Source organism: Variovorax soli NBRC 106424, from assembly GCF_001591385.1.
In the GTDB taxonomy this organism is placed as follows: Bacteria; Pseudomonadota; Gammaproteobacteria; order Burkholderiales; family Burkholderiaceae_C; genus Variovorax; species Variovorax soli.
This window is the reverse complement of record NZ_BCUU01000026.1, coordinates 1-56,210: the sequence shown is the minus strand read 5'-3', so window position 1 is coordinate 56,210 and position 56,210 is coordinate 1. Positions and strand designations below refer to the sequence as shown.

Annotated in this window: 50 protein-coding genes and 1 pseudogene; 27 read left to right on the top strand and 24 right to left on the bottom strand. The window is 68.3% G+C overall.

Going from position 1 to position 56,210, the window contains the following annotated elements:
- From VSO01S_RS27525 to VSO01S_RS10375, 5 genes and pseudogenes are all read left to right on the top strand, one after another.
- Positions 1 to 188, top strand: a pseudogene (locus VSO01S_RS27525) (hypothetical protein); the annotation flags it as partial.
- Between the two features lie 78 nt (positions 189 to 266).
- A complete protein-coding gene (locus tag VSO01S_RS10390) occupies positions 267 to 713 on the top strand; it encodes an outer membrane lipoprotein (protein WP_084241798.1) in 447 nt (148 codons plus the stop codon).
- Positions 714 to 817: 104 nt separating this feature from the next.
- Complete coding sequence (locus VSO01S_RS10385; protein ID WP_068642027.1) at positions 818 to 3,040, top strand: DUF3604 domain-containing protein; 2,223 nt, start codon at positions 818 to 820, stop codon at positions 3,038 to 3,040.
- 3 nt (positions 3,041 to 3,043) lie between these two features.
- On the top strand, positions 3,044 to 3,961 hold the full coding sequence (locus tag VSO01S_RS10380; protein WP_068642026.1) for a peptidylprolyl isomerase: 918 nt from the start codon (positions 3,044 to 3,046) through the stop codon (positions 3,959 to 3,961).
- A 32-nt stretch (positions 3,962 to 3,993) separates the two neighbouring features.
- Complete coding sequence (locus VSO01S_RS10375; protein ID WP_153305210.1) at positions 3,994 to 4,980, top strand: HupE/UreJ family protein; 987 nt, start codon at positions 3,994 to 3,996, stop codon at positions 4,978 to 4,980.
- Between the two features lie 112 nt (positions 4,981 to 5,092).
- On the opposite strand, the gene VSO01S_RS10370 is transcribed toward VSO01S_RS10375, so the two are convergent.
- The gene (locus VSO01S_RS10370; RefSeq protein ID WP_068642022.1) at positions 5,093 to 5,707 is read right to left on the bottom strand and encodes a DUF1326 domain-containing protein; all 615 of its coding nucleotides are present in this window, start codon (positions 5,705 to 5,707) and stop codon (positions 5,093 to 5,095) included.
- A gap of 178 nt (positions 5,708 to 5,885) precedes the next feature.
- Here VSO01S_RS10370 and VSO01S_RS10365 point away from each other — a divergent pair, with 178 nt between their 5' ends.
- Positions 5,886 to 6,620 (top strand): DUF2182 domain-containing protein, encoded by a 735-nt coding sequence (locus VSO01S_RS10365; protein ID WP_068642021.1) that lies wholly within the window; start codon positions 5,886 to 5,888, stop codon positions 6,618 to 6,620.
- 33 nt (positions 6,621 to 6,653) lie between these two features.
- Here VSO01S_RS10365 and VSO01S_RS10360 read toward each other — a convergent pair whose 3' ends face one another.
- The 5 genes from VSO01S_RS10360 to VSO01S_RS10340 form a co-directional block, all read right to left on the bottom strand.
- Complete coding sequence (locus VSO01S_RS10360; RefSeq protein WP_068642019.1) at positions 6,654 to 7,361, bottom strand: alpha/beta hydrolase; 708 nt, start codon at positions 7,359 to 7,361, stop codon at positions 6,654 to 6,656.
- Complete coding sequence (locus VSO01S_RS10355) at positions 7,358 to 9,043, bottom strand: ATP-binding protein (protein ID WP_068642017.1); 1,686 nt, start codon at positions 9,041 to 9,043, stop codon at positions 7,358 to 7,360. The genes VSO01S_RS10360 and VSO01S_RS10355 overlap by 4 nt, the downstream gene beginning before the upstream one ends.
- 135 nt (positions 9,044 to 9,178) lie before the next feature.
- On the bottom strand, positions 9,179 to 9,526 hold the full coding sequence (locus VSO01S_RS10350) for a hypothetical protein (RefSeq protein ID WP_068642015.1): 348 nt from the start codon (positions 9,524 to 9,526) through the stop codon (positions 9,179 to 9,181).
- Complete coding sequence (locus VSO01S_RS10345) at positions 9,523 to 10,311, bottom strand: slipin family protein (RefSeq protein WP_068642013.1); 789 nt, start codon at positions 10,309 to 10,311, stop codon at positions 9,523 to 9,525. The genes VSO01S_RS10350 and VSO01S_RS10345 overlap by 4 nt, the downstream gene beginning before the upstream one ends.
- The gene (locus tag VSO01S_RS10340; RefSeq protein WP_218002331.1) at positions 10,308 to 11,801 is read right to left on the bottom strand and encodes an NfeD family protein; all 1,494 of its coding nucleotides are present in this window, start codon (positions 11,799 to 11,801) and stop codon (positions 10,308 to 10,310) included. The genes VSO01S_RS10345 and VSO01S_RS10340 overlap by 4 nt, the downstream gene beginning before the upstream one ends.
- Before the next feature lie 127 nt (positions 11,802 to 11,928).
- On the opposite strand from VSO01S_RS10340, the gene VSO01S_RS10335 reads away from it, so the two are divergent.
- Entirely contained in the window at positions 11,929 to 12,522 is a 594-nt protein-coding gene (locus VSO01S_RS10335) for a hypothetical protein (RefSeq protein ID WP_153305209.1), read from the top strand.
- A 37-nt stretch (positions 12,523 to 12,559) separates the two neighbouring features.
- On the opposite strand, the gene VSO01S_RS10330 is transcribed toward VSO01S_RS10335, so the two are convergent.
- Positions 12,560 to 13,219 (bottom strand): NUDIX hydrolase, encoded by a 660-nt coding sequence (locus tag VSO01S_RS10330; RefSeq protein WP_068642033.1) that lies wholly within the window; start codon positions 13,217 to 13,219, stop codon positions 12,560 to 12,562.
- Between the two features lie 212 nt (positions 13,220 to 13,431).
- On the opposite strand from VSO01S_RS10330, the gene VSO01S_RS10325 reads away from it, so the two are divergent.
- Positions 13,432 to 13,689, top strand: coding sequence for a hypothetical protein (locus VSO01S_RS10325; protein ID WP_068642009.1), 258 nt, complete (start codon positions 13,432 to 13,434; stop codon positions 13,687 to 13,689).
- Between the two features lie 69 nt (positions 13,690 to 13,758).
- A complete protein-coding gene (locus tag VSO01S_RS10320) occupies positions 13,759 to 15,111 on the top strand; it encodes an NAD(P)H-dependent oxidoreductase (RefSeq protein ID WP_068642007.1) in 1,353 nt (450 codons plus the stop codon).
- Positions 15,112 to 15,130: 19 nt separating this feature from the next.
- On the opposite strand, the gene VSO01S_RS10315 is transcribed toward VSO01S_RS10320, so the two are convergent.
- From VSO01S_RS10315 to VSO01S_RS27520, 3 genes are all read right to left on the bottom strand, one after another.
- Positions 15,131 to 15,892: a polysaccharide deacetylase family protein gene (locus VSO01S_RS10315; RefSeq protein ID WP_068642005.1), complete on the bottom strand. Its 762-nt coding sequence runs from the start codon at positions 15,890 to 15,892 to the stop codon at positions 15,131 to 15,133.
- Positions 15,893 to 15,937: 45 nt separating this feature from the next.
- Positions 15,938 to 16,978: a phosphate/phosphite/phosphonate ABC transporter substrate-binding protein gene (phnD, locus tag VSO01S_RS10310; protein WP_161944433.1), complete on the bottom strand. Its 1,041-nt coding sequence runs from the start codon at positions 16,976 to 16,978 to the stop codon at positions 15,938 to 15,940.
- 85 nt (positions 16,979 to 17,063) lie between these two features.
- The gene (locus VSO01S_RS27520) at positions 17,064 to 17,687 is read right to left on the bottom strand and encodes a Rieske (2Fe-2S) protein (protein WP_161944432.1); all 624 of its coding nucleotides are present in this window, start codon (positions 17,685 to 17,687) and stop codon (positions 17,064 to 17,066) included.
- A gap of 41 nt (positions 17,688 to 17,728) precedes the next feature.
- Here VSO01S_RS27520 and VSO01S_RS10300 point away from each other — a divergent pair, with 41 nt between their 5' ends.
- Positions 17,729 to 21,265 carry a CHASE domain-containing protein gene (locus VSO01S_RS10300; RefSeq protein WP_068642000.1) on the top strand — a complete coding sequence of 1,179 codons (3,537 nt, stop codon included), beginning with the start codon at positions 17,729 to 17,731 and terminating at the stop codon, positions 21,263 to 21,265.
- Positions 21,266 to 21,359: 94 nt separating this feature from the next.
- Entirely contained in the window at positions 21,360 to 21,884 is a 525-nt protein-coding gene (locus VSO01S_RS10295; RefSeq protein WP_068641998.1) for a carboxymuconolactone decarboxylase family protein, read from the top strand.
- A gap of 21 nt (positions 21,885 to 21,905) precedes the next feature.
- On the opposite strand, the gene VSO01S_RS10290 is transcribed toward VSO01S_RS10295, so the two are convergent.
- Together VSO01S_RS10290 and VSO01S_RS10285 are read right to left on the bottom strand one after the other, a co-directional pair.
- A complete protein-coding gene (locus tag VSO01S_RS10290) occupies positions 21,906 to 22,868 on the bottom strand; it encodes a tripartite tricarboxylate transporter substrate-binding protein (RefSeq protein ID WP_068641996.1) in 963 nt (320 codons plus the stop codon).
- A 42-nt stretch (positions 22,869 to 22,910) separates the two neighbouring features.
- Positions 22,911 to 24,212 carry a sulfatase family protein gene (locus tag VSO01S_RS10285; RefSeq protein WP_068641994.1) on the bottom strand — a complete coding sequence of 434 codons (1,302 nt, stop codon included), beginning with the start codon at positions 24,210 to 24,212 and terminating at the stop codon, positions 22,911 to 22,913.
- Between the two features lie 92 nt (positions 24,213 to 24,304).
- On the opposite strand from VSO01S_RS10285, the gene VSO01S_RS10280 reads away from it, so the two are divergent.
- On the top strand, positions 24,305 to 25,207 hold the full coding sequence (locus VSO01S_RS10280; RefSeq protein WP_084241797.1) for a LysR family transcriptional regulator: 903 nt from the start codon (positions 24,305 to 24,307) through the stop codon (positions 25,205 to 25,207).
- Between the two features lie 17 nt (positions 25,208 to 25,224).
- On the opposite strand, the gene VSO01S_RS10275 is transcribed toward VSO01S_RS10280, so the two are convergent.
- The 3 genes from VSO01S_RS10275 to VSO01S_RS10265 all read right to left on the bottom strand — a co-directional run bounded on the left by VSO01S_RS10275 (position 25,225) and on the right by VSO01S_RS10265 (position 28,156).
- The gene (locus VSO01S_RS10275; protein WP_068641989.1) at positions 25,225 to 25,968 is read right to left on the bottom strand and encodes an IclR family transcriptional regulator; all 744 of its coding nucleotides are present in this window, start codon (positions 25,966 to 25,968) and stop codon (positions 25,225 to 25,227) included.
- A gap of 149 nt (positions 25,969 to 26,117) precedes the next feature.
- Complete coding sequence (locus VSO01S_RS10270; RefSeq protein ID WP_068641987.1) at positions 26,118 to 27,158, bottom strand: NAD(P)H-quinone oxidoreductase; 1,041 nt, start codon at positions 27,156 to 27,158, stop codon at positions 26,118 to 26,120.
- Positions 27,159 to 27,169: 11 nt separating this feature from the next.
- Positions 27,170 to 28,156, bottom strand: a complete 987-nt coding sequence (locus VSO01S_RS10265; RefSeq protein WP_068641985.1) for a Bug family tripartite tricarboxylate transporter substrate binding protein — start codon at positions 28,154 to 28,156, stop codon at positions 27,170 to 27,172.
- A 146-nt stretch (positions 28,157 to 28,302) separates the two neighbouring features.
- On the opposite strand from VSO01S_RS10265, the gene VSO01S_RS10260 reads away from it, so the two are divergent.
- From VSO01S_RS10260 to VSO01S_RS10245, 4 genes are all read left to right on the top strand, one after another.
- A complete protein-coding gene (locus VSO01S_RS10260; RefSeq protein ID WP_068641983.1) occupies positions 28,303 to 28,860 on the top strand; it encodes a VOC family protein in 558 nt (185 codons plus the stop codon).
- Complete coding sequence (gene mhpA / locus VSO01S_RS10255; RefSeq protein WP_068641981.1) at positions 28,853 to 30,352, top strand: bifunctional 3-(3-hydroxy-phenyl)propionate/3-hydroxycinnamic acid hydroxylase MhpA; 1,500 nt, start codon at positions 28,853 to 28,855, stop codon at positions 30,350 to 30,352. The genes VSO01S_RS10260 and mhpA overlap by 8 nt, the downstream gene beginning before the upstream one ends.
- A gap of 67 nt (positions 30,353 to 30,419) precedes the next feature.
- Positions 30,420 to 31,268 carry a fumarylacetoacetate hydrolase family protein gene (locus tag VSO01S_RS10250; RefSeq protein ID WP_068641980.1) on the top strand — a complete coding sequence of 283 codons (849 nt, stop codon included), beginning with the start codon at positions 30,420 to 30,422 and terminating at the stop codon, positions 31,266 to 31,268.
- A gap of 2 nt (positions 31,269 to 31,270) precedes the next feature.
- Positions 31,271 to 31,642 (top strand): nuclear transport factor 2 family protein, encoded by a 372-nt coding sequence (locus VSO01S_RS10245; protein WP_084241796.1) that lies wholly within the window; start codon positions 31,271 to 31,273, stop codon positions 31,640 to 31,642.
- 282 nt (positions 31,643 to 31,924) lie between these two features.
- Here the strand turns inward: VSO01S_RS10245 and VSO01S_RS10240 are convergent, their stop codons facing one another.
- Genes VSO01S_RS10240 through VSO01S_RS10225 form a run of 4 tightly spaced genes read right to left on the bottom strand, consistent with a single transcriptional unit; the run spans position 31,925 to position 35,511 of the window.
- Positions 31,925 to 33,328 (bottom strand): glycosyltransferase family 2 protein, encoded by a 1,404-nt coding sequence (locus VSO01S_RS10240; RefSeq protein ID WP_068641978.1) that lies wholly within the window; start codon positions 33,326 to 33,328, stop codon positions 31,925 to 31,927.
- Positions 33,328 to 34,377, bottom strand: a complete 1,050-nt coding sequence (locus tag VSO01S_RS10235) for a HEAT repeat domain-containing protein (protein WP_153305207.1) — start codon at positions 34,375 to 34,377, stop codon at positions 33,328 to 33,330. Before VSO01S_RS10235 ends, VSO01S_RS10240 begins: the two co-directional genes overlap by 1 nt.
- The gene (locus VSO01S_RS10230) at positions 34,358 to 35,119 is read right to left on the bottom strand and encodes a YaiO family outer membrane beta-barrel protein (protein WP_068641974.1); all 762 of its coding nucleotides are present in this window, start codon (positions 35,117 to 35,119) and stop codon (positions 34,358 to 34,360) included. Before VSO01S_RS10230 ends, VSO01S_RS10235 begins: the two co-directional genes overlap by 20 nt.
- Complete coding sequence (locus VSO01S_RS10225) at positions 35,116 to 35,511, bottom strand: response regulator transcription factor (RefSeq protein ID WP_068641972.1); 396 nt, start codon at positions 35,509 to 35,511, stop codon at positions 35,116 to 35,118. The genes VSO01S_RS10230 and VSO01S_RS10225 overlap by 4 nt, the downstream gene beginning before the upstream one ends.
- 114 nt (positions 35,512 to 35,625) lie before the next feature.
- Between VSO01S_RS10225 and VSO01S_RS10220 the strand changes: the two genes are divergently transcribed.
- A complete protein-coding gene (locus tag VSO01S_RS10220; RefSeq protein ID WP_068641971.1) occupies positions 35,626 to 36,252 on the top strand; it encodes a TetR/AcrR family transcriptional regulator in 627 nt (208 codons plus the stop codon).
- 15 nt (positions 36,253 to 36,267) lie between these two features.
- Here VSO01S_RS10220 and VSO01S_RS10215 read toward each other — a convergent pair whose 3' ends face one another.
- Positions 36,268 to 38,154, bottom strand: coding sequence for an alpha/beta hydrolase domain-containing protein (locus VSO01S_RS10215; RefSeq protein ID WP_153305206.1), 1,887 nt, complete (start codon positions 38,152 to 38,154; stop codon positions 36,268 to 36,270).
- 398 nt (positions 38,155 to 38,552) lie between these two features.
- On the opposite strand from VSO01S_RS10215, the gene VSO01S_RS10205 reads away from it, so the two are divergent.
- Positions 38,553 to 40,751 (top strand): S-layer homology domain-containing protein, encoded by a 2,199-nt coding sequence (locus tag VSO01S_RS10205; RefSeq protein ID WP_161944431.1) that lies wholly within the window; start codon positions 38,553 to 38,555, stop codon positions 40,749 to 40,751.
- A gap of 30 nt (positions 40,752 to 40,781) precedes the next feature.
- Here VSO01S_RS10205 and VSO01S_RS10200 read toward each other — a convergent pair whose 3' ends face one another.
- A complete protein-coding gene (locus tag VSO01S_RS10200; protein ID WP_245684176.1) occupies positions 40,782 to 42,620 on the bottom strand; it encodes a sensor histidine kinase in 1,839 nt (612 codons plus the stop codon).
- Between the two features lie 240 nt (positions 42,621 to 42,860).
- Between VSO01S_RS10200 and oxlT the strand changes: the two genes are divergently transcribed.
- The 3 genes from oxlT (at position 42,861) to VSO01S_RS10185 (ending at position 45,495) form a co-directional block, all read left to right on the top strand.
- Positions 42,861 to 44,198: an oxalate/formate MFS antiporter gene (gene oxlT / locus VSO01S_RS10195; protein WP_068641967.1), complete on the top strand. Its 1,338-nt coding sequence runs from the start codon at positions 42,861 to 42,863 to the stop codon at positions 44,196 to 44,198.
- A 160-nt stretch (positions 44,199 to 44,358) separates the two neighbouring features.
- Entirely contained in the window at positions 44,359 to 44,706 is a 348-nt protein-coding gene (locus tag VSO01S_RS10190; RefSeq protein WP_068641965.1) for a TA system antitoxin ParD family protein, read from the top strand.
- Positions 44,707 to 44,721: 15 nt separating this feature from the next.
- Positions 44,722 to 45,495, top strand: coding sequence for a hypothetical protein (locus VSO01S_RS10185; RefSeq protein WP_068641963.1), 774 nt, complete (start codon positions 44,722 to 44,724; stop codon positions 45,493 to 45,495).
- Positions 45,496 to 45,498: 3 nt separating this feature from the next.
- Here VSO01S_RS10185 and VSO01S_RS10180 read toward each other — a convergent pair whose 3' ends face one another.
- The 3 genes from VSO01S_RS10180 to VSO01S_RS10170 all read right to left on the bottom strand — a co-directional run bounded on the left by VSO01S_RS10180 (position 45,499) and on the right by VSO01S_RS10170 (position 48,648).
- Positions 45,499 to 46,314, bottom strand: coding sequence for a response regulator transcription factor (locus tag VSO01S_RS10180; protein ID WP_068641961.1), 816 nt, complete (start codon positions 46,312 to 46,314; stop codon positions 45,499 to 45,501).
- Positions 46,315 to 46,393: 79 nt separating this feature from the next.
- Entirely contained in the window at positions 46,394 to 47,593 is a 1,200-nt protein-coding gene (locus VSO01S_RS10175) for an ABC transporter substrate-binding protein (RefSeq protein WP_068641959.1), read from the bottom strand.
- A 143-nt stretch (positions 47,594 to 47,736) separates the two neighbouring features.
- Entirely contained in the window at positions 47,737 to 48,648 is a 912-nt protein-coding gene (locus VSO01S_RS10170) for a LysR family transcriptional regulator (RefSeq protein ID WP_161944430.1), read from the bottom strand.
- 23 nt (positions 48,649 to 48,671) lie between these two features.
- On the opposite strand from VSO01S_RS10170, the gene fdrA reads away from it, so the two are divergent.
- The 6 genes from fdrA to VSO01S_RS10140 form a co-directional block, all read left to right on the top strand.
- On the top strand, positions 48,672 to 50,300 hold the full coding sequence (fdrA, locus tag VSO01S_RS10165) for an acyl-CoA synthetase FdrA (RefSeq protein ID WP_306301708.1): 1,629 nt from the start codon (positions 48,672 to 48,674) through the stop codon (positions 50,298 to 50,300).
- On the top strand, positions 50,301 to 51,290 hold the full coding sequence (gene arcC / locus VSO01S_RS10160) for a carbamate kinase (protein ID WP_068641953.1): 990 nt from the start codon (positions 50,301 to 50,303) through the stop codon (positions 51,288 to 51,290).
- Between the two features lie 38 nt (positions 51,291 to 51,328).
- Complete coding sequence (locus tag VSO01S_RS10155) at positions 51,329 to 52,771, top strand: YlbE family protein (protein ID WP_068641951.1); 1,443 nt, start codon at positions 51,329 to 51,331, stop codon at positions 52,769 to 52,771.
- The gene (locus VSO01S_RS10150) at positions 52,765 to 54,354 is read left to right on the top strand and encodes a gamma-glutamyltransferase family protein (protein ID WP_068641949.1); all 1,590 of its coding nucleotides are present in this window, start codon (positions 52,765 to 52,767) and stop codon (positions 54,352 to 54,354) included. The genes VSO01S_RS10155 and VSO01S_RS10150 overlap by 7 nt, the downstream gene beginning before the upstream one ends.
- Positions 54,355 to 54,422: 68 nt before the next feature.
- Positions 54,423 to 55,292: a branched-chain amino acid ABC transporter permease gene (locus VSO01S_RS10145; RefSeq protein WP_068641947.1), complete on the top strand. Its 870-nt coding sequence runs from the start codon at positions 54,423 to 54,425 to the stop codon at positions 55,290 to 55,292.
- The coding region (locus VSO01S_RS10140) for a branched-chain amino acid ABC transporter permease (protein ID WP_245684174.1) at positions 55,289 to 56,210 on the top strand (922 nt) is incomplete at its 3' end. The genes VSO01S_RS10145 and VSO01S_RS10140, both read left to right, overlap by 4 nt.

Below are 56,210 nucleotides of genomic sequence, written 5' to 3'. Positions count from 1 at the left end.
TGGCGGCGCCCGCAGCGACTTCGCCGGCCCCCGCCGGTGCGGTCGCGGTGGGCACGGTGGTGACGGCGCTGCCCGCGGGCTGCGCGTTGACCACGCTCAACGGCGTCCAGTACCACCGCTGCGGAAGCACCTACTACCGGGCGGCGATCAACGGCGCGAATCTCGTCTACGTCGTCCAGCAGCCGTAGGGCCATGTCTTCGGTGCATCGCCCGCCGCCGCCGCAATTGCAGTCCAACCCACCTGAAACCTCACGAGGAGATCTTCCATGCCGTTCTTCCGAAACCTGCGCATTGTTCTGAGTGGCTTGCTGGCCGTGCTGGTCGCGGCCTGCGCTGCACCGGGCGCCCAACCCGGCTCGATGGAGGTGCGGCAGGGAACCATCGAGCAGATCACGCCGGTGCAGCTGGCGAGCTCGCACCACACCGGCGTTGGTGCGGTCATCGGAGGCGTCGCGGGCCTGGGCGTGGGCAGCCTCATCGGCGGCGGTACGGGCCGCGACGTGGCCATGGTGCTGGGCACCGTCGGTGGCGCTCTGGCCGGCAACGAGGTCCAGAAGAAGTACGACAAGCCGGTGCCCGGGCAGCAGGTCATCGTGCGCACCGGCGGCGGTGTGCTGGTGGCGGTCACGCAGCCTGTGGCCGAAGGCCTGCGCGTGGGCCAGCGCGTCTACATCGAGGGCAACGGCGAGGGCGCACGCGTCAGGCCGCAGTAGCGGGGCATGGGTGCCTGATAGGCACCCATAAGAAAAATCACGGCTTCATCGCCTGGACGGCATGAAGCGGGGCGTATCGATCGTCTTGGGTCAAGGAGGGGTTCATGAAAAATCAGGCTTATCAATTCAAGCTGTCGAAGTCGGCAGTCGCGGCGGCCAGTCTCGGCATCTTCGTGTCGGGCTTTGCGGTGGCCCAGGTGAAGAATCCGGACAAGGAAGCCTATTTCGGGCAGACCCACCAGCACACGAGCTGGTCGCTGGATGCCTACATCCTGGGCAACACCGTGGCGGGTCCGGCCGAGTCCTATCAGTTCGCGATGGGGCAGGCTATCAAGCATCCGGCGGGCTTCATGGTCAAGCTCAAGCGCCCCCTCGATTTCCATGGCGTCACGGACCATGCGGAGTACGTGGGCATGCTCAGCCTCGCCAACGACCCGAAATCGCCGGTGAGCAAGCTGCCCATCGCCAGCCAGCTGAAGGTACGCGAGCCCAGCGACGTGATCCGGATCTTCCAATGGATGGCCGGCAGCCTTGCCAAGGGAGAGAAGATCGAATCGCTTCTGCAGCCGGAGCTGGTCAACGAGGTTTGGCGCAACAACACGGCCATTGCCAACCAGTACTACAAGCCAGGCAAGTTCACGACCTTCTGCTCGTACGAGTGGACGTCGATGCCGGGCAACCAGAACATGCACCGCAACGTGTTCTTCAAGGATTGCGGCAAGCTGCCGGCCGCGCCGTTCTCCGCCATCGACTCCGACAAGCCCGAGGACCTCTGGACCTGGCTGGAGGGGCAGCGCAAGCTGGGCAACGAGGCGCTGGCGATCTCCCACAACGCCAATCTCTCGAATGGCTTGATGTTCCCCGTGGATGTGGACAGCAAGGGCCGCCCGATCGATGCGGCATGGGCGCAGCAGCGCATGGCCAACGAACCGCTCACCGAGATCAAGCAGGTCAAGGGCCAGTCGGAGACGGCTCCAGGACTCTCGCCCAACGACGAGTTCGCCAACTTCGAGGTCATGAACTACCTCATCGGCCTGGACAACAGCTTCTCGAAGCTGCAGGGCAGCTACATCCGCGAGGCCTACCAGAACGGCCTGGCGCTTCAGGACACCCGGGGCTTCAATCCCTACAAGATGGGCGTCGTCGGTGCCGGCGACTCGCACAACTCGGCGACGAACTACTCCCAGTCGAACTATTTCGGCGATCACGGCGAGACGGATGCGACGCCCGAAAAGCGGCTTGCGGGCACGGTGGCCTCGGGAATGAACATCCTGCAGACCGGCACCTCGGGGCTGGCCGGCGTGTGGGCCGAGGAGAACACGCGCGAGGCGCTGTTTTCCGCCATGCAGCGCAAGGAAGTGTTCGGCACCAGCGGCGTGCGCATCAAGGTGCGCATGTTCGGCGGGTGGGACTATCCGTCCGATGTGCTGCGCTCGCGCGAGTGGGTCAAGGTCGGCTATGCACGCGGCGTTCCCATGGGTGGGGACTTGCCGAGCATGGATGGGAAGGCGCCGCGATTCATCGTGCAGGCGGTCAAGGACCCGGACGACGGCAACCTCGACCGCATCCAGATCGTCAAGGGCTGGACCAGGAACGGGCAGATCTTCGAGAAGATCTACGACGTGGCGTGGTCCGGCAATCGAAAGATCGACGCCGCCACGGGCAAGCTGCCGCCGGTGGGAAGCACCGTCAACATCGAGAAGGCCACCTACACCAACACCATCGGCGCGGTCGAGCTCAAGACGGTGTGGACCGATCCGGAGTTCGATCCCTCGCTCAATGCCTTCTACTACGCACGGGTGCTGCAGATCCCGACTCCCCGGTGGAGCACCTACGACGCCAAGAAGCTGGGCATTGTCCCGCCGAGCGATGTGGCGCCGGCGGTCCAGGAGCGCGCCTGGACCACGCCCATCTGGTACAGCCCGACCGAGGCGGCCCGCAAGCGTGCGGCGGCCGGCCTGAAGGTCGCCGACCTGCGCCAGCAGGGGGCGGTCGCGCTCACCGATGCACAGCTGAAGGATCTGTTCGTCGGCAAGACGGCCAAGGTGGTCAACACGGTGGACGGAAGAAAGTTCGACATCCTCTACGGCAACGACAAGCGCCGGATCGTGAGCTCCATGCCGGGCAGGCAGGCCGAATTGCCCAGCCCGTCGGAGGGTGCGAACTACGTGGTCCAGGACGGAAAGCTGGTCTCGACGATCGACGGCAGTCCGTTCGAGGTGTCGGTGTTCAAGCTGGGCGACAAGTACATCGGGGCCCGCAGCAACGAGTTCGGCTTTGCCAACTACGAGGTGACCCCGGCGCAAGCGCAGCAGGCCGGACGCTGAAGGATGCAGACGGGTCCCAACGATTCGCCTCGCCTTGCCGGACGGCTGCTGCGCGAGCCGCTGCTTCACTTCCTGCTGGCAGGCGCAGTGCTGTTCGTCGTCTACGCGATCTTGAGTCCTGCGCCGAAGGAGGACGTGCGTTCGGGCGAGATCGTGATCACCGAGGAAGACCTGGCGCAGCTGGCCATCGGATGGCGTGCCCAGGGCCGCGCGGCGCCCTCGCCCGCGCAGCTGCACGGCCTCGTGGAGGCCCGGGTGCGCGAGGAGGTGCTGTACCGCGAGGCGCTGGACATGGGCATGGACAAGGACGACACGATCATCCGGCGCCGCCTGGCGCAAAAGATGGAGTTCCTCACGGAAGATGCGTCGCGCATCGCCGATCCGGCGCCGCAGGTGCTGCGGGACTGGTACACGACGCGGGTGGATGAGTTTGCGCAGGCGCCCAGGATGACCTTGCGCCACGTCTATTTTTCTCCCGACCTGCGCGGCGACCGGGCCCGGGCCGCGGCCGCCGCCGCCTTGCGGCAGCTGGAGCCCGCCGGCATCGATGCCAGGACGGAGTCGATCGGCGACCCGTTCATGTACCAGACGCGCTATCCGGACCGTTCGCCGGAGCAACTGGCTGCCGTCTTCGGCCCGGCATTCGCCGAAGCCGTCGTCGCCATGCCCACGCAACGCTGGGTCGGCCCGGTGCAGTCGGGCTATGGCTGGCACCTGGTGTATCTCGAGGAAGTGCTCCCCGGACGCACGCCGGCATTCGAGGAGGTCGAGGAAGCCGCCAGGCAGGCCTGGATCGCCGAACAGCGCGCCATCGGCAAGCAGAAGGCCTTCGAGGCCATGCGGGCGCGCTACAAGGTCGTGCTGCCGTCCGCGGAAGCGGTCGCCAATGCGGTCGCGGTCCAGCCCGGGGTGCGCAAGTGATGCCCGGCGCCTGGCGGTGGGCTCGCGGCGCCATGCTGCTCGGCATGCTGCTGCTGACCATGCTGTGCACGGCCGTGCGGGCGCACGAAGTGCGGCCCGCCTATCTGGAAATCCGGGAGATGGCGTCCGAGCGCTACGACCTGCTGTGGCGCACGCCTGTCCTGGCCGGCCAGCGCCTGCCGATCCTCCTGAGGCTTCCGCCCGAGGCTCGCAACCTGGTCGAGCCGTTCGAGCGCGACCTGAACGATTCCATCGTCGAGAGACGGACCGTGCAGGTGGCCGGAGGCCTGGCCGGCAAGCGGATCGAGTTCGTCGGGCTGCAGGCGACCATCACGGATGTTCTGGTGCGCGTCCAGGGACCCGACGGCAGGACGACGGCCACCATGCTGATCCGGCCTTCTCAGGCCGGGGTGGAAGTGCCTTCGCAGCCCGATCCGCTCGCGGTGGCCGGCGCCTACCTCAAGCACGGCGTGGAGCACATCCTCGGCGGCTACGACCACCTCCTGTTCGTCCTTGCCCTGATTCTTCTTGTGCGCAACGTTCGCACGCTGCTGCTCACGGTAACGGCATTCACCGTGGCGCACTCCATCACGCTGGCCCTGGCGACGCTGGGCCTGCTGCATGTTCCGTCGGCTCCGACCGAAGCCACCATTGCCTTGAGCATCCTGCTGCTGGCTTGCGAAGTCGTGCGAATGGAGCGCGGCGAGTCCAGCCTGACGGCAAGGTATCCCTGGTCGGTGGCCTTCTTGTTCGGACTGTTGCACGGACTGGGTTTCGCAGGGGCATTGGCCGGCATCGGTCTGCCGGCCAATGACGTTCCGCTGGCGCTGTTCGCCTTCAACATGGGTGTCGAACTCGGTCAACTCGCATTCATCGCAGCGGTCCTGGTCGTCGGCTGGCTGTTGACCCATGCGCTGCAGCGCTACCTGGCATCAGGAAGGCGTTACGTTTCGGTAGTTGCCTGCGGAATCGGCTGCATGTCGGCATTCTGGTTTTTCGAGCGGCTGGCAGCATTCTGATCATCATCTACGTCGGCTCCGCAGCGCAAGCCGCCGACAGGGGGCGGTGTGGTCTTGCTGCCTCGTGCCCCACAGCGGTACTTCAGGACGTGCGATTCGCGCCCGCCGCCATTCAGCCGGCCCAGGCGAAGGGCGCGAAGTGGCCGTTGCGCGTGCCGGTCGAGTCGTTCCACTGAATGCCGAAGACGTTGAACAGGCTGCGCGTCGCCTTGGCCAGCGAGAGCCGGCTGTTCACCGGATGTGCGGTGTTGTCCACGCCGATCGCCTGGCCGGGCGCGCTGGCGCTGGGGAGGCCTTCGCAGGCCTGGTCCACCAGGTCGCCTGCACGCACTGTCCGGTTCAGGCCGTCCACATCGAACTGGATCGGCCGGCGCTCGATGCCTGCGACCTTGCCGACCAGCGGCGCCAGTGCCGCCATGGGACCGCCGACCGCGCCGGTGGCGATGGCGCTGATCGCCTCGACCTGCGCGTCGCTGGCGCGCTCGTCGATGATCAACCCGACGGTGATGTTGCCCGCGCCCATCGCGCCGGGCGCATGCATCATCACGATGAAGCTCAGGCCGTCGAGCGGCACGCCGTCCTTGTGCCCCTTGTCGATGCGCAGTGTCACCGCCGCCTTGCAGTCGCCCTCGGTCGGGGTGGCCGCCAGGTTGGAAGTGATGCACGGACAGAGCAGCGTGCAGTTGCAGGTTTCCATGTATTCGCCGCTGATCTGCCAGGTCGCCATGACTGCTCCTTCGTGCGGGTGAACATGCGGCCGGCCTGTCCGGGCAAAACCGGCTGCTCGAACCGATGGAAAGGCGTCACGTTACGCCCAATCAAGGGTGCGCGCAATTGCAGTGCCTGCGACGAATCCGGGGGCTAGTGCGATTGACAAGCAGCGCCGCGCCGCTCATCGTGGCCCGATGCCGTCGAAGGCAGCCGCACTGTGGTTGGGGTTCGCCGTGCTGGGGTGGGCCGGCCTGGCCTGGCTCGCTTTCGACATGGGCCATCCGCTGGCGCAGCTGATCATGCCGATGTCGCCGCAGTGGAGTGCGGCCAACCTGCTGGCCATCGTCGCGATGTGGGCGGTGATGATGGCCGCGATGATGCTGCCGTCGGCGCTGCCGATGGTGCAGGCATTCGTCGCGCTGTGCCGGCGCAACGGGCAGCGCGCTCGCTCGCGCCAGTTCGTCGGCGCCTACTTGCTGGTGTGGTGGCTCTTCAGCGTCGCGGCGACCGCGGCGCAGTGGCTGCTTCAGGCCGCCGGCTGGGTGGATCCGATGATCGTCAGCACCTCGGCGATGCTGTCGGGCGCACTGCTGCTGGTGGCTGGCGCGTATCAGTTCTCGCCGCTCAAGCGCATCTGCCTGGCGCGCTGCCGCACGCCGATGGGCTTTCTCGTCGGCGAATGGCGCGGCGGGCGCTTCGGCGGCTTCGCCATGGGTTGGCGCCACGGACTGTTCTGCCTGGGCTGCTGCTGGGCGCTGATGGCGCTGCTGTTCGTCGGCGGGGTGATGAACCTGGCGTGGATCGCGGCGCTGTCGATCGCCGTCGCCGTCGAGAAGCTCGCGCCGCGCGGCGAACGCATCGCGACGCTTCTCGGCCTGGCCTTGCTGGGTGCCGGCGCCTGGCGGCTTCTGCCGCTGCTGCTGGGCTGATCAGACTTCGAGCGCAGCTCGCATCGCGTGGACTCAGCCCGGATCAGGCCCGAGAAAGAACTCCACCGCCCGCCCCACCACCCACGGCACGATCACATGGTCCCCATCGAAGGGCTGCAGCGTCAGGTCGTACCCGCTTTCCAGCATGCGCCGCGCATTCGTGTGCGCGCTGGTCTCGATGGGCAGCTGGCTGTCGCTGCGCCCGTGCGCGAGAAACACCTTGGGCGTTCCGGCCTGCGTGAAGGTGTTCATGAAGCCCGCCGACAGGCCGATCACGTGGCTCGCCACGTCGCCGTTGGTCAGCCCCAGCGACAGCGCGTAGCTGCCGCCGTCGGAAAAGCCGGCGAATGCCAGGCGCGCCGGGTCGAGCGGGAAGTGCTCGGCCACCCGCGACAACGCCGCATCCAGCCGCTCCAGGTCGGGGCCATGGCCGCCGATGACGATGTCCCAGGTGGGGTACATCGACTGCGGCGCCAGCAGCAGGAAGCGCCGGGCGCGCGCATGCGCCACGAAATGCGGCAGCACGCGGTTGGCCTCGCCGCCCGCGCCGTGGAACATGACCAGCAGCGGCACCGGCGCATCGACGTTCAGGCCCTCGGGCACCACCAGCACGGCCTCGCGCCCCTCGGCGAAGGACAGGCCGTGGCGCCCGGGCGGCAGCGGCGCGCCCGCAGGCGCGGCGCCGGGCCGGAAGTTCATGCGGCCGGTGAGGGCGCCGCCGAGCAGGCTGGGGTCGATCACGATGCGGCTCCTCTTTCTTCTTCATCAACAGGCGACGGCGACGGCGTGCAAGCCAGGCCCCGGAACACCGCGCACTGCGCGAACGCGCGGGCCGTCAGCGGCAGCCCCATGCGGCGGCAGTACTTGCTCGTGAGCTTGAGCAGCTCCTTGATGTCGCGGCCGCTGGCCTCGGCATAGTCCGCCACCAGGGTGTCGATCAGCGCCTCGGGCAGGTCCACGCCCAGCTGGGCCGACAGCAGGACCCACAGGCGGCGCGCGTCGGCGGGGCCCGGCGGCTGGTAGTCGATCACCGCGATGCAGCGCGACAGGATGGCCTCGTCGATATCGCCGGAGCGGTTGGTGGTCATGAACAGGAGGCCGCTGAAGTACTCCAGCGTGCGCAGGAACTCCGCGACGATGGCGTTGTGCTGCAGGTCGTTGCCGCGCCGGCGGATGTAGACGTCGGCCTCGTCCAGCAGCAGCACGCAGTCCCAGCGCGCGGCGCGCTGCAGGATCTGCGTCAGGCTGGCCTCCACCGAGCCGGCCGTGACGCCCAGCTGGCCCGAATGCACGCGGTACAGGGGCTTGCCCACCACCTCGGCATAGACCTCGGCCGTGAGCGTCTTGCCCAGCCCCGGCGCCCCCTTGCACAGGATGGTGGTGCCGCCGGACTTGCCGGGCACCACGTCTTCCATGAGGAAGCAGCGGTCGGCTGTCAGGATGTCGATCAGGTCGCGGTGCGCCTGCGGCAGCACCAGCCGCTCGCGCAGGGCGGGCTGGTACTTGTATTCGTCCACATGCTGCACATGGGCCCAGATGCTGCGGTGCCAGTCCAGGTGGAAGAGATGGAGGTAGCAGTGCTGCGGAATGCGGTCGAAGCCGCGGCCAATGCCGCACTCGCGCCAGTACTGCGGATCGGCCGCCATGTCGAAGCGGCGGTGCAGCAGCTCTTCGTCGTTCACGCAGCGGGCCGTGGCGCCGGCCGGCAGCCGGTGGAATGTCATGTCGTCGCGCGGGCCTTCGCCGGGCGTCCAGGCGCTGCCGCTCACGGTGAACTGGGCGCCGTACTGCGGCTGCAGGCGGGTGAAGCAGGCCAGCTGGTGCTCGTACTCGCGCTTGAATTCGGCGCATTCCTTGTGAAAGCCCTGGGCGGCGAACATGCCGGCCAGGGTGCGGCCGGCCAGGTCTTCGGCATAGAAGCTCAGGCCCCAGGTCATGCCGGCAAATCGCAGGCGCGGGTCCGTGGGCGCCTCGCGGCCCGCCGCGCGCAGCGTGTTGGCCAGCAGCCCCACCAGCACATAGGCCTCGCCATCGGCCGGCTTCACCAGCCGCACCGAATGAACCAGCCAGGCCAGCAGCACGCCGTCGCGCCCGCGCTGGTACAGCCAGCCGTCGATCAGGTCGCGCCCGAGCCACTCGACCAACGCCGGCACCATCAGCTCCAGGCTGGCGATGGGGCGCACCGGCGCCGGTTCGCCGTTGAGGTTGTCCAGCGCCAGCAGCTGGAACACCAGGTCGCGCGCGCCGGCGGAGCGGCTCAGCTGGTAGAGCAGGTTGAGCGAGTGGCCGTCGAAATGGTGGCTGGACACCACCCGGGTCCCGGTGCCGGCGCCTTGCCCGCCCAGCTGCAGGCCCAGCGGCGACTGCGCGCCCACCTGCCCCTGCAGCGTGACGGCGAGCAGTTCCGGTATCTCGAGTTCCATTGCGTCTCCTCCAAGCAACCCTCGACCATAGACAGGCGCATGGCTTTGCGCGCTTGACCTGGGTCAAGCTTCGGGAAGGATGTGGGAAAGCGCGGCGCCGGAACCTGGGCACCCTGCGCTTTGTGCGGGATGGAGCTAGCGGCGGCCGCCGTAGCGTCCCCATCCGCCTGCGCCACGGCCTGCGTAGCCGCGGCCATGCCCGCCGTGGTAGGGGCGGCCATAGTAGGGATAGCGGCCCCAGCCGCCACGGCCCCAGCAGCAGCCGTAGCCATAGCCCCCGCTGATATAGAGGGACGATGACACGTAGGGGTAGTAGCCATACGGATAGCCGTAGCCATACGCGTACGGATAGCCATAGCTGTATCCGTAGGGATAGCCGTAGCCGGCGACGTAGTAGCCGTCGTACGGCACCGCGACGCAGCCCCCAAGCGCGAGCAGGCCGGCCAGGGCCAGCGCGGCAGCAGGAAGACGCAGGACTTTCATGGCGGACCTCCTTCGGCATGTGGCGGCGGGCGCTTTCGCAGCACGTCCAGCAGCGGCCCGACGATGTCCAGCGGCAGCGGAAAGACGATGGTCGAGTTCTTGTCGGCCGCGATCACCGTGAGCGTTTCCAGGTAGCGCAGCTGCAGCGCCTGCGGCTCGCGCGCGAGCACCTGCGCCGCCTGGGCGAGCTTCTCGGAGGCCTGCAGTTCGCCTTCGGCATGGATCACCTTGGCGCGCCGCTCGCGCTCGGCTTCGGCCTGGCGCGCAATGGCGCGGATCATGGAGTCGTTCAGGTCCACGTGCTTGATCTCGACGTTGGTCACCTTGATGCCCCAGGCGTCGGTCTGGCTGTCCAGGATCTTCTGCAGGTCGAGGTTGAGCCGCTCGCGCTCGGACAGCATCTCGTCCAGCGTGTGCTTGCCCAGCACCGCGCGCAGCGTGGTCTGCGCCAGCTGGCTGGTCGCGGCCAGGTAGTGCTCCACCTGGATGACGGCCCGCTCCGGGTCGATCACCTTGAAGTACAGCACCGCATTGACCTTGAGCGTGACGTTGTCGCGCGAGATCACGTCCTGCGACGGCACGTCCAGCGTCACCACGCGCAGGTCGATGCGCACCATCTGCTGGATGCCCGGAATGAGGATCACCAGGCCCGGCCCCTTCACGCGCCAGAAGCGGCCCAGCTGGAACACCACGCCGCGCTCGTATTCGCGCAGGATGCGCAGCGAACTGGCGGCCAGCAGCACCAGCAGCAAAAGGAGCAGGGGCGGGGCGATCAGGTAGGTCATGGTGCGCTCGCGGGTTGTTGTTGCTGTTGTTGTGGTGGCGAAGGCGCGGGCGCGCCGGCGATGGGATGCACCTCCAGGCGCAGGCCTTCGATGCGCGCGACCTGCACGAGCTGGCCCGGCGCCAGCGGCTGCGCAGCGCGGATGCGCCAGCGTTCGCCGTTCAGCAGGGCCCAGCCTTCGCCTTCACCGCCGTCGAACTCGATGACCATGGCCTGCGTGCCGAGCAGGTGCGGTGCGCCGCTCACCACCGGCCGCGCGTGCGCCTTGATGGCCATGCGGATCAGCACGACCAGGGCCAGGGCGAAAAGCGCTGCCAGCGTCGCCACGAAAGGCAGCGGCACGCCGAAGCCGGGCAGTTCGCTGTCGACCAGCAGCAGCGCGCCGAACACGAAGGCGGCAATGCCGCCCAGGCCCAGGGCGCCGTAGCTGGGCACGAAAGCCTCCGCCACGAAGAAGGCGATGCCCAGCAGGATCAGCGCCAGGCCGGTGTAGTTGATCGGCAGCATCTGCAGCCCCCACAAGGCCAGCAGCAGGCTGACGCCGCCGATCACGCCCGGCGCGACGAAGCCGGGGTTCATGAACTCGAACACCAGGCCGTAGATGCCCACCATCATCAACAGCAGCGCCAGGCTCGGGTCGCTCAGCACGCCCAGCAGCCGGTCGCGCCAGCTGGGCTCCACCACCAGCACCGGGGCCCGGGCGGTGGCCAGCTTCACGACGGGTTCCTCCGGCTTGCCGGCGCCGCCCAGGCGGACTTCGCGGCCGTCCAACTGGCGCAGCAGGTCGGCGCGGTCGGACGCCACCAGGTCGACGACATGGCGTTCCAGCGCTTCGGCGGCCGCCAGGCTGGCGGATTCCTTCACCGCCTGGTCGGCCCAGGCCGTGTCGCGGCCGCGCAGCTGCGCCAGGCTGCGCAGGTAGGCGCTGGCGTCCTGCACGCGCTTGGCGCTCATCGTGTCCTGCGATTTGTCGGCGGTGCTGTCCTTTTCGGGCTTCGCGTCCTTGCCTTCCTTCGGCTCCCTGGGTTCCTTCTCCGGCCCGATGCCGGGCATGCCGATGGCGACCGGCGTGGCGGCCCCGACGTTGGTGGCCGGCGCCATCGCCGCGACATGGCAGGCATAGAGGATGTAGGTGCCGGCACTGGCCGCGCGCGCGCCCGGCGGGGCCACGTAGCCGGCCACCGGCACCGGCGAGGCCAGGATGGCCTGCACGATGCCGCGCATCGAGGTGTCCAGGCCGCCGGGCGTGTTCATCTCCAGCACCACCAGGGCGGCCCGTTCGCGCGCGGCGCGCTCCAGGGTGCGCTGCACCCGGTCCATGGCGACAGGGCCGATGGCGCCGTCGATCTGCAGGACCAGCACCGGGCCTGGGTGCGGCTGCTTCTGCTCCTGTGGCGGCACAGCCGCGCCCGATGGCAGCCGCAGCGCCAGCATCATCATCATCAGGAGCGCGCCCAGGAAGCACAAACGGATCGAGATCGTCGTCGTCACGGCAGCCTCCGCGGCCAGCCTACACCTGCTGCAGCCGCGGCGCTGCCCGGGCCGGGATTCCGCAGTCGTGGCAGGTGTTTCGCCGGGCTTGCCTGGCCGATCGGCTCGCGGTTAGGCTCGCCGTGGCATGTCATCGGGCCGTCACATTCCATCGACGCGACTCGTCGTCCAGGCGGACGCGCGGGTGCTGTCGTGGTGGCGCACGCTTTGCCTGCTGGCGGTGCTGAACGTCTGCCTCTGGCTGGCGGTGCATGCCGGCCTGCCCTGGGTGCAGAAGGCGGCATGGGCCATTCCGGTGTTCATGGTGGTGGCCCAGGGCTTTTGCTGGCACAGCGTGCTCACGCTCAACCACATCACCCAGGCCGTCGAGTCCTCGCTGTGGGCTGCCGGCTTTTCGTGGATGGCCGCGCTGCTGGGCGTCATCGCGCTGGACAGCACCGGCTGGGTGAGGTCGCTGGCCGTCTTCGGCATCCTGGGCTCGATGGCCTTCGTGGCCTATGTCGCGGGCGTGGACGTGCCGATGTACTGGCGCCGCTACCAGCATGGCCGCGCCCGCGGGCAGGCCTACATGCGGCTGGACCAGGGCGCGCGCGACGCCTGGCACCGCCGCGTGCCCAGCGGCAGTTGGGCGGCATGGAAGGCCGATGCGCTGTGGCTCACGCCCTACTTCAGCGTGGGCGTCTGGATCAGCATCGCCATGGTGTGCGTTCCCGGCGCCTGAAGCGCCTTGGAGAGGGGCGGGCGGCCCCATGCCGGGGTTACCGCCGCGCGAACAAGGGCTGCTCGAAATGCGCAACGCGCGTGCTGCGCCCGGCGATGCAGACCTCCCGGAACTGATAGAGGAAGGCCGCCGTCGGCGCGGCGATCCATGTGTGGCCCACGGGCATGCGCAACACAGGGTGTTCGCTGTCTTCGATCGCATCGAGCAGCGGCGCGTCCGCGCGCATGAACTCGCGCACCGGGATGCGATGGATGCTGGCGACTTCGTCGGCGTTGGGCACGAGCCCCTCGGCCCGGCCTGCCCACACGACCACGGGCGTGATGGCGTAGCCGGAGCGGGTGACGAAATCGTCCAGCCGGCCGAGGATGGCGCTGTCCGGCAGGCGCAGGCCGACTTCCTCGTGCAGTTCGCGCAAGGCGGCTTCTTCCGGCGATTCGCGAGGGTCGATGCCGCCGCCCGGGAGCGCCCATTGGCCGGGATGGTTGCGCAGCAGGGCCGAGCGCCGCGTCAGCAGCACCGCCGCGCTGGGGCTCCAGGCGGCGGGGGCATCGATGCCGGGGAGCATGGCGCCCGTGCCTTCCTCGATGAGTGCGAAGGCCACGGCAGCCCGCCGCGAATCGAGGGCACTGAGGCCGCGCTGCTCGAAGGCTGCCAGCCTGCCGGCGACCCGTTCACGCAGTGTGTCGTCGAGTTTCATGTTGGCGCATTTCACTACGTTATTTGCCACGGCGTTGCAGATGCACGCCCGCCTGCTGCCGGCGGCCCGAAGGAAACGGCCGGTCGAACGGAACTCCGGCCGGTTTCGGGAGTCCGACGCTCACAAGGTTCTCCAAGGTCGACCACCGACCTCTTGCCCCGACTGGAAACAGCCGGGGTTTTTTCTGGGGCCGACACGGCGACAATGGCGGAATGGCTACCGCAAGGTCCTTCGAGACCGCCGACTACAAGCTCTTTCCCTCGCCGCGCAACGTGCACCGGGTGGTGTTCGAACACCAGGTGTTCGTGCCGCAGCCCTACGCGCTGATCGACCTCCCCAGCTACGACCTGAGCGGGCGCTACAGCCTGTTCGCCGCCTGCCGGCTGTCCGACGGCAAGATGGGCCAGCTCGTGACCCTGGAGCAGGCGGACGACGTGGCCAGGTTCAACGCACGCTTCGTTCCGGACTGATCTGCTGGCGGTCCGCGCAAGGCGGGGCCACCCCGCCGTGGTGCAGACGACAACCTTGGAGGAGAACCCATGAGTCTTCATCGCCAGTTGCAGCAGCGCGCCGCCGAAGGCAGGCCCATCCGGGTCGGCCTGATCGGCGCCGGCAAGTTCGGCTCCATGTACCTGGCCCAGGTGCCGCGCACGCCCGGCGTGCACCTGGCCGCCATTGCGGACCTTTCGCCGGACAGCGCCCGGGCCAACCTGGCGCGGGTGGGTTGGCCCGCCGAGCGCACCCAGGCGCGCACCATCGACGAGGCCTTGAAGACCGGCGCCACCCATGTGGGCAGCGACTGGCAGGCGCTGGTGCGGCATCCGGCCATCGACGTGGTGGTGGAATGCACCGGCCACCCCATCTCGGCGGTGGACCATTGCCTGGAAGCCTTCGGCCACGGCAAGCATGTGGTCAACGTGACGGTGGAAGCCGACGCCTTCTGCGGCCCGCTGCTGGCGCGCAAGGCGGCCGAGGCCGGCGTGGTGTACTCGCTCGCCTTCGGCGACCAGCCGGCGCTGATCTGCGACCTGGTCGACTGGGCGCGCACCTGCGGCTTCCCGGTGGTGGCGGCCGGCCGCGGCCACAAGTGGCTGCCGCATTTCTGCGAGTCGACGCCCGAGACGGTGTGGGGCTACTACGGGCTCACGCCCGAGCAGGCCGAGCGCGGCGGCCTCAACCCGAAGATGTTCAACAGCTTTCTCGACGGCTCCAAGCCCTCGATCGAAAGCACGGCGGTGGCCAATGCCACGGGCCTCACGGTGCCCGGCAACGGCCTGCTGTACCCGCCGGCCAGCATCGCCGACATCCCGTACGTGACGCGGCCGAGGAGCGAGGGCGGCGTGCTGGAGCGCAAGGGCATGGTCGAGGTGGTCTCCTCGCTCGAGGCGGACGGCCGCGCGATCCCGTACGACATCCGCATGGGCGTGTGGGTCACGGTCGAGGCGGAAACGGAATACATCAAGAACTGCTTCGAGGAATACAACGCCCACACCGACCCGAGCGGGCGCTACTTCACGCTCTACAAGCGCTGGCACCTGATCGGGCTGGAGGTGGGCCTGTCGGTGGCCAGCGTCGCGCTGCGCCGCGAGGCCACCGGCGTGGCCACCTGCTGGAACGCCGACGTGGTGGCCACCGCCAAGCGCGACCTGCAGCCCGGCGAAGTGCTGGACGGCGAGGGCGGCTACACGGTCTGGGGCAAGCTGCTGCCGGCTGAAACGTCCGTGCGCATGGGCGGCGTGCCGCTGGGCCTGGCGCACGGCATCCCGCTCGTGCGGCCGGTGAAGAAGGGCCAGAGCCTGACCTGGAGCGACGTGGCCATGGACACGTCCACCCGCGCCTACAGGCTGCGCCAGGAACTGGAGAAGCTGCAGGCGCCGGTGCCGGCGCGCTGACCGCACAGCGGCGCTGCGGTCATCGGGACATCATCGCGGGAGCAGAACGGGCCGCCTCGCGGCGCAGGCAGGCCAGCGTGCGCCGCAGATGGCCTGCAAAGTCGTCCGGCGTGTTGAAGCCTGGCGCCGACGCAAAGCGCATGTCGTTGCAATCGAAGCTGTAGGGCAGCACCAGATGCGGGCGGCCGCCCACGTCCGTCCAGTACGGCAGGTCGTCGTTGTAGGCATCGCTGTCGTACAGCAGGCCTTGCTCCACTGCCAGTGCCCGGGTGTGGGCGCTGACGCGCCCGGTGTACCAGCCCACGGGTCGCTGGCCGCACAGGCGCTCCAGCGCGTCGAGCGACCGCACCATGTGCTCGCGCTCGGTGGCTTCGGGCATGCCGTCGTAGTCGATCCAGCGCGCGCCATGGGACACCACCTCGTGTCCGGCCTCGACGATCGCGCGGGCTGCGTCGGGATGCTTTTCCAGCGCGCCGGACACCGCGAAGTAGGTGGCGGGCACCCGGCACTCGCGCAGCAGATCGAGGATGCGCCAATGCGCGACGCGGCTTCCGTACTCGTAGTGCGACTCGACCACCAGGTTGCGCCGCCCGGGCCGGGGGGCGGCGCCGGCGACGTCGCTGTTGAGCACCTCGGAATGGCTGTCGCCGTCCAGCACGCAGTTCTCGCCGCCTTCCTCATAGTTGACCACCAGGCTGACGGCGACCCGCCGGCCGCCTGGCCATTCGAACTGCGGGCGGTTGCGGCCGTAGCCGACGAAGTCTCTTGCTGGAGCGTTCATTGCGTTAGAAGGCGTGTGGGTCGCTACGGTATATCGCGCCAATGCTCACTTGCTGCGTGTCGCGGCGGCGCCCTCCGGCTGCAGCAGGGCCATGGTCCGCGCGCGGTCCTTCTCGATGCGATCGAGCCGCGCGGCCTTCGCGGCGGCGCTGGTCCATTGCGCGCTCAGCGCCCGCTGGCGGGCCATCTCGTATTCGAGCTGGGCGGCCGGCTGCAAGGCGCTGTTGTCGGCCGCGAGGTAGCCGTACGACGCCTTCAGCGCACGCAGCGTCTCGCGCTGCCGCTCGCCGGCGGGACCGTCCTGCCGCCCGTAGCCTGTCAGCGCGTCGCGCAGCTTGCGCCGAAGCGACGGGGGCATGTCGCTGCGCACCAGGATGTCGGCGGCCGGCGTGGATTGCGAGCGCCAGATCACCTTCAGCCGCTGCGCCTCCACCGGGAACTGGTGGCCGAATCGCTCGAGATCGGTGGTGTTGTTCGTGGCCACGTCGGCCATGCCGTTGGCCACCGCCAGCGCCGTTTCCTGGTGCGTGCCGACGACCACGTCCTTGAAGCGCGTCTCGATGTCGATGCCGCGGGGCAGGAAGAGCTGCGTCTGCGGCACCACGTAGCCCGACACCGACCGGTTGGGGCCGCGCGCCATGACCCACTGCTCGGGGGTGGCCAGCAACCTGTCCAGGCCCTTGAGCGGCGAGTCCTTGCGCACGATGAGCACGGCCTGGTGTTCCGCCGGCCCGTCGCGCCGCTTGACCTGGGCGATCACCTTCATGTGCCCGCTGGACACGGCGTCGAGCGCCATCTTGCCGGGCAGGAATGCAATGTCGACTTCACGGCGCTGGATCGCGCCCGACAGCGCTTCGTAGGTCGACACCGACAGCGGGACGACGGGCAGGCCGATCTCCTTGCCCACGTCGGCCCACAGGGGCTCCCAGTTCCTGCGCGACTCGACCACGTCGCCCATCGGCAGCACGCCGAAGCGCAGCGGTGCCTTGGGCTGCGCGCCGGCCAGGCCCGCGGCGAACATCCATGCCAGGGCGAGCAGCCACGCCGCCGGCCGGTGCCCAGGCGCACGCCGAATCCAGTTCGCCAACCCCGGGCACTTCATCAAGGCAACTCTCCGTTCGTTTCCGGGCCGATTGTCGTCGACCCGCTGCCCGTCTACCGGCTGGCCTGGGCTACGGCTTCGCGGCCGCGCGCGTGATGCGCAGGAAGCGCTGGTCCCGCAGCTCGAAGTCCGGCACATCCAGGTCGGCCCGCTGCAGAAGCCGCGGATCCTGGTCGGCGTACTGCCGGATGGCGCGGCCGGCGTAATCCCATTCGCCAAAACGGCAGGGATCGCGGTAGCCGCCTTGCCACGGGCGCACCGGCGCATAGCGGTCCGTGCCCTTGGGCACGTGTTCGAGCTCGCAGCCGCCCGCCGGGCTGCGCAGGGAATAGACGAAGAACGACGGATGGCCGGGCGCAATCGGACGCTGGCTCCACGTGTGGGCGGTATGCGCCCGCAGGTCGTCGAGCATCGCGTCGGTGGTCCGCACCAGGGCGAGCGGCGTGCCCTGGAAGGCGTAGTACTTGGGACTGCCCGGCGGCACCTGCGCGAGGTCGATGTCCAGGTAGGCGTCTTCCTTGTGTTCCAGCCCCGTCATCCAGCGGACCCCGGCCACCCAGGCTGCCGTGGCGAGCAGGAAGACCAGGGTGAACACGACGCGGCGCACAGTCGCTTCATGTCGGATCCGCGTCCAGGGCCGCATCGCACGAGCCTGCCACGATCGAGGTTCGATTGAAAGTTCCTGCGTCGCCATGTCGTGAATGCCCGGGGTGCCGCCCCCTAAACTCGGGCGCCATGACATCGAGAGTTGGAATCCTGCGCCTGGGCTTCGAGGCCAGCATCCTGATCATCGCGACAGAAGCCTTGTTCCTGGGCTGGATGGCGCTGAGTGGAAGCCGCTCTTCTTCGCTGGATGTCCTGTGGCAAAGCGCGCTGGAAATCACCGCGGTCGCCCTGTGGATACGGTGGCGCGCCACGGCCCTGCGCGGGCGCGAGGCGTCATTGGCGTCTGCAAAGGGCGGCGTTGCGCGGTCTCCGGGCGTCCTGTCGACCCTGGTACTGGTCCTGGGCATCGTCAGCACCATGCTGGCCGCGCACTGGGTCCAGCGCACCATCGGTGCGGCGGCCGAGGCCAAGTACGAACGCCAGAAGGATCGCCTCGTGTCCGAGGTGCAACGCCGGTTCCGGCAGCCGGTGCACGGCCTGATGGGCGGGCGGGCCCTCTATGCCGCCGGCGCGCGGGTCGACCGGGCGGCGTGGCAGGGCTATGTGCAGTCGCGCAACCTGGCCGAGGAGTTTCCGGGCGTGCGCGGCCTCGGCATCATCGAGCGCGTACCGCCGGGCGAGGCCGATCGCTTCGTGGCCGCGCGGCGTGCCGAGGGCCAGCCCGACTATGCGCTGCGCACCCCCAGTGGCGGCAACGGCAGCGCGGGGGCCGACCTGTACATGATCAAGTATGTCGAGCCGCTGGAGGCCAACCGCTCGGCCCTGGGCCTCGATGCCGGATCGGAGCCGACGCGGCGCCGCGTCATCGAGCAGGCCATCCGATCGGGGCAGCCCACGCTCAGCGCGCCCATCACGCTTGTGCAGGACCAGGCCCAGGGGGCGGGATTCCTCTACATGATTCCGGTCTACGCCGGCGCCGCGGTACCTGCCACGCCCCAGCAGCGCGAGGCCGCGCTGACGGGCATCGTCTACGCGCCCATCGTCGCCGCCGAGCTGCTCGGCGGTACGCTGGACAGCATCGACTCCGACCTCGCATTCAGCCTTTTCGACGATGCGCAAGGCATGGGGGCGCGCATCTTCTCGACGGATCATCGGTCGGCCCATCCCGTCGCGCCCGACTGGCTGTCGTGGCGGCCGCTGCCGCTGGTGGAGCCGAGCCTGGTGCCGGTGGTCATCGGCGGCAGGCAGTTCTCGATCCGCATGACGCCCGACGCCGGCTTCTGGCCGGCCCTCGACTACTGGTCGCCCAGCCTGATCCGCGTCACAGGCACCTGCATCTCGGCGCTGCTGGCCCTGACGGTGTGGCTGCTGGCATCGGGCGAGGCGCGCGCGCGGGCGATGGCGCAGAGCATGACCAAGGACCTGCGCAGGCTGGCCGAGGTGGTGCGGCACACCTCGAACACGGTGGTCATCACCGACCGGACGCGCCGGATCCTGTGGGTGAATGAAGGCTTCACCCGCGTGTACGGCTATTCGACGGAAGAGGCGCTGGGCTCCACGCCCAAGGCGCTGCTGGGCAGCGGCCGCACCGACCCGGCGAGCTACGCCGCCATCGACGCGGCCGACATCGCCGGGCGAAGCTGCCGCGTCGAGGTGATCAACCGCGCCAAGGACGGGCGCGAATACTGGATCGACCTGGAAATCCAGCCGCACCGCGACGAGCAGGGCCGGCTGGTCGGCTTCATGCAGATCGGCCAGGACATCACCGAGAAGAAGCGCGCGGCGTCCGAGCTGTCGCAGGCGCTGGCCAACCTCTCGCGCGAACGCCAGCGCCTGGACCAGATCATCGAAGGCACCGATGCCGGCGCGTGGGAGTGGGACATGACCACTGGCAGCCTGACCTGCAACGAGCGCTGGGCCGGCATGGTGGGCTATACGCTGCAGGAGCTGCAGCCGCTGGACGTGAACCGATGGCGCACCCTGTGCCACCGCGGCGACCTGCGCAGCTCGGCGAGCCTGCTGCAGCGCTACCTCGACGGCGAACTGCCTTACTTCGAGTGCGAGATGCGCATGCAGCACCGCGCCGGACACTGGGTGTGGGTGCTACTGCGCGGCCGCGTCTTCGACCGCACGGACACGGGCCAGCCGCGCCTGATGTCGGGCACGCAGACGGACATCACCGAACGCAAGGGTGCCGAAGAACAACTGCGTGCCAGCAAGGCCTTCCTGGAGCGGGCCGAGCGGGTGGCCGGCGTGGGCGGCTGGGAGGTGGACCTGCGCACCAACCGGCTCACCTGGTCGGAGCAGACCTTCCGCATCTTCGGCGTGCCCGTGGGGCAGCAGCCCCGGCTGACCGGCGCCTTCGATTTCTTCGCGCCGCCCGAGCGCTCCATCGTCGAGCAGACGGCCCGCGAATGCATCGAGCAGCGCAGGCCCTGGAACCTGGAGCTTCCGCTCACCACCCAGGATGGCCGGGCCATCTGGATCCGTTCGGTGGGCGCGGTCGAGGTGGAAGACGACGTGCCCGTGCGCCTGGTCGGCACGCTGCAGGACATCTCTGCCGTGCGCCACGTGCGCGAGGAACTGCGGCGCAGCAATGCCGTGATGCGCAGCATCATCGACAACCTGCCGTGCGGGCTGAGCGTGTTCGACGCCGAGCTGAAGCTGGCAGCCTTCAACTCCGCCTACCGCGACCTGCTGGACCTGCCCGACGACCTGGTGCTGGGGCCCGAGGAGCCCACCTTTGCCGACATCATCCGCCACAACGCCGCGCGCGGCGACTACGGGCCGGGCCCGGTCGACGAGATCGTCGAGCGCATGGTGCAGGGCGCGCAGGTGCCCCGGCACATGCTGTCGGAGCGCCAGATGCCCGACGGCCGCGCGCTGGAGGTGCGCAGCGCGCCCATGCCCGGCGGCGGCTTCGTCACCACCTACATGGACATCTCCGAGCGGCGCCACATGGAGCGGCTCAAGAGCGAATTCGTCTCGACCGTGACGCACGAGCTGCGCACGCCGATGACGGCCATCCACGGCGCACTCGGCCTGCTGGCCTCGGGCATGGCCGGCCCGCTGCCGGAATCGGCGCAGGAGCTGGTCGCGCGCTCGGCCCAGAGCAGCGACCGCCTGGTGCGCCTCATCAACGACGTGCTGGACGTGGAGCGCATCGAGGCGCGTCTGATGCACTACGCGATGACGGTGCAGCCGCTGGCGCCCCTGGTCGACCAGGCCCTGGACGCCACCTGCGCATATGCGCAGCAGCACGGCGTCGAGCTGGACCTGCAGGCCCGGCTGAACGACGTGCGCGTGCTGGCCGATGCCGACCGCATCGTGCAGGTGATGGTCAATCTGCTGTCCAACGCGGTGAAGTTCACGGGGCCGAGCCGGCGCGTGGCGGTGCGCATGAGCCAAGAAGAAAAAGAAGCGCCGTCGGCCGTTGTGCGTGTCTCGGTGATCGACGACGGCGCGGGCATTCCGGAATCGTTCCGCGCCCGCATCTTCGAGCGCTTCTCGCAGGCGGACAGCTCGGACCGGCGGCAGAAGGGTGGCACGGGGCTGGGGCTGAACATTTGCCGCAGCATCGTCCAGGAGCACGGTGGGCGCATCGACTACGTGAGCGTGCCGGGGCAGGGCACGGCGTTCTATTTCGAGCTGCCTGTGGCGCAATGAGCTGGCGCCGCAGCGTGTTTTCGATTGTGTTGGTGCAATGAGTCTACCGCCACGATAGGATTTCAGCGATCTAAGCTCTACCGACCTCCTGAATATGGCTCGCATTCCGTACGCCGACATCGAGACCGATGCCGTGCGTCCCTTGGCGGACAAGATAGTTGCCCAACGCGGCAGCATCCTGCATCTGTACCAGATGCTTCTGCATAGTCCGGCAGTTGCAGACGGCTGGCTCGCTTATCTCACTTCCATCCGTCAAGAATCGAGCTTGGACGCAGCGCTGCGCGAGTTGGTCATCATGCGCGTAGCGTTGTTGAACCGCGCACCGTACGAGGCCGACCAGCATGCGCCTATCGCTCTGAGTGAAGGGGTCTCGCAAGAAAAGCTGGCTGGTTTGGCGCACTGGCCGCAATGCGCGCTGTTTGACCCGCGCGAGAGAGCTGTCCTGGCCTATGTCGATGCGATGACACAACATGTGCAGGTCCCCGATCAGGTTTTCGCGGGTGTTTCGGCGCACTTCGCACCGCAGCAACTGATCGAACTCACTGCCACGATAGCGGCCTACAACATGGTGTCGCGCTTTCTCGAGGCGCTGCAGATTCATTCCCACGACGCGCGCTGAAACCATCAGGCAGGTGCGCAATCACTCGCCGGGTGTGAAGCCCGACGCCTTGACCCATGGGCCCCAGAGTGCCGTCTCTGTTGCCTGGATCTGCGCCAGTTGCTGAGGTCCAGCTGCGTCGGCCTGCATGGTCGCGCGTACGAGCGTGGGCTCGATCTTCTTCACCGCGCCTTGCAGCGCCTGGTAGAGCCGGTCGATCTGTTCGGCGGGCGTACCAGCCGGCGCGTACATGCCGTACCAGCCATCCAGCACGAGGTCGATGCCGCTCTCCTTGAGCGTGGGCACATCGGGCAGCGCGGGGTTGCGGCGCGTGCTGGTGATGGCCAGGATGCGCAGCTTGCCGGCGCGGTGGTGCTCGACCGCATCCGCCATCGGCGTCACCGCCAGCGAAATATTGCCGCCAATCAGATCGATCAGGGACGGGGCGGCACCTTTGTACGGCACATGCGTGAGTTCGATCTCGGCCTTCTGCGCGAAGCCTTGTCCCAGGAAGTGCGGGATGGTGCCCGAGCCGGGCGAGGCGAAGGCCGGCTTGTTCTGCGGGTTGCGTGCCCAGGCGACGTATTCGGCAACGGTCTTGGCGGGCGTGGCCGGCCCGGTTGAGATGGCGTAGTCCAGCGTGCACACGCGCCCGATCGGCGCGAAGTCCTTCACCGGGTCGTATCGCAGCTGCCGGTGGATCCACGGAAACAGGGTCATCGGACCGTGCGGCACCAGCATCAGCGTATTGCCGTCGGGCGCGGCCTGGCGCGTGAATTCCACCGCGAGGCGGCCGGCGGCGCCCGGCCGGTTCTCCACCAGAATCGTCCGCTCAAGGCTGGGGCGCATCGCCTCGGCGAGTGCCCGCGCCGTCATGTCGACGGAGCCGCCGGGGGCGAAGCCCACCATGATTCGAATGGGTTGCGAAGCGGTTTGCGCCCACGCCGCGGTTTGCGGCAGGGCCAACGACAGCGTGGAAAGGCAAAAGTGGCGTCGGCTGGTCATGTGTTTGTCTCCTTGTTCTTTGAAGGGGCCGCAGGTCGGAAGTCAGCGGGCGGGCATGTCGCGCAGGGTGCTGATCAAATCCGTGCGCGCTTCGGCCGGAACGGGCGGGATCTGCGCGTTCCAGCTTTCCCAGGCCGCGCGCATCGCCGCGAGCCGCTGCGGATCGCGCCTCGCCTGGTTGGCGCGCTCGCGCGCATCGCGCTCGAGGTTGAACAGGTATTCGTGTTCCTCGACCTTGAGGTACTTCCAGTCGCCGTCGCGCAGGGCGCGCTGGTCCTTGTGCTTCATGCGCCAGTGCATCGGGCGGGGAAAGCCATGGCTGGCGTCCGCCAGCGTCGCGCGCAGGCTGACGCCGTCCAGCACGTGGTCCGCGGGCGGGCGGGCACCGGCGATGTCGAGCATCGTCACGGTCCAGTCCATGGTCATGCAGTGCTGCGCGCAGATGCCCCCCGGTCGACCGATGCCGCGCGGCCAGTGCGCGATGTACGGCACGCGGATACCGCCTTCGGTGAGGTCCATCTTGCCGCCCACCAGCGGCCAGTTGTCCGAGAAGCGCTCGCCGCCGTTGTCGCTGGTGAACACGATCAGCGTGTCGTCCAGAATCCCCGTCTCGCGAAGCGCCTGCACGACCCAGCCGATGCCTTCGTCCATCTCCTGGATCATGGTCCTGTACGTCTCGATGTTGCCGCCGTCCAGGTGGGCGATGTCCTTCGACACCTCCGGGTCGACGCCGCCCTGGGCGCGCGTCTCCCAGGGCCAGTGCGGTGCGGTGTAGTGCAGGCTCAGCAGGAAGGGCTGGCCGTCGGCCGCGCGTTCGCGCACGTAGCGCGCGGCCCGCTTCGAAATCAGGTCGGTGAGGTAGCCGGGCTCGTCGTAGGGCTGACCGTCGAGTTCGAGGTCGGACGCCGGCCCGCGCGCGTTGTGGCCCCAGTAGCTCACGCCGCCCGACATCGGGCCGAAGTGGTGCATGTAGCCCGAGCGGTCGGGCCCGAAGTGCGGACGAAAGCCCAGGTGCCACTTGCCGATCAACGCCGTGTGGTAGCCGATGTCGCGCAGCATCGAAGGAAGCGTGGGAAGGCCGGGATGCAGGCCCAGTTCCGGATTGCCGCGCGAGGTGCCCAGCAGCGGCTCTTCGCTCGCGCCCCGCACCCAATACTGGTAGCGGCCCGTCATCAGCGCAAAGCGCGTGGGCGAGCACACGGGCGAGTTGGCGTATCCGTTGACGTAGCGCAGGCCGTTTGCAGCCAGCTGGTCCAGCACCGGGGACGTGGCAGCGCGCCCGCCATAACAGCCCAGGTCGGCGTATCCCAGGTCGTCGGCGACGATGAAGATGAAGTTGGTCACGCGAGGCGTCTCCTGCCGTTGATTTCCTCAAGCATAGGGAGACGGTTGGATAAGTAAAATTTAAAGTTGATCGGCCAATCAATCATTTCTGCATGAATCCAAAACACCTGACGCAACTGGCCATGGTGCTGGAGAAGGGGTCGATCACCGAGGCGGCCAAGAGCCTGGCCGTGACGCAACCCACCCTCACGCGCAACATGGCGACGCTGGAGATGCAGGCCGGCGCGCCGCTCTTCACGCGCAGCCGCTTCGGGGTGCGCAGCACCCCGCTGGGCGAGGCGTTGGCGCGCGAGGGACGGGCCATCGCCACGCGTGTGCAGCAGGCGGGCGAGTCGATCGCGCAGCACCGGCTGGGGCTTTTCAATCGGCTGCGCGTGGGGGTGGGGCCCCTGCTCGGGCTGGCGCTGATGCCGCGGCTGGCACCGGCCTTCCTCGATGCCTTTCCCCACGTGGCGCTGACGATCACCACCGGACGCCCGACGGCGCTCGTGGAGGAGTTGGTTGACGGCCAGCACGACGTGGTGATTGCACCGGCGCTTTCGCGCGAGTTGCCCGCGGACATCTCGCGCACGCTGCTGCTGCAGGACACGATCGGCGTCTTCTGCGGCGCCCTGCATCCGCTGGCCATTCAACCCAGTTCGCCGGCGCTGGATGCCTGCGAGTGGATCAACGTGGGCGTCACCTCTCCATTTCAGAACGACGAACTCGACTATCTGCGTCGCAACGGCATCCGGCGGCCGAAGACGCAACTGGCCACCATCGCGGACGCCGCCATCCTGCTGCAGGTGCTGCGCCAGGGCCGCCATCTGGCCGTCCTGCCGCGCCTGCCGGTGGCCATGATCGATACGGCCGGCGAACTGCGGCAGATCGCCCTGCCTTGCGAGCCGGCGCCGCGCGACGTGCTGGCCTGGACGCGAACCAGCGTTGTGGAGCAGCCCGCCGTGCAGGGGCTGCTGCACCTGGCGCGGGAGTTGATGCTGCCGCCCGCCGGCTGAATCCGGCGTTTCGTTGCCTAGGGCCTGGGCGCGCGGCTTGGCTCGTTCAGGCGGGCGGCAAAGCGCGTTGATGCGTCGGTGACCAGCAGCACCAGCTTCTGAACGTCGACGATCGCCAGGCGCGATGTGTTGAACACGACGGAGAGCGCCGCCCAGGCCCCGCCATCGGGCTTGAGAATCGGCGCTGCCACCGCCGCGAGCTGGGGCTCGAGCTGCCCGACGGAAACATAGTGCCCCGCCTTGCGAATGGCCGAGAAGTAGCGGCGGAACTCGCTCCAATCCGTCGGAAGATCGTGTCGGGCCAGCTCGTCGCGACGTGCCTCGAACACCTTCTTGAGCTGGGCCGGGCCGAAAGTGGACAGGAGCACCTTGGGCGCGGCGCCGCCGAACAATGGCCGCGGGCGCCCCCTGCCATAGGCGAGTTCCTCGGGGCTCTCGCCGACCTCCCGATAGGTATCGAGGACCTGCATGCCGAACAGCTCGGTCACGACGCAGTCGAACCCGGTGGCCTCCACCAGCTCACGAATGATCGGCAACCCGACGCGCAAGACCGGGTCGGCCTTGCGAATGTAGTAGTCCAGCAAGATGACGCGGGGCCCCAGCGAGTACCTGGAGTCTTCCACGCGCTGGAGCAACCCGGCTTGCAGCAGGAGGCGCACGTACCGATAACTGGTCGGCAGCGAGACACCGAGCTTGGCGGCGATGCCTTCGGGGGTCAGGCCCAGATTGGTTTCGTCGAACAAGTCGAGCACATTCAGCATGCGCTCCAAACTGGACGTTGATGTTCCCGGCAATTTGTCCTCGTGGTCTTCTCATGAGGCCGCGACCGATGGCATGGGCGATGTCTGCCCACTGGCGCGCGGCGGCCCACAATATATCGTCGCCGTCGCCGCCCGAAAGATCCGGAGAGCTACGCGGTATTCGAGTGGTGCATGGCGGCGGCCATGCCGCCTGCCTCCAGGACGATCTTGCCCATGGAACGTCCAGATTCGAGGCGTGCGTGCGCCTGTGAGGCCGCTTTCAGCGCAAACGTCTCTTGCACCCAGGCGCGGATCTTTCCGGAATGCACCAGCGGCATCGCCACGCGGCGCAGCTGCTGCGCGATCAGGCTCTTGTGCGCCATGGGCAGGGGGCGCAGGAGCGAGCCGGTGATGCGGGCTTCCTTGGCCATGATCGAGCGCAGCGGCGCGCGGAACTCGGCGCCGTCGCCGGGTGAAAGATGAACGAGCCGGCCGCGCCAGGCCAGCGCTTCGACATTGCCGGCGCAGTGCGCCGACCCGGCCATATCCAGGATGACATCGACGCCGGCGCCCTGGGTCGCCCGCTTCACCTCGTGCACGAAATCCTGCGTGCGGTAGTTGATGGCGCAGCGGGCCCCCAGGTCCATGGCAGCAGCGCACTTCTCGTCGCTGCCGCAGGTGACGTGCACCGGATGCCCCAGCGCGCCGAGCAACTGGATGGCCAGGCTGCCCACGCCGCTGGTGCCGCCGTGGATCAGCACCGATTCCCCCGGCCCCAGGGCCGCCAGACCAAAGAAGTTGTGCCACACCGTGAACAGGGCCTCGGGAAGGGCAGCGGCGGATTTCAGATCCAGCGGCGTCTCGACCTTGAAGGCCAGTGCGGCCGGTGCGGTGGCACGCGTGGCGTAGCCACCCCCGTCCACCAGCGCGCAGACGAGGTCTCCGGCAGCGAAGCCGCGGACCCTGGCACCCGCAGCCTTCACGATGCCGCTGATCTCCAGGCCCGGGACGTCGCTATGGGCAGGCGTGGGCCCGCGTCGACGTTGATTGCAGTCGTGCCGGTTCACGCCGGCAAAGGCGACGTCGATGAGCAAGTCGTCCGGCCCCGGTTCGGCCAAGGGCATGTCTTCAGTCCATTGCAGAACCTCGGGGCCGCCTGCCCCCGCAATCACGATGCCGTCGCAAGTCGAGGCCGGAATCTCGCTCATCATGGTCGCCCCGCCTAGTCGAGTTTCACGCCTGCGGCGCGAATGACCTTGCCCCACATGGCACGGTCCGCGCCGATGAACCTGGTGAACTCGGCGGGGGTGTTGCAGCGCAGCTCGCCACCGTAGTCGCGCCATTTCTTGGCGAGCTCGGGCGATTGGCAGACCTTGGCCATGGCTGCGCTCAGCTTTTCCAGGATGGCCGGCGACGTGCCTGCCGGGGCCAGAAGTCCCTGCCAGGCGATGGGCGTGTAGTCCGGCAGGCCTTGCTCGGCGAAGGTGGGCACGTCGGGGAAGCTGGGATGACGCTCCTTGCCCGTGATGCCCAGCAGCTTCAGCTTGCCGGCCTGCACGTTCGACGCGGCGGCGGGCAGCCCGTCGTACATGAGCTGGATCTGGCCCGCCAGCAGGTCCGCATAGGGACTGTTGCTGTTGTAGGGGACCAGGTTGGACTGCACGCCGGCCACGCTGTTGAACCACACGGCCGACAGGTGCGAGTAGCTGCCGATGCCCTGGGTCGCCACGGTGACGGAATCGGGCTTGGCCTTGAGTTCGGCGATCAGCTCCTTCGCGTCCTTGGCCTTGACACCGGGATTGGCAATGAGGCCCGTGTTCAGCACGCCCAGCAGGCTGATGGGGGCGAAGTCGCGCTCGGCGTTGAAGGGCAGCTTGCTGTAGAGGTGCGGCACCACCGACAGCGAACTCGTCGTGCCGATGTAGAGCGAATAGCCGTCATTGGGCGCCTTGGCGGCGACCTCCGTGCCAATGATGTTCGAGGCGCCGGGCCGGTTCTCCACGTAGACCGACTGACCCAGGATCTTGGTCAGTTCACCGGCCAGTTCCCGGGCGTTGGCGTCGGGCCCGCTGCCGGCGGGGAAGGGGGCAATGATCCGCACCGGCTTGGTGGGGTAGTGGGTCTGGGCCGATGCGCCGCCTGCCGAAAGCGCAAGGCCCGTGGCGGTCACGAGCGCGGTGGAATGGACCAGCCTCTTGAGGAACTTCATGGAATGTCTCCGTGTACGAATACGTGCCAGCTGCACGGGACTGGATCATACGAAAAAGCATTAGATTGTCAAAATATGAGAATACAGATAGCATTGGTCAAGCGCTCGACAATGTTCGGGTCTTCATTCTCGATAGGAGACAACTGATGCAACTGCCTCATCGCTCGGATCTGCAGTTCAGCCATATCGGCCTGTACGTGACGGATCTGCCTCGCATGGCGCGCTTCTACAAGCAGGCGCTGCGCTTCACCCAGACGGACGAGGGCGATCTGGGGCCGGTGCAACTGGTGTTCCTCAGCCGCGACCCCAACGAGCACCACCAGCTGGTGCTGGCGACCGGGCGCCCGGCCGACATGGCGTTCAACGTGGTCAACCAGATCTCTTTCAGGGTGCCGGACCTGGGCGCGCTGCGCGGCTTCCATGACCGGCTGCTGGCCGAGGGCGCGACCGACATGGCCCCGGTGACGCACGGCAACGCGGTCTCCGTCTACTGCCGCGATCCCGAGGGCAACCGGCTCGAGCTGTTCATGGACACGCCGTGGTACTGCGAGCAGCCGCTCAAGGAGCCCATCGACCTGGGCCAGTCGGACGAAGCCATCCTTGCGCAGGCCGAGGCCATCGCCAGGCGCTTGCCCAAGTTCATGAGCCGCGCGCAATGGCAGGCCGAAGTCGCCCGCCGCATGCAGGAAGACCAGAATGCCTGAGCACACCGACGCTTACGACGTCGTCATCGTTGGCCTGGGGCCCACCGGGGCAACACTGGCCAACCTGCTGGGCGCCGCCGGCCGTTCAGTGCTGGTGCTCGAGAAGGAGGCCGGCATCTTCCCGCTGCCGCGCGCCATCCACTTCGATGGCGAAGTGCTGCGCATCTTTCAGGCTGCAGGCCTGCGCGAGCAGGTGCTGGCCATCTCGCGGCCCGGCGTGCAGGGCATGCATTTCGTCAACGGCGCCGGTGAGACGATGCTGATCCGCGGTGGCACCGCCGCCAACGGTCCGCATGGGTGCGCCAACAACTACTACTTCCACCAGCCGCAACTGGAGGCCGTGCTGCGCGAAGGTCTGTCGCGCTTTCCCGGGGTGAAGGTGCAATTGCGGCACGAACTGGTGGGCGTGGAACAAGGCGATGCCGCCGCCACCGTGACCTACCGTTCGATGGAATCCGGCCAGGCCGAGGTGGCGCGCGCCCGCTATGTCGTGGGGTGCGACGGCGCGCGTTCGCCCGTGCGCCAGGCCATCGGAAGCGGCCTGGTCGACCTGGGCCTTCGCCAGCCGTGGCTGGTGTTCGACGCGGTGCTCGAACAACCCGTGGATCTGCCGGCCTACACCGTGCAGTACTGCGACCCGCGCCGGCCGATGACCTACTGCAACGTGGTGGGCCAGCGCCGACGCTGGGAAATCATGGTGCTGCCCGACGACGACCGCGAAGCCCTCGTGCAACCGGACAACCTGTGGAAGATGGTGGCCGCGTGGGTGCGGCCCGACCAGGCGAGCCTGGAGCGCGCCGCCATCTACACCTTCCAGTCGGTGGTGGCCGATGGCTGGCGCGACCGGCGCCTGTTCCTGGCCGGCGATGCCTGCCACCAGACGCCGCCGTTTCTCGGGCAAGGCATGTGCGCCGGCATCCGCGATGCATCGAACCTCGCGTGGAAGCTGGACGCGGTGCTGGCGGGCCGTGCGTCGGATGCGTTGCTCGACACCTACGAATCCGAGCGCAAGCCGCATGTCCGCGCCCTCATCGAACTGGCGGTTCGCCTGGGCAACATCATCCAGACGACGGACCCCCAGCTTGCGGCCGAACGCGATGCCAAGTTCCAGGCAGGACGCCCCGAGATCTTCGAGCTTCCGCCGCAACTGCTCGGCGCCGGCGCCTTCGATCCCGCGGTGCCAGAACTGGCCGGCCGGCCCTTTCCCCAGCCGAGACTGGACGACGGGCGCCTGCTCGACGAGTTGCTCGGGCGCCGCGGCGCAGTGATCGGCAGCCAACAGGTGCTGGCCGCCGTGTCGCCCGCCACCCGGCAGCTCTGGCAGCGCAGCGCCGCCGTCGTCATCGACCAGCCGGATGCGAGCCTGCAGGACTGGCTGCGCGCGAACGAAGCCAGCGCAGTGATCCTGCGGCCCGACCGCTACATCGTCGGCGTGGCCCGCTCGGGCGCCGATCTGGATCGCATCTCCCAGTTTCTTTCCGTCGGTCCATGAGCGCCTGGCCGCCGCGACCGACCCGTACCCGACCCACCTCCAACTCTCCCGCCACCAAGGAATCAACATGAAACTCATCAGCTACCAATACAACGGCAAGAACAGCTTTGGCGCCGTGGTCGGCGACCGCGTGGTCGACCTCGGCGAGGTCTACGGCGCGCGCGCGCCCGACCTCAAGGCGCTGATCGCCGCCGACCTCGTCGCGGATGCCGCCGCCAAGGTGGCTGCCGCCAAGGCCACGCTGCCCCTGAATGAAGTGAAACTGCAGGCCGTGATCCCGAACCCCGGCAAGATCTTCTGCATCGGCCTGAACTACGGCGAACACATCCGCGAGACGGGCAAGGAAGTGACGGAAAAGCCGGTCATCTTCCTGCGCGTGGCCGATTCGCAGCTGGGGCATGGCGAGGACATCGTCCGTCCCCGCGTCTCCGAGCGCCTGGACTACGAAGGCGAGATCGCGATCGTCATCGGCAAGGGTGGCCGCCACATCTCCGAGGCCGACTCCTGGTCGCACATCGCCGGCTACAGCTGCTACAACGACGGCAGCGTGCGCGACTGGCAACTCCACACCTCGCAGTGGGGCCCCGGCAAGAACTTCTGGAAGACAGGCGCCTTCGGCCCCTGGATGGTCACCGCCGACGAGATCGCCCCCGACCAGAAGATGACCCTCATCACGCGCCTGAACGGTCAGGAACTGCAGCGCGCCACCACCGACATGATGGTGCACAGCATTCCGCGCCAGATCGCCTACATCTCCGCCTTCATTCCGCTGGAAGCAGGCGACGTGATCGTCACCGGCACCCCCGGGGGCGTTGGCAACAAGCGCACGCCGCAGATCTTCATGAAGCCTGGCGACGTCTGCGAGATCGAGGTGGACGCCATCGGCGTGCTGCGCAACGGCATCTGCGACGAATAACCGTGAGCGACGCCGCCGCCATCCTGGCGCTCGAAGAGCGCCGCCGCATCGGCATGCTCGCTTGCGACGCCCGGGCGCTGGGCGAGCTGCTGGCGCCGGACTTGCGCTACGTGCATTCCACCGGCGGCGTCGAGACCCGTGAAAGCCTGCTGGCGAAACTGGCCGGGGGGCAGATGGTCTACCGGCAACTGGCCTTCGAGCCACTGTCCGTGCAGCAGACGCCGGACGCGGCCATCGTCGCGGGCGAGATGCGGGCTCAGGTGCAACGCGGCGACGCGTTGCGCGATATCGCAAGCTGCTATGTGGCGGTGTGGCTCCGGCGCGATGCCGCCTGGCGGCTGGCCGCATTTCAAGGAACCGCCCTGCCACGCTGAGAACGCAGGGAACCGCCGGCAGCGCCGCCGAGGAATATCCCTCCGGCCGATCCAGATGCTGGTGCCGTTCGCGGCCGGTGGCGGCTCGAGCAGAACGGCCGCAGCCTGGCCGAGAGCATGGCACAGAACCTGGGGCAACCCATTGCAGGCGAGCTTCGGCGGGGTGCTGTTGCCCGCCCAACACCTTCCTTCATGACGCGTCCCATTCTTCACACCCTGATTGCAGCACGCGCCCTGGCCGCATCGGGCCTGCTGATGTCGTGAGAGTGTTCAGCCACCAGCCTAAGACCGCCCCTGCCACGACCCCTTGCGCTGCATGGCCCCCCAGTGCCCCTGCTTGCCGCGCGCCCACAGCCACAGGCCCTTGAGCCGCCACAGGCTGTTGAGCTGCCGGTAGCCGAAGTTCTCGGCCACCGCGATCAGCGCGAGCAGGGCCAGCTGCCGATACCTCGGGTACAGGTGGAAGGACATCTCCTCCATCAGCAGGCTGGAGACGGAAAAGAGCACGCCCAGCCCGATGGCCACCAGCAGGAAGGCGCCGAACGCCGCCCACGAGATCAGCCCGTAGCTGATGGCCAGGATCATGAAGAGGTAGCCGCCCACCTCCACCAGCGGCCCCAGCCATTCGAACAGCACCATGAACGGAAAGGCCAGCCAGCCCGGGGCGCCGCCCGGGCGGCCGAACATCAGGCCCCAGTGCGCCGCCAGGCTCTCGCCCAGGCCGCGCTGCCAGCGCACGCGCTGGTTGCGCAGGCTGCGCATGTCTTCGGGCACCTCGGTCCAGCACACCGGCTCGGGCACGAACTCCATGCGGTAGGGCACGCCCTGCGCGCGCAGCGCGTGGTGCATGCGCACCACCAGCTCCATGTCCTCGCCGATGGAGCGGGTCTTGTAGCCGCCCACGCGCACCACAGTCTCGGTGCGAAAAAGCCCGAAGGCGCCCGAGATGACCAGCAGCGCATTCAACCGCGACCAGCCCAGCCGCCCGAACAGGAAGGCGCGCAGGTACTCCACCACCTGGAACATGGCCCAGCCGTTGCGCGGCAGGCCCACGCTCAGCAGGTGGCCGTCGCGCACCACGCAGCCGTTGGCCACGCGCACCGTGCCGCCGCTGGCCACCATGTCCGGGTCGCGCAGGAAGGGCTTGACCACGCGCTGCAGGCTGTCGCGCGCCAGCACCGAATCGGCGTCCACGCCGCAGAACAGCGGATGCCGCGCGATGTTGATGCCGGCGTTGAGCGAATCGGCCTTGCCGCCGTTGTCCTTGTCGATCACGCGCAGGTTGGGGTGCAGCGTCGACCGGTACACGGCGCGGATCGGCTGGGTGGGCAGCCGCGCCGCGTACGACTCGGGAAAAGGCGCCAGCGCGAAGGCTTCGCGCAGCACCTCCAGCGTGGCGTCGCGCGAGCCGTCGTTGATGACGATCACCTCGAAGTCGGCATACGTCAGCTGCAGCATCGAGCGCACCGAGGCCACGATGGTCGCCTGCTCGTTGAAGGCCGGCATGAGCACGCTGATGGAAGGCTCCAGGCCCGAATAGGCCTGCGGCAGCTCTTCCAGCAGGCGCTCCTGGCTGTTGCGCATCAGCGAGGTGATGGCCAGCAGGTTCAGGCCGAAGTAGCTCAGGTTGAGCAGCACGAAATAGCCGAGCACGAACCAGGTCGCGGCATCGATGAAGGTCGCCATCAGGCCAGGCTCCGTTCTGCGATCACGTGCGACAGGATGCCCTTGGCCTCGGGGCCGGCCGTCGCGCAAAGTTCTTCGAGTTCGCCAGGGCGCAGCAGCGGCGAATCCACCAGCGCCTGGGCGGCGCCGTAGCGCACCCACCATTGCTCGTCCTGCAGCAGCCGCGCGAGCGAGCGCACGTCGGCCGGCTCGCCCAGGCGGGCGATGGCGGCAATGCTCTCGCAGCGCACGCGCCAGTCGGCGTGGCCCAGCAGGGCGCGCATCGCCGGCACGTGCTGCGGGTGGCGCACCAGCCGCAGCGACGCGGCAATGGCCTCGGGCGGCTCGCCGGGGCGCAGCAGCAGCACCAGGTGGCGCGAGGGCAGGTCCAGCCGCAGGGCGGCGGCCAGTTCGAGCGCCCGCATGCGCGCGGGCTGGCCCAGCCGCATGATCGATTCCGAGATGAGCGTGCGGCAGGCCTCGCGCGCGGGCGCGAGGATGCGCGACAGGCGGGCAATGTCCCAGTCGCGCCGCGAGACGACCAGGGGAAACAGGGTCTCGGCGCCGCCGGCCGCGTCGATCTGGATGAGCGCGCGCGCGGCCAGCAGCGACAGCACGGTGTCCGGCCTGGCGGCGGCGCTGCGCAGCGCATGCCGGGCCGCGTCATCGCGCAGGTGCCCCAGCGTGAGGATCGCCAGCAGCCGCGTGGCCCGGTCGCGCGCGTCCAGCATGCGCCGGGCCGCCTCGTGGCACTTCAGGCGCCGGGCCAGCGCGTTGAGATGTTGAGACGCCTCGCCGTGCAGCGACTCGTGCAGGTAGTTCCACAGCTTGAGGAAGGCGAACTGCTCGCGCCCGGCCAGGGCCGGCAGCGCGCCGTCGACCGGGCCCATCGACGCGGCCATCAGCACCGGGCGCCAGCGCTTCTCGAAGGACCGCATGCGCCGAAGCTCATGCGCGCGGCGCCACCGCAGCGCCACGATCAGGCCCAGCAGCAGCAGCGTGAGCAGGGCCACGCCGGCGGCCAGGACGAGGGCCGATTCCAGGAAGATGTCAGAACGAGTACTGAACACCCAGCCGGCCTCCGGTGCGCGTGTAGAAGCTGCCTTGCTCGGTGCGCGTGATGGCGTAGGTGAGGGCCCAGCGCGGGCTCAGGTGGTGGCGGCCCAGCAGGGCGATGGAGCGCACGTCGGCAATCACCACCTCGTTGGGCGCCACCGAGGTGGCCTCCTGCCCGTAGGCGGCGATGAGGCCGACCATGTTGCGCTCGCCGTAGTAGTAGTTGCCGCGCACCTCGAAGCTCTGCGCGTAGGTGCCCAGCGCGCGCACCGGCTTCCAGGCCACCGACCAGCTGAAGCTGGAGACGTACTGCTCCAGCCGCAGCAGTCCTTCGGTGACATGGTCCTCGGCATAGTTGGCGGACTTGAGCCCGCCGTACAGCAGCCAGGCCGGCGCGAACTCGTACTGCAGCTGGCCCGCCACCATGTTGCGCGGCAGGAAGCTCGCGTCGGGGCTCAGGCTGCCTTCGAGGTTGAGCGCCAGCTTGTCCGTCAGCGGCATCAGGTAGAAGGCCGCCGCGCTCACGTCCTCGACGCCGAAGCGCTTGGCGTCGTGCAGCGACACGCCCAGGTATTCGCGCTGGCCGAAGCGGTGCGTGATGTCGATGCCCGTGTCCTGCCAGTCGGGCGAGTCGTTGGAGAGGTGCTCGCGCGCATAGCCCAGCTCGACGGAGGTCGGCAGCTCGGCGCTCTGCGCGGCCGCGAGCAGCGGTGCGCCCATGGCCAGGGCGAGGACGCCCGCAGCGGCGCGCCTCACTTGGTCGCTTTCGTATGGCGCCGCACCCGGGCCATCAGCTCGTTGGGCGCGAAGGGCTTGTGGATGTAGTCGCTGGCGCCGGAGTCGAGTGCGCGCACTGCGTCCTGCTCGCGCGTCTTGGCGGTCAGCATGAGCACCGGCACGTCGCGCCATGCGGGCGTGGCGCGGATCAGCTCGACCAGCTGGAACCCGTCGACAAAAGGAAGCATCACGTCCAGAAGCACGATGTCAACGGGCGGTTGCGTCTGCACATAAGCCATGGCGCTGCGGCCCTCGCGCTGCAGATCGACACGAAAGTTCTCGCGTTCGAGCATGAACTGAAGCAGGTAGGCGATGTTGTCGTCATCCTCGACGACCAGCGCCCCGGGACGGGGCGGCGAGTTTGAATTCATCTCTCGATCTTAAGAAAGGACGATGGATCGAAACAGGGGGCTGTCCTCAATTGGCGACTCGCGGGGTTGCGTGGCACTCCGCTAGCATCGGTCGCCTTGAAAGGAGCGTCTGCCGTGACAGCGCGAAAGCAAAAGGAACCCGAGATCAACCGGGACGGCCTGCTGAAGGCCGCCGCGGCCGAGTTTGCCAGCCGCGGATTGCAGGGCGCGAGGCTGGAGGCCATTGCCGCCGAGGCCCGCATCACGCGCGCCATGATCTATTACTACTTCGGTGGACGCGACGGGCTCTATCTCGCAACGCTCGAAGAGAGCTACCGCCGCATCCGCGAGGCGGAGGCCGCCATCGATCTGCGGGGGCTCGATCCGGTGGAATCCATGCGCAAGATCACGCGCTTTCGCATCGACTACTACGTGCAGAACCCTTCGCTGGTCGCCTTGGTGGCCATCGAGAACCAGAACCAGGCCAGCTACATCAAGGGCTCCCGGGAGATCCGCTCGCAGGCGGGCGCATCGCTGGACGCCCTGCAATCGGTGCTCCGGCAGGGCCAGGAGGCCAAGGTGTTCCGCACAGGCATCGACATCGTCGAGCTGCATCAGCTGATGGTCTCGATGGGGATGTTCAACGTGGCCAACCAGCACACCTTCGGCGCCGTGTTCTCCAGGAACATGACCAGTCCCAGGCGGCTCAAGCGCACCAGGGACTGGGCCTGCGAGGTCGTGCTGAGGTTTCTGGCGGCTTAGTTACCGCGCCTGGGCCTATGGCTGCACCGGCAGGTCATCCTTGGCCCGGTCGTCGCTGAACCGTTCGTCCAGCCGGACGTTGCCGGTGGTCGAGGCGCCCAGGTTCGCCAGCTCGGCGATGAGGATGTCGGCGTATTCCGTCAGCAGCGCGGCCTGCTGGGGCGTGGCGCGCCGGCGTGCCAGCTGCTCGTCGATCTGCAGCTTGTACCGCTGGAGCCAGCCCGCAGCCTGGGTGAACCAGGCGAGCTTGGCCGAGCTGAGCGAAGCGGTGTAGCCGCGAGCGACCGCCAGCGTCGCGGCGTCGAGCGAACGCAGGATCGCCTCGTCGCCGCTCATGTACAGGAATTGCGTGTGATCGCGCAGCAACTGGGTGGACGGCTGGATGGGGAACTGGGCAAAGTTCGCGCACAGCGGGCCGCAGTCGAGCTGGCGGCCGTACACCGAGGTGGCCGCCTGGGTGAGCATTTCCCTGGCGTCCGCATCGAGCACGAAGCCGTCGCGCAGGTTCTCGAACACTGCCTTGGTGAACGGCGCCAGATACGCGCCGCGCGTCGGGTAGAGCTGGTTCAAGGTGGCCGTCTCGAAGGGAATGTGCGTCCCATTCAGGAAGCACAGGCCGCCGGCGCCGGGCAGCACCTCGTTGTAGCCCGAGTCGAGCGCGACGGGAACGGCGAACGGTGCCAGGCGAATGCCGCCGAGCGCGTTGCCATAGGCGTCGCGAACCACGGTCACGCCGTCGCCGGCGAGTTGAATCGCCGGGGAAGAAGGGGGAACTGCGGCCTTGCCGGAATGGCCTTGCCTGTCGCCCCAGCGCGAAAGCCAGTCGATGGCGGACGAGATCACGTAGCGGTCGGGGACCCGGCTGCGGCTGGGGTTGCGGCAGTTGTCGCGCAGTGGGGCCGAGGGCTGGTCGCGGCGCAGCAAGGCGTAGCGAACCGCGAACGAGGCCCAGTCGGAGTGCGACGCGCCGGCCAGTGACCAGGTCCGCAGCAGTTCGCTGTCGGGCTGCAGCACCGCGATCTCGTTGGCGGAGGCGGGCGCGGTGTACTCGGTTTCCGAGAGGAGCTTGATGATCGGATAGTTCAGGTCCGTGCGCAGGCGTTCGCCGCCGATGTAGAGTAGCGCCGCGTCCATGACCGGTTCGTCGCGCGTCTGGATGGCGTTCATCAGGACGGACAGGCGCCCTGCCGACTGGGAGACGCCGGCACCCACCACCTTTTTCACGTGCCGTGTCAGCGGCCCCAGCACGGCCGCGTGCCGCACGGCCTGGATGCCCTGGGCGAACACGTCGTAGCCCATCGGATCGCCGCTCGGAAACTTGCCGCCCGCCGTCAGGTCGAGCGAGCCGTAGCGCGCCGGGCTGAACTGCTTGAGCCCGAGGGTCGGGTTGGTGATGGGCCCGCTCTGCGCGGTGATGCCGACCCAGGCGTAGCCCTCGCGCAGGAAGAACTCGTGGGCACGGAACCAGAGCGCCTCCACATCGTAGTTGCTGGTGGCGTTCATCCATTCCACCACCACCACGCCGTTGAAGCGCCCCGGGTTCGCCGGCCGGCGCACCACCATGCGGGTCGTGTACGGGTTGCCCGAAGTGACGACGTTCGCCGTGGGCGATGCGGTTGGCCGTGCGCCGATGCCGCCCGAGAAGGTGGCGTCGTAGGTGTTGGCGACGCCGGAGAAGAAGAACTCTTCCTCCACATAGCCGCGCGCCTTGAGATCGAGGTCGGTCGCGAAAAAGGTGTGGTTGCGCGGGGAAGCCGAAAGGTCCGAAGGAATGGGGCCCGTCACGGTGGGCGTGGGGACCGCGGCCAATGCCGCTTTCGACGCGACCGCCACCAGTGCGGTTGCCGCGCCTCGCAGGCAGGCGGCAATGAATGACGAGCGGCCCAATTTGAATCCGACCATGGCTTGCACCTCGTTCTTGTGGGTGTGTTCGTTGACGCTCGAGGGTGTCTCGAAGGCGGGCCAGATTAACAACCTTGTTAAATGAAGACCCCTAGTGCATACCCGAACAGAACACTGCAAGGTTTTGCAGAACGTACGAGTTCGTACCAACATGTCTCGGGCAAGCGGTGAAGGGTTTACTTCACGAAAAAGCATGCCGTTCGGGTTTGACCTGAGATTTAAAAACGCACTAGTTCGTACATTGCCTGCCGCGGACGTCGTCGCCGCTGCTGCCGGCGCGGCGCACCCGAACGTGTTCCCAACATCCCATGGACTCTCCAACAATGACAGACAAAACGCTGAGCACTCCTTCCGTTTCCGCATCGCCGAGCGCGCAAGAGCCGGTCCCCTCCGAGCGGATGTCCCGCCGGCTCTTCGGGCAGCTGCTCGGATTGCCGACCGTGCTCGCGGCAACTGCTTCGGTGGTCACGGCATGCGGCGGCGGTGACGACCCCGCGGCTGCAGCGCCGTCACCCGCGCCGGCCCCCGCTCCCGCGCCCGAACCGGACCCGAATGCCGCCGCGATGACGCGCGCCGCGTTCGTCGCATCCATCTCCAGGTACTTCGACTGGGTGCACTCGTCGCAGTACAACGATCCCTACAAGCTGGCCCAGCCCACCTTCTCCGACGTGCGCGTGGGAGAAACCGAATTCGCCAAGGAGATCGAGACCGCGCTGGAAGAGGGGGTCGTCAGCAATGCCCTCGGCGGCTTCGAGCCGGCCCGCCCGATCACCCGCGAAGAGGCGGCCGAGATCTTCGTGCGGGCATTCAGAATCCCGGAATCGGGCACCGATGCGTTGAGCGCTTTCACCGACGCCGGCGCCATCAGCCCGCGCCGCAAGGCGAGCGTCAACGCCATCGTCGCCGCCGGCTACATGCAGGGCAGCACGGCCAGCCAGTTTGCGCCGTCAGCGCAGCTTCTCGTCGGGGAAGCCAAGCGTATCCTGGAAGACATCACCGCCCGCCTGGTCGCGCCGCCGCAGGTCATGTGCAAGTCGGGCACCACGGCGCCGCGGCGCTACGTGCGCATCTCCACACCCACGCCCGGCGCGAAGATCTACTACACCTACACGTTCGACGGTACCGAGCCGGCCGATCCGCTGACCGCCGGCATCGAATACGACTTCGAGCAGAACGGCGTGCTTCAGTTCGTCAACCCGCTCACGTCCACCACGGACTATCGGCTGTACCGCCTGAAGGCCGTGGCGAAGAAGGACGGCATGCAGACCAGCGCGGTGCAGACCTTCGTCTGGAACATCGTTCGCCCGCAGGTCGGGGCCTTCCAGGCCAAGCTGGTCCATGCCGGCACGCCCACGTCGCCCACCGTGTGGAAGATCAACAACCCGGCCGAGTACTTCCAGGCCTTCGTGTTCTACATCGAAGGCACGACCCGCGGCCTGGTGTTCGACGCCGGCGAGTACAGCTACCAGAAGGCGAACCTGAAGGCCTTCATCGACAGCATCGCGACCAAGCCCTACGACATTCTCATCGGCCACAACCACCCGGACCATGCCGAGCAGGTCTACAACTTCACCTCGGCCGGCATCACGCTCTACGCCTCGGCCATCGAGAAGGCCGCCCTGGCCGCATCGAGCCGCACGGACTTCCAGGCGGCCGGCGCCGCCGCCGTCGCCATCGCCGACGGCCAGGTGCTGGACCTCGGCAACGTGCAGGTCACGGCCTGGATGCAGCCCGGCCACACCCACGGCCTGATGACGGCCATCGTGAACCAGACCGGCTGGGTGTTCGGCTCCGACATGTGGGCCTGCAACCGCGCCTACACGGCGGACACCACCCAGTACAACCTCACGAAGGTGGACCTGTTCCTGTCATTGACGCAGCAACTGCTGGCCAACTACCGCAAGAGCAGCACCAGCGGGCTGATCACCGAGGTGACCAACGCGCACCAGGATGTGCCGGTGGCCATGGAGGGCGTCAACAACTTCGTCAAGTGCTTCCAGCAGCTGATCGACAAGGGCGACGTGGTGACGGTGCCGTCCATCCGGGGCGGGCGCCTGGGCAATCCGACCAGCCCGACCACGCGCAACTCGCGCATGAGCATGGTGGGCGACATGTGGCGCGACAAGAACTGGATGGCCATCGGAAATTCGCTGGGCAGCGGACTGGACCGCCCCGTCGACTACTTCACCAGGCCGACCACCGCCTACCCCTGCAATGCGACGGTCGACTACAACACGGCCGACGGGTTCAAAAAGTACTCGGTGCTCAGCAACATCGAGTTCGCCGGGGCGACCTTGGTCGGCGTCGATGTGTACTGGGGGGCACCGGCCAACGGCATGCCCAACAAGATTGCCAACAAGTTCGACCCCTGGACCTATGCCTACGTGGTGAACGTTCCGGCCGGCACGGGCAGCATCGTGGTCAAGCCCACGGCCATGTCGAGCAACGTCGCATCGATGAAGGTCAACGGCACGCTGCTCGCCCAGGGTGCGAGCATGAGCGTGGGCGTGGCCGCGGGCTCCACCACCACGGTGGAGGTCGTGTCGCCCGACGGCAGCACCAGCAGCCGCTACGACTTCAGCGTGGCTTTCGTCTAGGCGGCCCGGCTGCCCGCGGGCGAGGGCAGGTCAAATGATGGGCACAAGCTCGCGCGGTGCCCAGCGCAGCCTGATTCGCGTGCCGGCGCCGGGGCGGCTGGCGATGCTCATTTCCGCACCGATGGCCTCGGCCTGTTCCGCCAGTCCGACCAGGCCGTAGTGCCCGGTGGCGCCGATGCCAGGTTCGAAGCCCACGCCGTCGTCGGCAATCTCCAACTCCACGCTGCCGCCGTCCTGGCTGCGCGCCAGCTCCACGCGCAGACGCTGCGCGCCGGCGTGGCGCTCGACGTTGCGCAGCATCTCCTCGCACATGCGATACACCGTGTCGGCCGGCTGCGCGGCCAGGCCCGCGAGTTCGGCATCGATGCGGCAATCGAGCGCAATGCCCGAGCGCTCGGACAGCGCCTTGGCCTGTTCCGCCAGCGCCGCGCCCAGGCCCAGGTCGCGCACCGGGTTGCTGCGCAGCTGGTCGATGGCCAGGCGCGCTTCGCGCAGGCCCTCGCGCGCGGCCTGTTCCGCGCGCACCAGTTCGTCCGGCAGGGCCTCGGGCTTGGAAACCGCCATGTGCTTGAGCACCCGGATCTCGGTGAGCATGGCCATCATCGAATGCGCCAGCGTGTCGTGCAGGTCGCGCGCCAGGCGCAGGCGCTCGCGCACCACGGCGGCGTCGCGCGACTCCTGGGCCAGGCGGCTGATTTCCTCGGTGCGCTCGCGCACGCGCTCGTCCAGCTCGGCGTTGAGGCTTCGCAGCTCGTCGCGCTCTTCCTGCAGGCTGGCCAGCAGGCGGTCGAGCGCGGTGGCCAGGCGGGCGGCCTCGTCGCTGCCTTCGGGCACCTCGATGCGCGACGCGCTGCCGGCCAGCACCGCGTCGGCCGAGCGCGCGATGACGCTCACGCGCCGGGTGAGCCTGCGCGCCACCACCACGCCGCTGACGGCCGCCACCAGGCCCAGCACGGTCAGCATCAGCGCAATGCGCCATTCGATGGCGGTGGCGAAGGCGGCCACCGATTCCACCGGCTGGATCACCACCACCTGCCAGCCCAGGCGGCGCAGCGTGCCATCGGGCGATTGCGGCGGGGTCGCGATCAGGTAGGGGCTGTTGCCCAGCAGCCGGCGCAGGCGGATGCGCTCGGGCAGGTCGGAGCCGTCGTTGCCCAGGGTGGCCACGCGGCGGTCGAAGGGCGCGAGCGGCTCGCCCGCGTCGCGCCAGCGCTTGCCCACCAGCGGCTGCGGGCCTTCGCGCACCACGCCGTCGCGGTCGATCAGCAGCCATTCGCCCGGCGAGGCGCGTACGCTGGACACGAGCTTCTGCACCCAGCGCCACTCCATCTGCGCCGCCACCACGCCGACGATGGCGCCGTCCGCATTGGTGACCGGCGCCGTGAGCTTGAGGAAGTGCTCGCCCGGTGCGCGGCCTTCCTCGATCCATGCGACATCCAGGCCCTGCGACATCCAGGCGTGCTGGAACACGTTCTGGCCCAGCACGCTTTCGTCGGTGGCGCCCACGATGAAGCCGTCGGCATCGGTCACTGCCAGCCAGACCAGGTCGGGCACGCCCAGGCGAACGGCCTGCAGCGAGCGCTTGATGCCTTCGCTGTCCTTCTGCTGCACGTCTTCGGACAGCATGGACGCAACCACGCTCACCGACTGCAGGCGCAGCAGGAGGGCGGTGTCGAGTTCTGCGCTGACATGCTCGCCGGCCGCGTCGAGCCGGCGGCTGTACTGCTCCAGCATGGCACCGCGCACGTAGGAGCTCAGCCACAGGTTGGCCGCCAGCGCCAGGCACATGGCCAGCGCCACCAGCAGCCAGCCGACGGCGGCCGCCAGGCTTCGCCGCGGGTCGACGCGCTGCAGCAGCCTCTTGATCACGGCGCCGGCCTTGCGGTGCTGCCCACAGGGCAGGAGGGGATCGATTCGTTGTTCATGTGCTGGTGATTCTGAGCACGCGCCGCCTTTGCGCGCCATGACTTTGGTCATGCGGGCTTGCCCTGATTCATTGGGGTTTGTCTCGATTCCACGCGTGACTTCCGGCAGGCGCGCATTCCGGCCATTGGGCCGACAGTGCGTCCCATCACTCAGTCCCATTACTCAGCACGGAGACACGACCCCATGAACACCACCACCTCACTCAAGCACGGCGCCGGCGGCGGCCAGCCCGTGCGCTGGTCCGACAACCGCTGGCTGCAGCTGGTGGTCGGCATCGTGTGCATGATCGCCACGGCCAACATCCAGTACGCCTGGACGCTGTTCGTGCCCGAGATCCAGGGCAAGTTCGGCTGGGAGCGCGCTTCGATCCAGATCGCCTTCACCATCTTCGTGCTGGTGCAGACCTGGCTGGCGCCCATCGAGGGCTACTTCATCGACAAGTTCGGCCCGCGCCTGATCGTGGCCTTCGGCGCGGTGTTCATCGGCGCGGCCTGGGTCATCAACTCGCAGGCCACCACGCTCATGGGCTTCTACATCGGCGCGGCCATCGGCGGCATCGGCGTGGGCTCGATCTATGCCACCTGCATCAACAACGCGCTCAAGTGGTTCCCCGACCGCCGCGGCCTGGCCGTGGGCCTGACGGCCGGCGGCTACGGTGCCGGCTCGGCCGCCACCATCCTGCCCATCGCCTCCATGATCGAATCGTCGGGCTTCCAGCAGGCCTTCCTGTTCTTCGGCCTGCTGCAGGGCTCGCTGGCCTTTGCCGCCGCCTGGTTCCTGCGCGCCCCCAAGGGCGGCGAGACGCACGTTTCCACCAAGGTCAACCAGAGCCGGCGCGACTACACGCTGGGCGAGGCCCTGCGCACCAAGCTGTTCTGGCTGATGCTGCTCATGTTCACCTGCGTGGTCACCGGCGGCATGATGGCCGTGGCGCAGCTGGGCGTGATCGCGCAGGACCTGGGCGTGAAGAACTTCAAGGTCGACCTGCACTTCTTCGTCATGGCCGCGCTGCCCCTGGCGCTGATGCTCGACCGCATCATGAACGGCATCTCGCGCCCGCTGTTCGGCTGGATCTCCGACCACATCGGCCGCGAGAAGACCATGGTCATCGCCTTCACGCTGGAAGGCCTGGGCATCATCGCGCTGGGCTACTTCGGCCACAACCCGTGGGCCTTCCTGATCCTGTCGGGCGTGGTGTTCCTGGCCTGGGGCGAGGTGTATTCGCTGTTCTCGGCACTGGCCGGCGACGCCTTCGGCACCAAGCACATCGGCAAGATCTACGGCGTGCTGTACTGCGCCAAGGGCATCGGCGCGCTGTTCGTGCCCATCGGCAACCTGATGATGGAAGCCACCGGCACCTGGTCCACCGTGCTCTACACGGTGGCGGCCATGGACCTGTTCGCCGCCTTCCTGGCCATCGTCGCACTGCGGCCCATGCTCAAGGCCCACGTGGCGGACACCAAGCTGCCGCCGCCCGAGCCGCCGCGCACGCCGATGAACGGGCTGGCCACCGCAGGCTGATCTTCTTCCAAGAACGAGTTCTCTGTCCCCCGTGTGGCACGGGGTCTTCGCGGGGCGCGGCCGGTGGCTGCGCCCCGCATTTTTGTTGGGGGAGGAGGGCAATTGGTGCGCATTGCGAAGGCGTGGTAAATTGCCACAGTCCACCACGGCGGAGCGATTCATGTCCTCAAATTCCATTCGAGTAGGTGCCTCGCTTTTCAAGGAAGCCCAGAAGGAGGGCGCCCTCATGTCTCGTTCTGCGGCCCAGCAGATCGAGTACTGGGCTCGCCTGGGCGCTGCACTCGAAGCCGCAGGGCTTTCCGTCAGCGACGCTGCAAGGATGCTGCGTTCCGGCGAGCCGCAGAAGCACGCGTACGTGGCCTCCGAAGACGAGTTGTGGGCGCGCAAGCGCAAGCAGCAGAGGCAGGACGTGGAAAGCGTCCAGTCCGGGCGGCAATCGGCCGCCAGCATGAGCTGGTTCTCGAACGGACGAGCCAGAACGGTCAAGCTCGTCGATTCGCCGTACTGATGTACTGACGCGCGGATGGCGACGAGCCCGGTCCTGCCTTTCGACGAAGTCCCGCTCGATGCCGCGACGGTGGATCTGCTGCTGTCGAACATAGGCGTCGACATGGTGCTGGTCGGAGGTCAGGCATTGGCGTTCTGGATGGAACGCTACGGCCTCAGTCCCAACGGAATGATGGTCTCGAACGACGGTGATGTTCTAGGCCCCATTGCCAGGGCCTACGAATTGGCAGATGCCATGCGAGCCAAGGTCATCACGCCGCCCGAGAGGGCCATGACCTCACTGGTTGGTCAGATCCAGATGCCCGCCGATGAAGGCAAGGTGCGAAACATCGACGTCCTGCACAAGCTCTTTACCGTGAGCGGCCTGCGGAAGTCGACCGATTTCACGAACCGAGTCAGACGCGACAGCGTCAAGGTCGAATGGCGCCCAGGAAGGTTCATCCGAGTGATGGATCCGTTCGACGTCCTCGAGTCGCGCGTGCAGAACGCGGTCGGCCTGCTCGAAGACAAGGGCCCCCATGTGTTGACTCAGGCGCGATGGGGAATCGAGGTGGCGAAGGCTGCCCTCCTGAAGCTTGCAAGTCGGCCCGAAGAGGGCGCTCGCCTGGGCGCAAAGATCCAACGCGTCTACCAGCTGGCCAACAGCCAGATTGGCAAACGCCTGCTCAAGGAGCACGGGATCGAAGTGCTCGATGCCATCGACCTCGCCGCGCTGCGCGGCCTCGCGCCCACCCATGCGAAACAGCTGGACAAGGTCGAGGCGCTTGTCGGCGGTAGGCGCCGCAGCTGAGCCTCAACCCCCGTCCTGCTTGGCCCTGCCCCGCGCCAGCACCAGCACCGCCAGTTCGGTGCGCGTATTCGCATGGAGCTTCTGCATGATGCGGCTCGCATGGTTCTTCACCGTGCCTTCGGCGAGGTGCAGTGCCGCCGCGATCTGGCGGTTGCTCTGGCCCTTGGCGATGAGCTCCAGCACGGCGGCCTCGCGGTCGGTCAGCGGGTCGGGCGTGGGCACGGCCGGCGCTGCTGCGGCGGGGGCGGGCAGAGGCGCTGCGGGCGCGGCACTGGAGGGCGCAGGCAGGGCGGTGTCCTGCGGCTCCTGCGCCATGCGGTTGGCCAGCAGGCGGAACTGGTCCATCACCTTGCGGGCGATCTGCGGCGTGAGCCGCGATTCGCCGCGGTGCACCGCGCGCACCGTGTCCAGCACCTCGTCTTCCGACGCGTCCTTGAGCAGGTAGGCCTGCGCGCCGGCGCGCACGGCGTCGAACACCAGCTCGTCGCGGTCGAAGGTGGTGAGCACCATCACCCGCGTGTTGGGCAGCGCGGCGGAAATTTCCCGCGTGGCCAGCACGCCGCCCTTGCGCGGCATGTGCAGGTCCATCAGCACCACGTCGGGCAGCAACTGCCTGGCCAGCGCCACCGCTTCGACGCCGTCAGCCCCCTGGCCCACCACCTCGATGTCGGGCGCGGCGTCCAGCAAGAGGGCCATGCCGCGGCGGATCAGCACCTGGTCGTCGACGACGAGCACGCGGATGCGCGGCCCCGAAGAAGCAGAAGCGGAAGAAGAAGACGGGGCCGCATGTGCGGCCCCGGGGGAATTCTCGGTGGGCACCAGAAACGTCTCCAAATTCTTGTGTGCCCATTGTGCCGGGCCGATGCCGGCCCGGGAGAGAGGAAGGGTACTTAGCTGGTTACTTGCTGTTCATGTCCACCGGCAGGATCTCGTTGCCGATGAAGCGGGTCCACACGTAGTCGTTCTCGTTGAGGGCGTCGTGGTTCTCGGGCGAGAAGGGCTTGTCGTAGGTCTTGATCAGCCCCTCGTACTTGCCGATCTTGTAGAAGCCCTCGCGGATCGCGTCGCCCTTGGTGCTGCCGGCCTTGTCGATGGCCAGCGCCACCAGGTGCATCGCGTCGTAGGCGTTGGCCACGCCCACGGCAGGGGTGACGTCGCCCGGGCCCTTGATGTCGGGGTACTTCTTCTTCAGCGCCTCGAGCACGCGGTCGCCCACCGGCGTCTGCTTGCCGAAGAAGCTGTAGGTCTGCACGAAGACCACGTCTTTGGCATTGGGCCCCGCCAGTTCGGTGAAGCGCCCGCCAGCCGGACCCCAGTGCGAGACGATGGGCGGCTTCCAGGCCATGCGGTCGAGCGACTTCACCACCTGCGCCGAGGGGCCCACGTTGCCGACCATGAGCAGCGAATCGGCGCCGGCCGACTTCAGGCGCGACAGCTGGGGCGTCACGTCCACGTCGTTGGCCTCGAACTTCTCCACGCCGGCGGGCTTCACGCCCTTGGCCTTGAGCGCGGCCACCAGGCCGTTCAGGTTGGATTCGCCCCAGGGGTTGTTGACCACGATCACGCCGGGGCTCTTGGCCGAGTACTTGTTCTGCGCGTACTGCAGCATGGCCTTGTCCACGATCTCGTCCACCGCCGAGACGCGGAACGCGTAGTTGGGATTGGCGCCGTTGTGGGTGATGGGCGTGCCCGCGGCCCACGGGCCCATGAAAGGCACCTTCTGCTCGTTGGTGATCTGGATGATGGCCAGCGACACCGGCGTGTCGAGCCCGCCGATGAGCACCGCCACCTTCTCCTTGAAGATCAGCTCGCGCGCGGCCACCTGGCCCTTGGCGGGGTTGGCCTCGTCGTCGCGCCGCACCAGCTGCAGCGGGCGCCCGCCGAGCACGCCGCCCTTGGCATTGATCTCGTCGATGGCAATGGTCAGGCCGCGCTGGATGGCTTCGCCGGCTTTGGCCGACTGGCCGGACAAGGCCGTCACCAGGCCGATCTTCACGGGATCGGCCGCTGCCGCCGGCCCAGCGATGAGGACGCCGCAGACGGCGGCGATCAGGTGCCGGCGCGCAATCTGCACGCGGCTGGAACGGGTTGCGGGCATGCGTGTCTCCTTTGTATATGCGGAATGCCAGCGCAATTTAGTCCCAGCACCGCCGCGGCGCAGCCTCCCCAGACGCATAGTCCGAATTCATGAAGTGAATAAAGCGGGCTGCACCGGCCCGGTGCCGCCGCGGCCTGCCCGGGCTACTGAACGAGCACTTCGGCAATCAGCGAGCGGATCCAGCGGTTGGCCGGATCGTGGTGGTAGCGCTCGTGCCAGTGCTGCTTGATCTCGAAGGACGGGATCTTGATCGGCGGCTCGATCATCTTGATGCCGGGGAAGTCGGAGAAGGCCAGCGCGAGGCGCCGCGGCACGGTGACCACGTAGTCGGACTGGCTCACGATGATGGGCACCGCGGTGAAGTGCGGAATGGTCAGCGCCACCGGCAGCCGGTGCCGCGCGAATGCCCGCTGCACCACCGCCGCATGGCCGGTGCCGGGCGTGGTGATGATGGCGTGGCGCATCTCCATGAACTCGTCCACACCGACCGGCTTGTTGGCCTGCGGATGGTCGGCACTCATCAGGCACACGAAGTTGTCTACGTACAAACGCTGTTGGTAGAAACCCGCTCTCAAATCGGGGAAAAAACCGATGGCCAGGTCCACGTCGCCGGAGGCCATGGCTGCCTGCTCGCCGTACTCCGGAATGCGCAGCACATTCACCTTGGCATTGGGTGCGCGCTGCACCATGGTGCGCAGCAGCTTCGGCAGGAAAACGGCCGCGCCGATGTCGGTCACGTAGAAGTTGAAAGTGCAGGTGGCCGACAGCGGTTCGAAGGTGGTGTCGATGTTCAGCGAGTTGGCCACCAGCTCGCACGCGCGCTGGATCGGCGGGCCCAGCATCTCGGCATAGGGCGTGGGCTGCATGCCGCCGCCGGTGCGCACGAACAGCGGGTCGTTGAAGGTCTTGCGAAGGCGCGCCAGCGCGTTGCTCATGGCCGGCTGCGAGAGGCCGATGCGCCTGCCTGCGGCGGTGATGTTGCGGTCTTTGAGGATCGCATCGAACACCACGAGCAGGTTCAGGTCCAGGGAGCTGAGGCGGAGGCTGTTATCCACGGCATGAATCTTAAACATATCCGATGCCGTCTGGACACCCCATGCACCCGATTCATACAGTGCCCGCACAACACCACCGTTGCACCGAATCGACGAAAGGTATCCACGTGCCAGTCTCCGTCTCTATCAAACCGAACCTGTACAAGGATTCAGTCGCGTTGATGCGCATCGGGCAGCTCGTGCTGGCCCAGGAAGGCGTGAAGCGCGTGACCCTGCTGATGGGAACGCCCGCCAACAAGGCGATCATGGCCGCCTCGGGCCTGCTCGACCCGGCGCTGGAGGCCGCGCGCCCCGGCGACGTGATGGTCAGCGTCGAGGCCGACACCGCCGAGCTGCTGGAGACCGCGCTGGCCGACGTGGCCGCGCAGCTCGAAGGCTCGCAGAAGAAGGACGAGGGCGGCGGCGAGGGCTTCAAGCTGCCGCTGCGCTCCATCTGCATGGCGCGCACGCGCTCCGATGCGGTGCTGGCGCAGATCTCCGTGCCCGGCCCCTACGCCGCCGGCGAGGCCATGAAGGCGCTGCGCGCCGGCATGCACGTCTTCCTGTTCAGCGACAACGTGCCGCTGGAGCAGGAGCGTGCCCTCAAGGACGTGGCGGCGCGCAAGGGCCTGCTGGTGATGGGGCCCGACTGCGGCACCGCCATCATCCGCGGCACGCCGCTGGGCTTTGCCAACGTGGTGCGCGATGGCGCCATCGGCCTGGTGGGCGCGTCCGGCACCGGCCTGCAGGAAGTCAGCAGCCAGATCGACACGCTGGGCCAGGGCATCCGCCATGCCATCGGCACCGGCGGGCGCGACGTGTACGCCGAGATCGGCGGCGCCACCATGCGCCAGGCCATCGACCTGCTGGCCGCCGATGCCGCCACGCGCGTGATCGGCATCGTCTCCAAGCCGCCGGCACCCGAGGTGGCCGAGCGCATCTTCGAGCAGCTGGAAGCGGTGGGCAAGCCGGCCGTGGTGCTGTTCCTGGGCGCCGAGGCGCCGGCGCGCAAGCTGCCGCCGCACATCGTGGTGGCCACCACGCTCTTCGATGCCGCCGCGGGTGCGGTGGCGCTGCTCGAAGGCAAGCCCTATGCACCGTCGCGGCAGAGCGAGGAGTCGGTGCGCGCGGCCCAGCACGAGGTGGAGCGTCTGGCGCCCACGCAGCGCGCGGTGCGGGGCCTGTATTCGGGCGGCACCTTCGCCTCCGAGGCGCAGATCCTCTGGAACCGCCTGGGCCTGGGCGCGCAGGACGGCCACGAGGCCGTCGACCTGGGCGACGACGAATACACCGTGGGCCGTCCGCATCCCATGATCGACCCGAGCGCCCGCCTGGAGCACATCGAGCGCGAGGCGGCCGACCCGGCCACCGCGGTGATCGTGCTGGACGTGGTGCTGGGCTACGCCGGCCACGAGGACCCGGCCGGCGCACTGGCTCCTGCCATCGCCGCAGCCAAGGCGTCGTGCGCGAAGGCCGGCCGCCACCTCTCGGTGCTCGCCTTCGTGTGCGGCACCGAGCGCGATCCGCAGCGCCTGTCGGTGCAGCAGGCGCGCCTGCGCGAAGCCGGCGCGCTGGTGCTGCCCAGCAGCACGGCGGCGGCGCGCATGGCCGGCGAGATCGGTCTGCGCGCCGCGGCGCGTGCGAAGAAACCCACTCTGGAAGCGGTGAAGTAGATGAACAGCCGAATCGACGCCGTCGCCGCGCAGCGCGACCTCCGGGCGGCCCAGCGCCGCGTGGTCATCGCCTTCGGCGGCAACGCCGCCTACCCGCCGGGCATCAAGGGCCTGGCCTCCGAGCAGATGGCGCTGATGGCGCAGGCCTGCGAACACCTCGCGCGCATCGTGCAGGAGGGCTTCAGGATCGTCCTCACCCACGGCAACGGGCCGGTGGTGGGCAACATCCTGTTCCGCATGGCGCGCACCGCCAACGAGCTGCCGCCCATGCCCATGGACGTGTGCGTGGCCCACTCGCAGGGCGGCATGGGCTACATGCTGCAGCAGACCCTGGCCAACGTGCTGCACCAGCACGGCGTGGACATGGAGGTGAGCTCCATCGTCACGCAGGTGGAGGTGGATGCCAACGACCCGGGCTTTGCCAACCCGACCAAGCCGGTGGGTCGCTTCTTCAGCGAGCAGGACGCGCAGCAGCTCACGCGCGAGCAGGACTGGCGCTTCGTCGAGGACTCGGGCCGCGGCTACCGGCGCGTGGTGCCGTCGCCGCAGCCCCGGCGCATCGTCGAGCTGGGCGCCATGGAAGCGCTGCTGGCGGCCAACGTGATCCCGATCACCGTCGGCGGCGGCGGCATCCCGGTCACGCGCGACGAGAACGGCTGCTACCACGGCGTGTCGGCCGTGATCGACAAGGACCTGACCAGCGCCATGCTGGCTGCGCAGCTGGGCGCGCAGTCGCTGGTGATGCTCACCGGCGTGGACCGCGTGGCGGTGGATTTCGGCAAGCCTACGCAGCGCGCCATCGACCGCATGACGGCCGCCGAGGCGCGCGCCCACCATGCCGACGGGCAGTTCCCGCCCGGCAGCATGGGCCCCAAGATCGAAGCGGCGCTGCGCTACCTCGACGCGGGCGGCACCGAAGTGATCATCACCTCGATCGAGTGCCTGCACGGCGCGCTGCAGGGCACCGCCGGAACCCGGATCGTCCCGTGAACGCGGGCACCCCAAGAACACGACTAGGAGAAAAGAAGATGAGTGTCGCGCTTCTCGAGCAAGACGGCCTGTCCGTCATGAACGTGGGTCTGGAGTCGTTCACGCGCAGCGTGACCGAGCGTGGCGGCCAGGCCCTGCAGCTGGACTGGCAGCCGCCGGGCGATGCGGACGCATCGCTGGCCTGGGCCCTGGCCAACCTGGCGGGCGACGCGGACGACCCCGGGTGCATCGGCTCGCGCATCGACGCCGCCAACAAGGTGGCGGTGGAGCGCATCACCTCCGCGCAGCCCATGCTGGTGGACGTGGCGCTGCACGCACGCGACGTGTGGCCCGACATCGGCCGCACGCTGCTGCATGCCGGCGCGCCCATCGCCTGGGACAGGATGTGCGGCCCGATGCGCGGCGCCATGGTCGGCGCGGTGCTGTACGAAGGCTGGGCCGACTCCGAAGCGCAGGCCGAGGAAATGCTGGGCCGCGGCGAATTCAAGTTCGCCCAGTGCCACGACTACGGCGCGGTGGGCCCGATGGCCGGCGTGATCTCCTCGTCGATGCCGCTCTTCGTGGTGCGCAACGAGACCTTCGGCAACATGGCCTACTCGAACATGAGCGAGGGCATCGGCCGCGTGCTGCGCTTTGGCGCCAACGGGCAGGACGTGATCGACCGCCTGCGCTGGATCGAGAGCGTGCTGGCGCCCACGCTGCAGACGGCGGTGCGCGCCATCGGCGGGCTGGACCTGCGCGCCATCCAGGCGCAGGCGCTTTTGATGGGCGACGAAGTGCACAGCCGCAATGCGGCGGCCACGCTGCAGTTCCTGGCGGCGATCTCGGTGCCGCTGGCCGACGCGCCGGGCGACCGCGGCCCGATCCGCGAGACGCTGGAATTCATCGCGGGTAATTCCCAGTTCTTCCTGAACCTGTCGATGACATCGTCCAAGGCCACGATGGACGCCGTGCACGGTATCGAGAACTGCAGCATCGTCACCGCCATCGCGCGCAACGGCGTGACCACGGGCGTGCGCGTCAGCGGCCTGGGCAAGCAGTGGTTCCAGGCCGCCTCCGAAATGCCGCAGGGCCTGTACTTCCCCGGCTTTGTCGCGACCGACGGCAACCCGGACCTGGGCGACAGCGCCATCTGCGAGACCGCCGGCTACGGCGGCTCTTCGCTCGCGGCCTCGCCCGCGCTGGTGCAACTGGTGGGCGGCACGGTGGCGCAGGCGGTGGGCTACTCGCGCGAGATGTACGAGATCACCGCGGCGCGCAACGGCGCGCTGTCGCTGCCCAACCTGGACTTTGCCGGCGCACCGTGCGGCATCGACATCCGCAAGGTGGTGGACAACGGCATGCGGCCGGTGGTCACCACCGGCATCGCGCACAAGCAGGCCGGGGTGGGGCAGATCGGCGCGGGCATCGTTCGCTCGCCCATGGGCTGCTTCACGCAGGCGGTGATGGCCCTGGCACAACAGGCGAAACCGGCATGCTGAGGGCGCTGAGTTCCCCGCGCGGCATGGCGACCGCGCCGCACCACCTGGCCGCACAGGCCGGTGCCGGCGTGCTGCGCGACGGCGGCAACGCGGTCGAGGCGATGGTGGCGGCCGCCGCGGTGATTGCCGTGGTGTACCCGCACATGAACAGCATCGGCGGCGACGGCTTCTGGCTGATCAGCCAGCCGGGCAAGGCGCCGCGCGGCGTGGAAGCCTGCGGCCGCGCCGCCGGACTGGCCACGCGCGACTGGTACCGCAATGCGGGCTACCCTGAGGCGATTCCCTCGCGCGGCCCGCTGGCGGCCAACACCGTGGCCGGCGCCGTGTCGGGCTGGCAGGCGGCGCTGGAGCATGCCGGCGGCAAGCTGCCGCTGTCGCGCCTGCTGCAGGACGCCATCTGGTACGCGCGCAACGGCGCGCCGGTCACGCAGAGCCAGATCGACTACACGCAGAAGTTCCGCGAAGAGCTGGCGCCGCAGCCGGGCTTTGCCCAGGCCTTCCTGCGCGATGGCGGCGCCTTGCCCGAGGTGCGCAGCGTGCAGCGCTTTCCGGCGCTGGCCGGCACGCTGGAGCAGCTGGCGCAGCGGGGCCTGTCGGACTTCTACCGCGGCGAGATCGCGCATGCGCTGGCGGCCGAGCTGGAACGCCTGGGCAGCCCCGTGCGCCTGCAGGACCTGCAGCGCCACCATGCCTCGCTCGTCACGCCGCTGGAGGTGAAGCTGTCGGTGGGCACCGGCTACAACATGCCGCCACCCACGCAGGGCCTGGCCTCGCTGATGATCCTGGGCATCTTCGACCGCATCCGCGAGGGCGCCACGGTCGACAGCTTCGCCCATGTGCACGGCCTGGTCGAATCGACCAAGCAGGCCTTCCTGGTGCGCAACCGCCATGTGGGCGACCCCGAGGCGATGACGGTGGACCCGGCCGACTTCCTCACGCCCGCGGCGCTGGACGAGCGTGCCAGGGCCATCGACCCGGCCCGTGCGCGCCCCTGGCCTGAGCCGGCCATCAAGGGCGACACGGTGTGGATGGGCGCGATGGACGGCGAAGGCTGCTCGGTGAGCTACATCCAGAGCGTGTACTGGGAGTTCGGCTCCGGCGTGGTGCTGCAGGACACCGGCATCAACTGGCAGAACCGCGGCTCCAGCTTCTCGCTCGACCCGGCCTCGCACCTCGCGCTGGAGCCGGGCCGCAAGCCCTTCCACACGCTCAACCCGGCGCTGGCGCGCCTGTCAGACGGGCGCGAGATGGTCTACGGGAACATGGGCGGCGACGGCCAGCCGCAGAGCCAGGCCGCGGTCTTCAGCCGCTACGCCATGTTCGGCCAGGACTTGCAGCAGGCCGTCACCGCGCCGCGCTGGCTGCTGGGCCGAACCTGGGGCCAGATGAGCGTGAGCCTGAAGGTCGAGGACCGGCTCGACCCGGCCGTGGTGGATGCGCTGAAGAAGGCAGGCCACGACGTGGAGCTGATTCCCGGCTTCTCGGATTTCGTGGGGCATGCGGGCGCGCTGGTGCGCCACCCCAACGGAATGATCTCGGGCGCGTCGGATCCGCGCTCGGACGGGTTGGTTGCAGCGCTCTGAGCTGCAGGCAAGTGGTGGTTGGATGAAACAGGGCCTCGCCACGGGCCCCATAACGAAGGAGACATGAATTGATATCTCTGGCACTCGTCTCGGGCCTGTGCATGGGGGGCATGTACGGCCTCCTTGCGCTGGGCTTCCACATCACCTTTGCCGTGTCGAACACGGTCAACTTCGCGCACGGCACCTCGCTCATGCTGGGCGCGGTGCTTTGCTACATCTTCTCGGCGGCCTGGGGCTGGCCGATCGCTCTGGCGATCGTCGCGGCCCTGGTGCTGTGCGGGCTGTGGGGCATGCTCATCGAGCGCACGGCGGTGCGGCCCTTCGTGCGCGCGGGCTCCAATGCCTGGCTCATGGCCACCATCGCGGTGGGCATCATCCTGGAGCACACGGTGATGTTCACCTTCGGCAAGGAGCCGCGCTCGCTGGTGCTGCCGGTGTCGGGCGAGGCCTTCTCGGTGGGCGGGCTGGCGGTGTCGCCGCTGCAGATCGCCATCCTGGTGGTGGCCATCGGCGTGGCCTCGGGCCTGCATGCCTTCTCCACCCACACCAAGTACGGCAAGGCGCTGCTCTCGGTGGTGCAGAACCCGCAGGCGGCCAGCCTCATGGGCGTGGACGTGCCGCGAGCGGTGATGTACTGCTACGCCGCATCGACGGTGCTGGCAGGCATTGCCGGCATCCTCATCGCGCCGCTCTTCTCGGTGTCGGCCGAGATGGGCACGCTGTTCGGCGTGAAGGCGTTCGCGGTGGGCATCCTGGGCGGCCTGAGCAGTGCGCGCGGCGTGGTGCTCGCAGGCTTCATCTTCGGCATCGTGGAGGCGCTCATCACCTCCATGCTGGGGTCGGCCTACACCAACATCCTGGCCTTCGGCCTGGTGATCTTCGCCTTGGCCGTGCGGCCGCACGGGCTGCTGGGCAAGGCAGGAGTGAAGAAGGTATGAAAGCACCACGCGACTCCATCCTGATGGCGCTGGCCGCCACCACGCTCGTGTTCGCCGCCATGGCGGACCAGTACTACCTGTTCCTGCTGGTCATCGGCGCGCTCACCGTCATCGTCGGTGTCGGCCTGAACGTGCTGATGGGCCTCACCGGCCTGGTCTCCTTCGGCCACGTGGGCTTCTATGCCATTGGCGCCTATGCCACCGCCGCGCTCAGCACCAAGCTGGGCTGGGGCTTCTGGTGGACGCTGCCCGTGAGCATCCTCATCACCGGCGTGCTCGGCGCCTTGCTCGGCCTGGTGGCTTTGCGGGTGAAGGGGCCGTACCTGGCCATGGTCACCATCGCCTTCGGCTTCGTGGTGGAGTTCACCGCCGTGGAGTGGGAGCATGTGACCGGCGGGCAGAACGGGATCATGAACATTCCCTACCCGACGCTGGGCAGCTGGTCCATCGGCGAGCGCGGCGTGGCGGTGGCCGCCATCCTGCTCATGCTGGCCACGCTGGTGTTCTACAAGCTCATGGTGCGCAGCAGCTGGGGCCTGGCGATGCGCGCGGTGCGCGACTCGGAAATCGCCGCCGGCTCGATGGGCGTCAACCCGTTGGCCGTGCGCACGCTGGCCTTCACGCTCTCGGCGGTGCTGGCGGGCATTGCGGGTTCGTTCTACGCGGTGGCCACCACCTTCGTCACGCCCAGCGCCTTCAACTTCTTCCAGTCGATCCTGTTCGTGCTGGCGGTGGTCATCGGCGGGTCGGGCCGCACCTACGGGCCGGTGATCGGCGCCGCCATCGTGGTGGCGCTGCCCGAGGCCCTGTCGGACTTTGCCGAGTACCGCATCCTGCTGTTCGGCATCCTGCTGCTGGCGGTGCTGCGCTTCGCGCCCAGCGGCGTGGCCGGTGCGCTGGCCGGGCGCTGGAGCCGCG

Excerpts from the sequence above, each read along its gene's own strand:
- VSO01S_RS10275 (WP_068641989.1), bottom strand. The coding sequence starts at position 25,968 with ATGCTGAATGTGCTCGACTTGTTCGACGAAACCAATCTGGGCCTGACC.
- VSO01S_RS10355 (WP_068642017.1), bottom strand. The coding sequence starts at position 9,043 with ATGGAACTCGAGATACCGGAACTGCTCGCCGTCACGCTGCAGGGGCAG.
- VSO01S_RS10350 (WP_068642015.1), bottom strand. The coding sequence starts at position 9,526 with ATGAAAGTCCTGCGTCTTCCTGCTGCCGCGCTGGCCCTGGCCGGCCTG.
- VSO01S_RS10380 (WP_068642026.1), top strand. The coding sequence starts at position 3,044 with ATGCAGACGGGTCCCAACGATTCGCCTCGCCTTGCCGGACGGCTGCTG.
- oxlT (WP_068641967.1), top strand. The coding sequence starts at position 42,861 with ATGAACACCACCACCTCACTCAAGCACGGCGCCGGCGGCGGCCAGCCC.
- VSO01S_RS10155 (WP_068641951.1), top strand. The coding sequence starts at position 51,329 with ATGAGTGTCGCGCTTCTCGAGCAAGACGGCCTGTCCGTCATGAACGTG.
- VSO01S_RS10215 (WP_153305206.1), bottom strand. The coding sequence starts at position 38,154 with ATGGTCGGATTCAAATTGGGCCGCTCGTCATTCATTGCCGCCTGCCTG.
- VSO01S_RS10375 (WP_153305210.1), top strand. The coding sequence starts at position 3,994 with ATGCTGCTCGGCATGCTGCTGCTGACCATGCTGTGCACGGCCGTGCGG.
- VSO01S_RS10175 (WP_068641959.1), bottom strand. The coding sequence starts at position 47,593 with ATGCCCGCAACCCGTTCCAGCCGCGTGCAGATTGCGCGCCGGCACCTG.
- VSO01S_RS10330 (WP_068642033.1), bottom strand. The coding sequence starts at position 13,219 with ATGAAACTCGACGACACACTGCGTGAACGGGTCGCCGGCAGGCTGGCA.
- VSO01S_RS10250 (WP_068641980.1), top strand. The coding sequence starts at position 30,420 with ATGAAACTCATCAGCTACCAATACAACGGCAAGAACAGCTTTGGCGCC.
- VSO01S_RS10150 (WP_068641949.1), top strand. The coding sequence starts at position 52,765 with ATGCTGAGGGCGCTGAGTTCCCCGCGCGGCATGGCGACCGCGCCGCAC.
- VSO01S_RS10290 (WP_068641996.1), bottom strand. The coding sequence starts at position 22,868 with ATGACCAGCCGACGCCACTTTTGCCTTTCCACGCTGTCGTTGGCCCTG.
- fdrA (WP_306301708.1), top strand. The coding sequence starts at position 48,672 with ATGCCGTCTGGACACCCCATGCACCCGATTCATACAGTGCCCGCACAA.
- VSO01S_RS27520 (WP_161944432.1), bottom strand. The coding sequence starts at position 17,687 with ATGGCGACGCAGGAACTTTCAATCGAACCTCGATCGTGGCAGGCTCGT.
- VSO01S_RS10240 (WP_068641978.1), bottom strand. The coding sequence starts at position 33,328 with ATGGCGACCTTCATCGATGCCGCGACCTGGTTCGTGCTCGGCTATTTC.
- VSO01S_RS10325 (WP_068642009.1), top strand. The coding sequence starts at position 13,432 with ATGGCTACCGCAAGGTCCTTCGAGACCGCCGACTACAAGCTCTTTCCC.
- VSO01S_RS10190 (WP_068641965.1), top strand. The coding sequence starts at position 44,359 with ATGTCCTCAAATTCCATTCGAGTAGGTGCCTCGCTTTTCAAGGAAGCC.
- VSO01S_RS10260 (WP_068641983.1), top strand. The coding sequence starts at position 28,303 with ATGCAACTGCCTCATCGCTCGGATCTGCAGTTCAGCCATATCGGCCTG.
- VSO01S_RS10265 (WP_068641985.1), bottom strand. The coding sequence starts at position 28,156 with ATGAAGTTCCTCAAGAGGCTGGTCCATTCCACCGCGCTCGTGACCGCC.
- VSO01S_RS10295 (WP_068641998.1), top strand. The coding sequence starts at position 21,360 with ATGGCTCGCATTCCGTACGCCGACATCGAGACCGATGCCGTGCGTCCC.
- arcC (WP_068641953.1), top strand. The coding sequence starts at position 50,301 with ATGAACAGCCGAATCGACGCCGTCGCCGCGCAGCGCGACCTCCGGGCG.
- VSO01S_RS10270 (WP_068641987.1), bottom strand. The coding sequence starts at position 27,158 with ATGATGAGCGAGATTCCGGCCTCGACTTGCGACGGCATCGTGATTGCG.
- VSO01S_RS10320 (WP_068642007.1), top strand. The coding sequence starts at position 13,759 with ATGAGTCTTCATCGCCAGTTGCAGCAGCGCGCCGCCGAAGGCAGGCCC.
- VSO01S_RS10185 (WP_068641963.1), top strand. The coding sequence starts at position 44,722 with ATGGCGACGAGCCCGGTCCTGCCTTTCGACGAAGTCCCGCTCGATGCC.
- VSO01S_RS10300 (WP_068642000.1), top strand. The coding sequence starts at position 17,729 with ATGACATCGAGAGTTGGAATCCTGCGCCTGGGCTTCGAGGCCAGCATC.
- VSO01S_RS10205 (WP_161944431.1), top strand. The coding sequence starts at position 38,553 with ATGTCCCGCCGGCTCTTCGGGCAGCTGCTCGGATTGCCGACCGTGCTC.
- VSO01S_RS10225 (WP_068641972.1), bottom strand. The coding sequence starts at position 35,511 with ATGAATTCAAACTCGCCGCCCCGTCCCGGGGCGCTGGTCGTCGAGGAT.
- VSO01S_RS10365 (WP_068642021.1), top strand. The coding sequence starts at position 5,886 with ATGCCGTCGAAGGCAGCCGCACTGTGGTTGGGGTTCGCCGTGCTGGGG.
- mhpA (WP_068641981.1), top strand. The coding sequence starts at position 28,853 with ATGCCTGAGCACACCGACGCTTACGACGTCGTCATCGTTGGCCTGGGG.
- VSO01S_RS10315 (WP_068642005.1), bottom strand. The coding sequence starts at position 15,892 with ATGAACGCTCCAGCAAGAGACTTCGTCGGCTACGGCCGCAACCGCCCG.
- VSO01S_RS10280 (WP_084241797.1), top strand. The coding sequence starts at position 24,305 with ATGAATCCAAAACACCTGACGCAACTGGCCATGGTGCTGGAGAAGGGG.
- VSO01S_RS10335 (WP_153305209.1), top strand. The coding sequence starts at position 11,929 with ATGTCATCGGGCCGTCACATTCCATCGACGCGACTCGTCGTCCAGGCG.
- VSO01S_RS10390 (WP_084241798.1), top strand. The coding sequence starts at position 267 with ATGCCGTTCTTCCGAAACCTGCGCATTGTTCTGAGTGGCTTGCTGGCC.
- VSO01S_RS10370 (WP_068642022.1), bottom strand. The coding sequence starts at position 5,707 with ATGGCGACCTGGCAGATCAGCGGCGAATACATGGAAACCTGCAACTGC.
- VSO01S_RS10385 (WP_068642027.1), top strand. The coding sequence starts at position 818 with ATGAAAAATCAGGCTTATCAATTCAAGCTGTCGAAGTCGGCAGTCGCG.
- VSO01S_RS10345 (WP_068642013.1), bottom strand. The coding sequence starts at position 10,311 with ATGACCTACCTGATCGCCCCGCCCCTGCTCCTTTTGCTGCTGGTGCTG.